Source organism: Pseudomonas sp. No.21 (genome assembly GCF_054558415.1).
In genome coordinates this window covers 1-41,779 of record NZ_BAAJNO010000026.1, presented here as the reverse complement: position 1 = coordinate 41,779, position 41,779 = coordinate 1, and the positions used below count along the sequence as shown (strand labels likewise).

At 66.7% G+C, this 41,779-nt stretch carries 43 protein-coding genes, 1 tRNA gene and 1 pseudogene; 29 read left to right on the top strand and 16 right to left on the bottom strand.

Annotation, left to right across the window (positions count from 1 at the left end; genetic code table 11):
• Positions 1-69: 69 nt before the first annotated feature.
• The 3 genes from efp to ACYJSS_RS30100 all read right to left on the bottom strand — a co-directional run bounded on the left by efp (position 70) and on the right by ACYJSS_RS30100 (position 2,187).
• Complete coding sequence (gene efp / locus ACYJSS_RS30110) at positions 70-636, bottom strand: elongation factor P (RefSeq protein ID WP_111264149.1); 567 nt, start codon at positions 634-636, stop codon at positions 70-72.
• A gap of 43 nt (positions 637-679) precedes the next feature.
• Entirely contained in the window at positions 680-1,807 is a 1,128-nt protein-coding gene (gene earP, locus ACYJSS_RS30105) for an elongation factor P maturation arginine rhamnosyltransferase EarP (protein WP_236206567.1), read from the bottom strand.
• A gap of 161 nt (positions 1,808-1,968) precedes the next feature.
• Positions 1,969-2,187: a hypothetical protein gene (locus ACYJSS_RS30100; RefSeq protein WP_111264147.1), complete on the bottom strand. Its 219-nt coding sequence runs from the start codon at positions 2,185-2,187 to the stop codon at positions 1,969-1,971.
• A 181-nt stretch (positions 2,188-2,368) separates the two neighbouring features.
• Here ACYJSS_RS30100 and ACYJSS_RS30095 point away from each other — a divergent pair, with 181 nt between their 5' ends.
• Positions 2,369-2,590 carry a hypothetical protein gene (locus ACYJSS_RS30095; protein WP_111264146.1) on the top strand — a complete coding sequence of 74 codons (222 nt, stop codon included), beginning with the start codon at positions 2,369-2,371 and terminating at the stop codon, positions 2,588-2,590.
• A 69-nt stretch (positions 2,591-2,659) separates the two neighbouring features.
• Here the strand turns inward: ACYJSS_RS30095 and ACYJSS_RS30090 are convergent, their stop codons facing one another.
• Complete coding sequence (locus ACYJSS_RS30090) at positions 2,660-3,127, bottom strand: hypothetical protein (protein WP_236206566.1); 468 nt, start codon at positions 3,125-3,127, stop codon at positions 2,660-2,662.
• Positions 3,128-3,463: 336 nt separating this feature from the next.
• Between ACYJSS_RS30090 and ACYJSS_RS30085 the strand changes: the two genes are divergently transcribed.
• From ACYJSS_RS30085 to ACYJSS_RS30075, 3 genes are all read left to right on the top strand, one after another.
• Positions 3,464-3,781: a hypothetical protein gene (locus ACYJSS_RS30085; RefSeq protein ID WP_111264144.1), complete on the top strand. Its 318-nt coding sequence runs from the start codon at positions 3,464-3,466 to the stop codon at positions 3,779-3,781.
• Between the two features lie 193 nt (positions 3,782-3,974).
• Positions 3,975-4,973 carry a PA5033 family protein gene (locus tag ACYJSS_RS30080; RefSeq protein WP_236206565.1) on the top strand — a complete coding sequence of 333 codons (999 nt, stop codon included), beginning with the start codon at positions 3,975-3,977 and terminating at the stop codon, positions 4,971-4,973.
• A 177-nt stretch (positions 4,974-5,150) separates the two neighbouring features.
• A complete protein-coding gene (locus tag ACYJSS_RS30075) occupies positions 5,151-6,230 on the top strand; it encodes a hypothetical protein (protein WP_236206564.1) in 1,080 nt (359 codons plus the stop codon).
• Positions 6,231-6,305: 75 nt separating this feature from the next.
• Here the strand turns inward: ACYJSS_RS30075 and ACYJSS_RS30070 are convergent, their stop codons facing one another.
• Complete coding sequence (locus ACYJSS_RS30070) at positions 6,306-6,950, bottom strand: DUF4124 domain-containing protein (RefSeq protein ID WP_236206563.1); 645 nt, start codon at positions 6,948-6,950, stop codon at positions 6,306-6,308.
• A gap of 235 nt (positions 6,951-7,185) precedes the next feature.
• Here ACYJSS_RS30070 and ACYJSS_RS30065 point away from each other — a divergent pair, with 235 nt between their 5' ends.
• From ACYJSS_RS30065 to ACYJSS_RS30050, 4 genes are all read left to right on the top strand, one after another.
• On the top strand, positions 7,186-7,797 hold the full coding sequence (locus ACYJSS_RS30065; RefSeq protein WP_236206562.1) for a hypothetical protein: 612 nt from the start codon (positions 7,186-7,188) through the stop codon (positions 7,795-7,797).
• 29 nt (positions 7,798-7,826) lie between these two features.
• Complete coding sequence (locus ACYJSS_RS30060; protein ID WP_236206561.1) at positions 7,827-8,243, top strand: hypothetical protein; 417 nt, start codon at positions 7,827-7,829, stop codon at positions 8,241-8,243.
• Positions 8,244-8,534: 291 nt separating this feature from the next.
• The gene (locus tag ACYJSS_RS30055) at positions 8,535-8,882 is read left to right on the top strand and encodes a DUF3592 domain-containing protein (RefSeq protein ID WP_236206560.1); all 348 of its coding nucleotides are present in this window, start codon (positions 8,535-8,537) and stop codon (positions 8,880-8,882) included.
• Positions 8,879-9,223 carry a hypothetical protein gene (locus ACYJSS_RS30050; protein WP_236206559.1) on the top strand — a complete coding sequence of 115 codons (345 nt, stop codon included), beginning with the start codon at positions 8,879-8,881 and terminating at the stop codon, positions 9,221-9,223. Before ACYJSS_RS30055 ends, ACYJSS_RS30050 begins: the two co-directional genes overlap by 4 nt.
• 259 nt (positions 9,224-9,482) lie before the next feature.
• On the opposite strand, the gene ACYJSS_RS30045 is transcribed toward ACYJSS_RS30050, so the two are convergent.
• A tRNA-Ser gene (locus tag ACYJSS_RS30045) sits at positions 9,483-9,572 on the bottom strand.
• 93 nt (positions 9,573-9,665) lie between these two features.
• Positions 9,666-9,884 carry a hypothetical protein gene (locus ACYJSS_RS30040; RefSeq protein ID WP_236206558.1) on the bottom strand — a complete coding sequence of 73 codons (219 nt, stop codon included), beginning with the start codon at positions 9,882-9,884 and terminating at the stop codon, positions 9,666-9,668.
• A 200-nt stretch (positions 9,885-10,084) separates the two neighbouring features.
• Here ACYJSS_RS30040 and ACYJSS_RS30035 point away from each other — a divergent pair, with 200 nt between their 5' ends.
• The 5 genes and pseudogenes from ACYJSS_RS30035 (at position 10,085) to ACYJSS_RS30015 (ending at position 14,569) form a co-directional block, all read left to right on the top strand.
• The gene (locus ACYJSS_RS30035) at positions 10,085-10,774 is read left to right on the top strand and encodes a crotonase/enoyl-CoA hydratase family protein (RefSeq protein WP_111264139.1); all 690 of its coding nucleotides are present in this window, start codon (positions 10,085-10,087) and stop codon (positions 10,772-10,774) included.
• Positions 10,775-10,996: 222 nt separating this feature from the next.
• Positions 10,997-12,022 (top strand): annotated as a pseudogene (locus tag ACYJSS_RS30030) (HAMP domain-containing protein); the annotation flags it as partial.
• A 30-nt stretch (positions 12,023-12,052) separates the two neighbouring features.
• Positions 12,053-12,880, top strand: a complete 828-nt coding sequence (locus ACYJSS_RS30025) for a methyl-accepting chemotaxis protein (RefSeq protein ID WP_371921734.1) — start codon at positions 12,053-12,055, stop codon at positions 12,878-12,880.
• 48 nt (positions 12,881-12,928) lie between these two features.
• Complete coding sequence (locus tag ACYJSS_RS30020; RefSeq protein ID WP_111264137.1) at positions 12,929-13,780, top strand: substrate-binding periplasmic protein; 852 nt, start codon at positions 12,929-12,931, stop codon at positions 13,778-13,780.
• Between the two features lie 69 nt (positions 13,781-13,849).
• Positions 13,850-14,569 carry a lysophospholipid acyltransferase family protein gene (locus ACYJSS_RS30015; protein WP_111264136.1) on the top strand — a complete coding sequence of 240 codons (720 nt, stop codon included), beginning with the start codon at positions 13,850-13,852 and terminating at the stop codon, positions 14,567-14,569.
• A 70-nt stretch (positions 14,570-14,639) separates the two neighbouring features.
• On the opposite strand, the gene ACYJSS_RS30010 is transcribed toward ACYJSS_RS30015, so the two are convergent.
• A complete protein-coding gene (locus ACYJSS_RS30010; RefSeq protein WP_111264135.1) occupies positions 14,640-15,512 on the bottom strand; it encodes an alpha/beta fold hydrolase in 873 nt (290 codons plus the stop codon).
• Between the two features lie 189 nt (positions 15,513-15,701).
• Here ACYJSS_RS30010 and ACYJSS_RS30005 point away from each other — a divergent pair, with 189 nt between their 5' ends.
• Positions 15,702-16,673, top strand: coding sequence for a magnesium and cobalt transport protein CorA (locus ACYJSS_RS30005; RefSeq protein ID WP_111264134.1), 972 nt, complete (start codon positions 15,702-15,704; stop codon positions 16,671-16,673).
• 69 nt (positions 16,674-16,742) lie between these two features.
• Here ACYJSS_RS30005 and ACYJSS_RS30000 read toward each other — a convergent pair whose 3' ends face one another.
• Complete coding sequence (locus tag ACYJSS_RS30000) at positions 16,743-17,465, bottom strand: amidotransferase (protein ID WP_111264133.1); 723 nt, start codon at positions 17,463-17,465, stop codon at positions 16,743-16,745.
• 332 nt (positions 17,466-17,797) lie between these two features.
• On the opposite strand from ACYJSS_RS30000, the gene ACYJSS_RS29995 reads away from it, so the two are divergent.
• The 10 genes from ACYJSS_RS29995 to ACYJSS_RS29950 all read left to right on the top strand — a co-directional run bounded on the left by ACYJSS_RS29995 (position 17,798) and on the right by ACYJSS_RS29950 (position 26,034).
• Positions 17,798-18,022: a hypothetical protein gene (locus ACYJSS_RS29995; protein ID WP_111264132.1), complete on the top strand. Its 225-nt coding sequence runs from the start codon at positions 17,798-17,800 to the stop codon at positions 18,020-18,022.
• A gap of 15 nt (positions 18,023-18,037) precedes the next feature.
• Positions 18,038-18,298, top strand: coding sequence for a hypothetical protein (locus ACYJSS_RS29990; protein WP_111264131.1), 261 nt, complete (start codon positions 18,038-18,040; stop codon positions 18,296-18,298).
• Between the two features lie 67 nt (positions 18,299-18,365).
• Positions 18,366-18,737: a glutathione S-transferase N-terminal domain-containing protein gene (locus ACYJSS_RS29985; protein WP_236206557.1), complete on the top strand. Its 372-nt coding sequence runs from the start codon at positions 18,366-18,368 to the stop codon at positions 18,735-18,737.
• A gap of 64 nt (positions 18,738-18,801) precedes the next feature.
• Positions 18,802-19,200, top strand: a complete 399-nt coding sequence (locus ACYJSS_RS29980) for a hypothetical protein (RefSeq protein ID WP_146603104.1) — start codon at positions 18,802-18,804, stop codon at positions 19,198-19,200.
• A gap of 490 nt (positions 19,201-19,690) precedes the next feature.
• Positions 19,691-20,962, top strand: coding sequence for an amino acid deaminase (locus ACYJSS_RS29975; RefSeq protein ID WP_236206556.1), 1,272 nt, complete (start codon positions 19,691-19,693; stop codon positions 20,960-20,962).
• 81 nt (positions 20,963-21,043) lie between these two features.
• A complete protein-coding gene (locus tag ACYJSS_RS29970) occupies positions 21,044-22,396 on the top strand; it encodes a GntT/GntP/DsdX family permease (RefSeq protein ID WP_111264764.1) in 1,353 nt (450 codons plus the stop codon).
• Positions 22,396-23,253 (top strand): MurR/RpiR family transcriptional regulator, encoded by an 858-nt coding sequence (locus tag ACYJSS_RS29965; RefSeq protein ID WP_111264763.1) that lies wholly within the window; start codon positions 22,396-22,398, stop codon positions 23,251-23,253. Before ACYJSS_RS29970 ends, ACYJSS_RS29965 begins: the two co-directional genes overlap by 1 nt.
• Before the next feature lie 3 nt (positions 23,254-23,256).
• Positions 23,257-24,711, top strand: coding sequence for an N-acyl-D-amino-acid deacylase family protein (locus tag ACYJSS_RS29960; protein ID WP_111264762.1), 1,455 nt, complete (start codon positions 23,257-23,259; stop codon positions 24,709-24,711).
• An 11-nt stretch (positions 24,712-24,722) separates the two neighbouring features.
• On the top strand, positions 24,723-25,115 hold the full coding sequence (locus ACYJSS_RS29955; RefSeq protein WP_111264761.1) for a RidA family protein: 393 nt from the start codon (positions 24,723-24,725) through the stop codon (positions 25,113-25,115).
• A gap of 4 nt (positions 25,116-25,119) precedes the next feature.
• A complete protein-coding gene (locus ACYJSS_RS29950; RefSeq protein WP_236206555.1) occupies positions 25,120-26,034 on the top strand; it encodes a sugar kinase in 915 nt (304 codons plus the stop codon).
• Positions 26,035-26,091: 57 nt separating this feature from the next.
• On the opposite strand, the gene ACYJSS_RS29945 is transcribed toward ACYJSS_RS29950, so the two are convergent.
• From ACYJSS_RS29945 to ACYJSS_RS29935, 3 genes are all read right to left on the bottom strand, one after another.
• Positions 26,092-28,236 carry a 3-hydroxyacyl-CoA dehydrogenase NAD-binding domain-containing protein gene (locus ACYJSS_RS29945; RefSeq protein WP_111264275.1) on the bottom strand — a complete coding sequence of 715 codons (2,145 nt, stop codon included), beginning with the start codon at positions 28,234-28,236 and terminating at the stop codon, positions 26,092-26,094.
• 15 nt (positions 28,237-28,251) lie between these two features.
• Complete coding sequence (locus ACYJSS_RS29940; protein WP_111264276.1) at positions 28,252-29,457, bottom strand: acetyl-CoA C-acetyltransferase; 1,206 nt, start codon at positions 29,455-29,457, stop codon at positions 28,252-28,254.
• Between the two features lie 547 nt (positions 29,458-30,004).
• Positions 30,005-30,892, bottom strand: a complete 888-nt coding sequence (locus ACYJSS_RS29935) for an AEC family transporter (RefSeq protein ID WP_111264277.1) — start codon at positions 30,890-30,892, stop codon at positions 30,005-30,007.
• A gap of 120 nt (positions 30,893-31,012) precedes the next feature.
• Here ACYJSS_RS29935 and ACYJSS_RS29930 point away from each other — a divergent pair, with 120 nt between their 5' ends.
• The 4 genes from ACYJSS_RS29930 to ACYJSS_RS29915 all read left to right on the top strand — a co-directional run bounded on the left by ACYJSS_RS29930 (position 31,013) and on the right by ACYJSS_RS29915 (position 35,541).
• The gene (locus ACYJSS_RS29930) at positions 31,013-31,369 is read left to right on the top strand and encodes a rhodanese-like domain-containing protein (RefSeq protein WP_111264278.1); all 357 of its coding nucleotides are present in this window, start codon (positions 31,013-31,015) and stop codon (positions 31,367-31,369) included.
• Complete coding sequence (locus ACYJSS_RS29925) at positions 31,369-32,163, top strand: cytochrome c (protein WP_111264279.1); 795 nt, start codon at positions 31,369-31,371, stop codon at positions 32,161-32,163. The genes ACYJSS_RS29930 and ACYJSS_RS29925 overlap by 1 nt, the downstream gene beginning before the upstream one ends.
• Positions 32,164-32,253: 90 nt before the next feature.
• Complete coding sequence (locus ACYJSS_RS29920) at positions 32,254-32,697, top strand: hypothetical protein (RefSeq protein WP_111264280.1); 444 nt, start codon at positions 32,254-32,256, stop codon at positions 32,695-32,697.
• Between the two features lie 24 nt (positions 32,698-32,721).
• Positions 32,722-35,541: a DUF4132 domain-containing protein gene (locus ACYJSS_RS29915; RefSeq protein WP_236206554.1), complete on the top strand. Its 2,820-nt coding sequence runs from the start codon at positions 32,722-32,724 to the stop codon at positions 35,539-35,541.
• 314 nt (positions 35,542-35,855) lie between these two features.
• Here ACYJSS_RS29915 and ACYJSS_RS29910 read toward each other — a convergent pair whose 3' ends face one another.
• From ACYJSS_RS29910 to ACYJSS_RS29895, 4 genes are all read right to left on the bottom strand, one after another.
• Positions 35,856-36,587 carry a proteasome-type protease gene (locus ACYJSS_RS29910; protein WP_111264281.1) on the bottom strand — a complete coding sequence of 244 codons (732 nt, stop codon included), beginning with the start codon at positions 36,585-36,587 and terminating at the stop codon, positions 35,856-35,858.
• A gap of 133 nt (positions 36,588-36,720) precedes the next feature.
• Complete coding sequence (locus ACYJSS_RS29905; RefSeq protein ID WP_236206553.1) at positions 36,721-37,524, bottom strand: transglutaminase family protein; 804 nt, start codon at positions 37,522-37,524, stop codon at positions 36,721-36,723.
• Complete coding sequence (locus ACYJSS_RS29900) at positions 37,521-38,471, bottom strand: alpha-E domain-containing protein (RefSeq protein ID WP_021222640.1); 951 nt, start codon at positions 38,469-38,471, stop codon at positions 37,521-37,523. The genes ACYJSS_RS29905 and ACYJSS_RS29900 overlap by 4 nt, the downstream gene beginning before the upstream one ends.
• A 2-nt stretch (positions 38,472-38,473) precedes the next feature.
• The gene (locus ACYJSS_RS29895) at positions 38,474-39,883 is read right to left on the bottom strand and encodes a circularly permuted type 2 ATP-grasp protein (protein ID WP_111264283.1); all 1,410 of its coding nucleotides are present in this window, start codon (positions 39,881-39,883) and stop codon (positions 38,474-38,476) included.
• A 393-nt stretch (positions 39,884-40,276) separates the two neighbouring features.
• Between ACYJSS_RS29895 and ydcS the strand changes: the two genes are divergently transcribed.
• Positions 40,277-41,434, top strand: a complete 1,158-nt coding sequence (ydcS, locus tag ACYJSS_RS29890) for a putative ABC transporter substrate-binding protein YdcS (protein ID WP_111264284.1) — start codon at positions 40,277-40,279, stop codon at positions 41,432-41,434.
• Positions 41,435-41,779 lie beyond the last annotated feature (345 nt).

Genomic DNA, 41,779 nt, shown 5'->3' with positions numbered 1-41,779 from the left:
CCGCGACGGTTGAATCGCAGGCAACAAAAAGCCCGGCCTAGGCCGGGCTTTTCACATCTCGCGAAAGGCTTAGGCCTTGACGCGGGATTTGTACTCGCCGGTGCGGGTATCGATCTCGATGGAGTCGCCGATTTCGCAGAATGCGGAAACCTGCAGCTCGGCACCGTTGTTCAGGCGAGCGGTCTTCATCACTTTGCCGGAGGTGTCGCCACGCACGGACGGCTCGGTGTAGGCGATCTGGCGGACGATGGTGGTCGGCAGTTCGACGGAAATGACTTTCTCGTTGAAGAACACGGCTTCACAGATGTCGGTCATGCCGTCTTCGATGAAGGTCAGTACGGCTTCCAGATCTTCTTTCTCGATCTCGTACTGGTTGAATTCGTTGTCCATGAACACATACAGCGGATCAGCGAAGTAGGAGTAGGTAACTTCCTTGCGATCCAGGATTACCGGTTCCAGCTTGTCGTCGGCCTTGAACACGGTCTCGGTGGCGGAACCGTTGAGCAGGTTCTTCAGCTTCATCTTGACGACTGCGCTGTTGCGGCCGGACTTGTTGAACTCGGCTTTCAGGATGACCCAGGGGGAGCCATTGATGTTGGCAACCTGGCCAGCGCGGAACTCTTGAGCGGTTTTCATACGAATATCCGATTTGGATGAGTGACAAAAAACAGGCCGCGTATCATATCCAATTTGTATAAAAATGCACCAGCCCTGCCGCCAGATCCTGGCGACCCGCCTGCAAGCCGCACCATTTCGCGGCATGGGCCTGCAATCGGGCCTCGAACGGCTGCATCGCCAACCAGGCGGCGCCCATGTCGCCACCCTGGTTCCAGGCCCGCCAGGCCGTGAGCAATGCCCGCGCCGGCGCCTCGTCCAGGTCGGCGACATAACGCGCGAGAAAGGCGTCGAGCTTCTCCAGGTGAACATCGTCCTCCTGCCGGTAGATGTGCCAGAGCATCGGCTGGCCGGCCCATTGCGCACGCACGAAGGAATCCTCCCCGCGCACCGCGTTGAAGTCGCAGCACCAGAGCAGGCGGTCGTAATCGTCCTGGGACAGGAAGGGCAGCACCTGCAGCACCAGGTTGCCGCGCGGGTGCCTGTCGCCCACGGCCAGGCCACCGGTACCGAGCCAGTTCGCCACATCGCCCAGCACGCGACCCTCGGGCACCAGTACCTGGGTGGCGCGCGGGTCCGCCGCCAAGGCATCGAGCCAGCCGGGCAGCGCCGCATTCTCGTAGGCGAACAGGGAGATCAGCCGCTCACCCGGCTGGTGCTGCACACCGAGCGTGCGGAGGAAATCGGCCCGGGCCCCGGGCTCCCCGCGCAGGGCATCGCGCCGGTCGAGCAAACCGCGCTCGCGCAGCAGGCCGCCGGTGCGCTCGGTGAAACCCGGGAAGAAGAAGAACTTCTGCAGCCCATCGGCCTGCAGGGACGGCAGGCCGTGGAAGCCTTCCACCCAGTCCTCGGCGCTGAGGTACTCCAGGTTCAACCAGAGCGGCGAGCGGGCCCGCGCAGCCATGGCCTCCCTGTAGGCAGCGGGCAGTTGGCAGGCGAAGGCCTCGATCACCACGTCCGCAGGTTCCGTCGGCTGCCACTCGGCCGCCCAGTGGAGTACCTCCACGCCCTGGTGCACCTGGCGATCGGCCCCGGCATCGGCGCCGGGGCACAGCCGCGCGAAGGCGGCCGGCTCGTCCACCCAGAGACGCACCCGCAGGCCGTGCTCGGCCACCAGCTGGCGCGCCAGGCGCCAGGTGACGCCGATATCGCCGTAGTTGTCCACGACGCTACAGAAAATGTCCCAGTTCACGAGGGGCTTCCGCGATAAAAGCCGGCAGTTTACCCGCACCCGGCCCAGGCGGAAAAAACAAGGCCCGCCAGGTGGCGGGCCAAAGGGGGTGCGGGATGGGCACCAGGAATAAACGGGCAGCCCCACGCTGCCAAAATGCGCCGGAGCAGGCGCTGGAAAACTCAGGCGGCCATGGCCAGGAAACCCTTGTGACGCTTGGCCATCTTGGCCATTTCCAACTCCCAGATCGCCTTGCTTGCGCAGGCCATGTCCAGGGTGGTGTAGGGACCGGATTTGCACTGGCCGTCGATCATCACGAACCAGCAGGCCAGATGCCCTTGCGCTCGCAGCGCCTCGGGAACTGCACTTCCAACGACGGACATGATGTCGATATGCGGCATGGCTGCCTCCTTCAATCTGTTGGAGCCAACTCTATGTGCGCGCCGCACCGCTTTGAAATCAGTCGTCTCGATAGTGCTTATGGACGTTCACGATCACGGCCGTGGACCGCCCGGGAAAATCGGCAAAACCAATTCCCGCCCTGCCCGTCTATTGGCAATGACACCCGGCAAGGAGGAAGACATGAAGGGCCACAACCGCTACGAGATCATCTACAAGGAAAACGGCACCCCGCGAGCCTTCATGGTCGAGGTGGATTACCAGCCGTCCAGCTCCGACATCTATGGCCTGCTGATGGAGAAACACGGCATCCCCTTAACCGGGGAGCCCAGGGACAACAGCGACTACCTGCGCATGACCGCCGAGAAGGGCATCACCGATGTCGCGGTGCGGCGCAAGTACTGAAAGCAGGAAGCCCCGGACGCATGCCGGGGCTCCTCTGGGTCGCGGGGTGCGCGACGGCGGACGTGAAGGTCAGCTCAGGGTGCCGAGGTTGAACCCGGTCACCGAGGCGAGCGTGCCGCGCCACAGGGTCAGGCCGGTGCAGGTCAGGCCGCCGGCGGCATGGACGTTGACGTTCTTCAGGTGGATGTATTGCGGCGGCAGCAGTTTCGGGTCGTCGCCGGTGGTCTTGGTCATCACGCCCAGGTTGGCGAAGGTGGAGCGGATGTCCTCGCGACCCTCCGGCGGCCAGGAGTTGGCGTACTCGTCGGCGAACTGGGCGAAATAGCTCTCGACGGAGATGAGCGTGCCACTGATCATCCCCGCCCCGATGGTCAGGGTGATGCCCACCTCCACCCCGAGGTCGTTGGCCTGGCGCACCAGCATCTGCAGGAACCAGTCCATGCTGCGGCCCGTCCACTCGAAGTCCTTGGCCTTGTTCAGGTCGTATTCGGCGAGGCCCGCAGGCTCCTGCTTGGCGAGGTTGTCGTTGTCGCTCATTGTCCATCTCCAGTGGCTTCAAACCCTAGGTTTATAGCACGTGCCCCCGTTGGACCGGCGGCGCGACGCAAGAGTTGCGGTCCGGCCAAGGGGGCGTAGGGTGCTCTAGGGGCAACCCCTAGATCGTGTAAGAGATTGCCGACAAATGGCTAGGAGATGAGCTAGCTATCACCTGGCCATCACCTTACAATTGGCGCCAAGTTCACGGCGAACCTGCTGGCGTAGCGCCCCCTGCAACGCAGCGTTCAATCAATCCAGGGAAAGCAATCCAAGCTGATTCGTAGTGACTCGACCAGGAAGGCCGATCACCGTCGGCTTCACCGTCGAGCAGTCGGAATGAGTACGGCCTTCAAGCGCTCCATCTTCGCAGCGTTACTGATCACCAGTGCTTTCTTCTCCACCACCAGCAATGCCGGCCAAGCCACGGGCAACCTGGGCGTCAGCTTGACGATCTCCAGCGCCTGCGCAATCGACAGCGGCTATGACGCCCGCTCGCGCTCCTACAGCGTGACCCGTCAATCCTGCTCGCAGGGCGGTGAATACCAGGTGCGCACCGAACACGCCAACGGCCACAGCGAGATCCTCGCCGACAAGCCCGTGACCCAGGTGAACGGCGACGCCCAGGGCGACACCCGCGTGACCCTGTACTGGTAAGAATCCTGCTTCCCATCGCCAGCGCACCCGCCTGGCGATGCCCCCGCGCCAATCTGCCGCAACCGCTCCAGCACGCGCCCGCCTAGGGGGAACCCCTAGCGCCTCATTGCCATCATTTCCAGCCTTCCCGCCCTGTGCTCTGCTGGGCACCGGTCGGACTCCTGACCGGTTCATCAAGGAAAAGGACTGAGAGATGAAAAAGCTAGCGAAGCTGATAGTGGCCGGCGCCGGATTGCTCGGCGCCCAGGGATTCACCCTCAATGCCCTCGCCGCCGAACTGCTCGGCAAATGGGACCTCAACGGCGACGGCACGCTGGAAAGCGTCTATCGCGGCACCGGCGTGCTGGAGGTGCGCAACGCCGCCGGCGCCCTGGAGCGCAGCTACAACTTCGGCAACGTCACCTGGACCCTCGCCACCGCGGCCAACACCGACAACCAACCCGGTGCCGAGCTGGTGGTGAAGGCCGGCACCGACGTGGCCATCGTCAACCACGCGCTCAACGACGTGCGCAAATACACCATCGGCAACACCCTCTTCGACGTGGTCGGCACCGCCCAGCTGGACGGCGGCCAGGGCGACGAGGTGATCGTCCGCACCGGCAACGCCCTGGTGCTGATCTCCAACCTCAACCGCACCCGGCGCAACGTCACCGACGGCATCACCGGCACCTGGCAGTACCAGGGCGCCTACAACCTCGGCACACTGCCCTACGCCACCCTCGCCTATACCGCCGGCACCAGCCTGCGCCTGTACGACTACAGCCTGCAGGCCGGCCGCGAATTCCCCACCGACGGCGTCACCAGCGTCATCACCGCCGCCGACCTCGACGGCGCGCCGGGCAACGAACTGGTGGCTCGCTCCAGCAGCAGCCTGCTGGTGATCACCGGCGGCGTGCAGACGGCCGTACTCAGCAGCTACCCCGGCGGCACCGGCGCCAACTGGAACGTCCACGGCACCCTCGCCGACACCGATGGCCAGCCGGGACAGGAAGTCATCCTGGCGCTGCCGGGCAAGGTCCGCGTGGTGCACCAGCGCACCGGCCAGGCCAAGGACTACACCGTCTCCGGCACCTACGCCATCTATGCCGTCGCCGACCGCGATGGCGTGGCCGGCGCCGAGATCACCGTAGTCGATAGCGCCAACCGCTCCTTCGTCATCAATGACCGGCTCGGCACCATCAAGCCGTTGTAAGCCTCGCGCTCCCGGCTTCGGCCGGGAGCCATCCCTAGTACGGATGTACTAGTCGGCCACCAAGCGTGAGCCGGTTGGCGTAACGTGGCTGGCACCGCCGTTATGCTTGGCTGCCTCGAACCCTCCCCGCGCCTCGCAGGACGGGGACTCCAGGCCCGCATCCAGAAGGAACGCCTCATGAAGAACGGACTCCCCTGCCTCAGCCTGCTCGGCCTGGCACTGCTCGGCGGCTGCGTCCCACAGCCCTCGCTGATCGACCAGCAGCGCCAGTATGAACAGGACGTCGAAGCCCAGGCACGCCAGCTGCACGCCGCCACCGACGACCTGTTCGAGGCGGCGATGGCCAGTGGCATGGCGATAGTCGTCACCACCACCGTCAACCTCGACAGCCAGAAGTACAACTTCGAGAACAACGACGATTCGGTGCGTTTCGAGAAGCTGCGCACCGGCACCGCGGTCTGGCGAAACAGCGCCAACCCCCAGCGCATCCTCTATGTGGGCAACAACATGAAGGCCGAGAAGATCGGCGTCCACGGCTCCCACTACCAGACGGTGTTCGGCCGCACGCTTTACCAGATCTACATCGTCGAGCCCGGCCATTACGACCTGGTCGGCAGCCTCTACAACTCGCCGCGCACCACCACGCCCAACCCCCAGGCCAACCGCGACATCGCGCCCTCGCCCCTGGGCAAGGTCACCCTGGTGGAGAAGGAGTTCAGCGAATTCGACCGGGGCCAGCGCTGGCAGGACCCGCAATACCAGACCGATACGGTGAACCAGAACTACTGCGCCGCCGTGCGTGTCGTCAGCGGCGAATGCGTGAGCTGGGGAACCAGCTCCTACGACGTCACGCGCCAGACCTCGGCGGGTGGCTGGGTCGCCGACATCAACGAGCGCAAGGTGGCCAGCGTCGAGGCTCACAGCGAACTGAAGAAGGCCTTCGCCTCCTTCGACGTCGCTCCCGGCGAAGCCATCGTGGTCGACGGCTTCTACCCCGAGGCCCCCAACGTCGGCTTCGAGGAAAAAGACTGCCGGCGCGTGGCCAACGACAAGCTCGATTGCGAACTCTCCGCCCTCTATATGGTGCGCATCCCCACCGGCCTGCAGGAATTCCGCGGCGCCAGCGACCCGTCCAAGTACGGCTACATGAAGATGAGCAAGGCCCTGGCCAACCTGCAGTACCGCCCGGTCAAGCTCAACGCCAAGCCGATCAAGGATGAAAGCATCTGGGGTGAGACCTACGTGCTCAAGCGTTGAGCCAACGGCCGGCCCTGAAACGCAAAAGCCCCCTGGAGTCCTCGACTCCAGGGGGCTTTTTCATACACGCGAAGATCAGCGCTTGATGAAGGTGTACGGCGGCCGCTTGAACAGCGACTGGTCCGGCAGCAGCTTCAGGCTGCCCGCCTCTACACCGAGCAGGGTGTATTCGGAACGCTCGGTAGCCTCACGCTCCCCACCGCCCGAGAAGCCGTCCTTGAAGGTGTTGCGGGTCACCACCCGTAACGTGTCGCCCTTCAGCTCCCAGGTCCCGGCCGAGCGCCCGGTTCCCATGCTGTCAACCAGGGTGCCGGCGAAGCTGCCATCGGCCTTGAAGGTCCAGTCCAGCGTTTCTTCATCGTTCTTCATGTACCAGCGCCCGACGATATCGGCGCTCTTGAAGGCCGAAGGCTCTGCAGGCACGGCATCGGTGGTCGGCTTCGCAGCCGCCTCAGGTGTCTTCTCGGCCGGGGATGCAGCCGCCCCCTTGATCTGCTCCGCCCCGCTCGGCGGCGGCACGTTGCCGAACTGCACCTTGCCGTCGGCATCCACCCATTTGTAGATCTGCGCACCCGCACCCGACGACAGGCCAGACAGCACCATCACGGCGGCGAGCGCCGCCAGCCATTTCCCTGAAACCAAGATGCAGCTCCCGATGTACCCATGAGTGAAGCGCCGACCGGCGCCCATGACTGAAACCGAACATGCCCAAGCAGGCATGGCAGTTTCCGGGTTGCGTCACCAACCGGCAACCCATGCAACAGTGACCCCACGCGAAAAAACCGGCACTGCGCCACAGGCAGGTTGCGACAGGGCGCACAACCTGCCTGACAGCACCGCGCCACTAGCTCATGCGCCCTATTCAAGTCGCCACGAGCGCTCGCTAACGTCCGCGCTTTGCCGTGCAAGGGGCTGGGCTCTCCAGTTGCCAAGCGGCCCTCCATGGAAGACACGCATGAACATCAAGAACAAAGTCGTACTGGGCGCATCGCTGGCACTGCTGCTGATCCAGGTCCAGCAATCGGCGATGGCCGCCGACTGGTGGGTGATCTTCGGCACCGGCGACCAGCCCAACCGTGACCTCTTCTACGCCGACGGCGCCTCCGTCGCCGAACTCAAGATGGAATCCGGCCAGGCAGAACCCGCCCGCTCCGTCACCGTGGTGCAGATATTCGAAACCGCCGACGCCCCCGACTTCGTCGCCTACGACCTGCAGTTCCAGTGCAACAAGCGCCTGCTGAAGGTCAACACCGTCACCGCCTACAACCGCTCCGCCACCGCCTCCATCCTACCGGCGCCCAAGGGCTGGAACCCGGTCCCGCAAAGCTGGATCGACCGCTCCTACGACTTCGCCTGCAAACCCGACGGGCGTGAAGCCAACGCGATGATGCGCCTTGGCAACACCACTGCCGACGTCCTTGCCACTGTCACCCGCACCCAGATGTGGGGCATCACCCGCCCAAGCGCCTATGAAGAGAACCACGGCCCCAACGCCGTGAAGAACAGCAGCCAGGGCGTCCTGCGCGACCTCGACCTCCTCCTGGGCAACAAGCCCGCCAACCCGTGACAGGCAGCCAGGCCCCAGGAGACAGACAAATGAAAGTGCTACGGATACTCGCCCTGGCCTGCCTGCCGCTGGCACTCGGTGGCTGCATCCAGATGGACACGCTCCCCGAGCTCTACGCCGCCAGCCAATGGAAGGGCCGCTCCGCCGAGGAGGCCATCAACTTCTTCGGCAAACCGGACCAGATGAACCCTACCGGCAGCGGTGAAGTCGTGCTCAGTTGGTACAGCGACACGTCCTACTACCGGAACGAAGTGGTGGGCACCTCGTCGGAGCAGCAAGGCAATGTCATCGTCACCACCAACTACTGGGACAACGTCCACCACCCCAACCGCTGCATCATCACCATCACGGTCGACAAGTCGAAGACCATCACCGCCTTCGAGGCCGACGACGGGCAGATGCTGCTGTCCCACGGCTGTGCGCAGATCGAGTTCGGGCCGCCTTGAGTGGCCGAACACACAGGCTTCCCTCCGGAATCGGCACCAGGTTATCTCGGACGCGGCAAGGCGAAACCATTGGCATTGCACAGCTCACGAGCAACCTGACGTGCCAGTCGGATGCAGGGTGCCCCGCCAATGCGGGGCTTTTTCATTCTGAGCCCTAAGAATCCAGCGCCTTTGCCAACCTCATCATCAGCCGGTTTCCGGACATTTGCCGACACGCCGCACTGCCAGTAGAGTTGCGCGACATCAGCCAAGGCCCGGGCAGCTGAAGACGTCGATTCAAGGAAGAACACAATGAAGCTGGGAACAATCCTCAAGGCCGCGGCCTTCGCCGCATTCGCCTACTTTTGCGTCAAGCAGATACTCATCCACCAGAGCTGGCCCGAAACCACCGGAACAATCACGACGATAACGCACAAGCCCCAGAACGGCGGCTCCTCTTACGTCGTGAAGATCAACCTCTCCTATAGCGTAGATGGCCACACGTACTCGGACGTCGGAATCAGAGAAGTCAAAAGACGGACCCTCGACGGACCCCTTAGCCAGAACAAGCCGGGCACTTCCGTGAAGGTGAAGTACGATCCCCAGTTCCCTCAGGACGCAATGATCACAACCCCGGGATGGGATGGATTGAAGCTATGAAGGTGAACACAAGGCGCCTTGCTCTTGTTTGGCCCGCACTGATGGCAACTCTCCTCCCCGGATGCGCTACCGAGCCGGAGCAGTGCCGTATCACCCCATCCCTGATTTCCGAGCTCAAGCTCGGCCAGACCTCCTTTCACCGCCTGGACCACCTCGGCGAAATGGATGGGGGCGTAGTGATGGGGAACGCATGGTTCCTGTCTGGTGGCTGGGTCTGTGCGGATGGCACCTACCTCAACATCACCGTTGAAGACAGGGACATCATCGGGGAGTACAGCTACGGGTTTCCAGGGCAGGACCCCATCACCTGTGACCAGCTGCCAAAACCGGGATGCCAGTGATACGGAGCGCCCGCTCGCAACCATAAAGAGCGGCACACTCCAGGCGCAGAGGCCCGACGGCCAGCCGCTCGCTTTAGCAACTCCCAATCCCAATCAGGAGCCTGGCGGCAGCAACTTTCGAGATGACAGGTTTCGGGCGGCGTCCTGAGCAGGACTGGAATACGGTGTTCTGGTCCTAGAATGGTCCTGAACGAAACCGCTAGAAAGCAAAAACCCCCGACTTCACTAGGAATATCAGGGGTCTTCTTGAATCGGAAAGTGGCGGTGAGGGTGGGATTCGAACCCACGATACGGTTTCCCGTATACACACTTTCCAGGCGTGCTCCTTCAACCGCTCGGACACCTCACCGGGACCTCTACGAGGCGTCAGCCCCGTCGAGGTGCGCTAATTTAGTGGAGTGTTTTCCGGAATGCAAATATTTTTTTGAGAATTTTCATGCGCTTATGAAGAGCGGGTCGAGTCGCTGTCCTGGCCCTGGCGGTAGTCGTCGAATTTGAGGCTGCCGAAGAAGATGAAGCCGAAGGAAACGAACACCCCGGCGATGAACAGCAGCAGCACGCCGGCGGGGTTCTGCAGGGCCGCGCTGTTGGCCAGGAACAACGAGCCGAGCAGCAGGACGACGGCGAGGATGATGCTGGCGATATGGGCGGGTCGGTCCATGGGGAGCTCCTTCAGGCGATGGCGGCGAGGTTATCGGTTGGCGTGCGCAGCGCCCAATTGGCAGTGCGCATCGTCGCCATAGAGCGCGCCTTATAAGGAGCAAGGGCCCGGCGCGCCTGACTTGTCAGTCAGCCAAAGCGCTTTACCTGCCCCGTGCGCGTGAGTAACGTCTGCCCCATTCCACAACAAGGACCCCTGCCATGAGTGAGCTGATCTCCTACCAATTCGAAGACGGCGTCGCCACCCTCACCCTTGCCAACGGCAAGGTGAACGCGATTTCCCCGGACGTGATCGCCGCCTTCAACGCAGCGCTCGACCGCGCCGAGCAGGACCGCGCCATCGTCATCCTCACCGGCCAGCCGGGCATCCTCTCCGGTGGCTACGACCTCAAGGTGATGACCTCCGGCCCGCAGAACGCCGTCAATCTGGTCGCCGCCGGTTCCACCCTGGCGCGCCGCATGCTCGCCCACCCCTTCCCGATCATCGTCGCCTGCTCCGGCCATGCCGTGGCCAAGGGTGCATTCCTGCTGCTGTCGGCGGACTACCGCATCGGCGTCGACGGCCCGTTCAGCATCGGCCTGAACGAAGTGCTGATCGGCATGACCATGCACCACGTCGGCATCGAGCTGGCCCGTGACCGCCTGACCAAGGCGGCCTTCCACCGCTCGGTGATCAATGGCGAGATGTTCGACCCCAAAGGCGCACTGGAAGCCGGCTTCCTCGACAAGGTCGTGCCTGCCGAAGAACTGCTGGCCACTGCCCAGGCCGTTGCCCAGCAGATGAAGAAGATCAACTCCACCGCCCACAAGAACACCAAGCTCAAGGTACGCAAGGCGTTGCTCGAGACCCTGGATGCCGCCATCGAGCAGGACAAGCAGCACCCGCTCTGATCGCATCGTCGCAGTCGAAAGCCCGGCCCCATGCCGGGCTTTTTCATTTCCGCCTCCCGCGTCGCTGCAGCCACCTAGACTCCCTTCCCAGACGAGCTGCATGAATTTCCGACAGGTGATGGCACTTTGCTTCGGACAAGCTCGAAAAGCTGTATTACTTTTAAGCCATGACGCCAGGCACGGACGGAAGGCATCAGGCATTTCACCCGCCAGGAGCTCCGTATGAAGATTGCCCACAAGGTCAGCCTTGCCGCCGCCGCCGTACTCTTCCTTACCACCGCGCTCCTGTCCCTGGCCCAGGTCAGCCAGGTTCGCAGCACCCTTCGCGCCCAGGCCGAATCGAGCATCTCCGAATCCAGCAACGCCCTCGCCCGCCAGATCGAGAACTGGCTCAACGCCAAGCTGCGCCTGATGGACCTGATGGCCCAGACCATCGACAGCAAGTACAGCCCCGAGGAAACCCAGCGGGTGGTCGACTCGTCGATGCTGAAGAATGAATTCATCCTCGTCTTCGGCGCCCTCGAAGCCGATGGCAAGCCGATCAAGAACGACCCCTCCTGGCAGCCCAAGCCCGACTGGGACGGCCGCCAGCGCCCCTGGTACGCCACCGGCAAGGCCGGCAGCCAGGCCGTGCTCACCGAGCCCTACGTCGACTCCACCACTGGCGAAATCCTCATCTCCGCCGTCGCCCGCATCACCGACGCCGGCAAGTTCCTCGGGGTGATGGGCGGCGACATCCGCCTGAAAACGGTGGCCGACGCGGTCAACACCCTGGATTTCAACGGCGCCGGCTACGCCTTCCTGCTCAGCCGCAACGGCAACATCATTTCCCACCCCGACACCAAACTGAACGGCAAGCCCTACAGCGAGCTGTTCGGCGGCAAGAGCCCGGCCCTGAACAAGGAACTGCAGGAGGTCGATACCGGCGACCGGCAATTGCTGGTGTCCTTCACCCCGCTGCCCAACCTCAAGGGCATGGACTGGTACATCGGCGTCGTGCTCGACCAGGGCAAGGTCATGGCCGAGGCCAACGCACTCAGCTGGCGTGCCGTGATCGGCACCGTGCTGGGCGTGGTCATCAGCCTGGTGCTGCTCGGCGTATTGATGAAGAGCCTGCTGCGCCCGCTGGACGCACTGGGCGATTCGCTGCACGAGATCAACAGCGGCCAGGGCGACCTGACCAAGCGCCTGCCCGCCGCCGGCAACGACGAAATCTCCCTGGTGGCGCGCGAGTTCAACAGCTTCCTGCAGAACCTGCAGACCCTGATCGGCGACGTGATGGGCAGCTCCAGGCAGGTGCGCGGCAGCACCGACCTCACCTCCAACGAAGCCGGCCAGGCCGCCAACCGCCTGCAGGTGCAGCTGATGGAGCTGGACCAGCTGGCCACGGCCATGCAGGAGATGGCCTCCACCGCCGAGGAGGTGGCACGCAATGCCCAGGCCGCCGCCCAGGCCGCACTGGCCGCCAACGAGGAGACCGAGAACGGCGTCACCGTGGTCTCCCGCTCCACCGAGGCGATCAAGCAGCTCGCCAACGAGATGGACGACACCGGCCAGGCCATCAACGAGTTGGCCAAGCTCAGCCAGAGCATCGAATCCATCCTCTCGGTGATCACCAGCATCGCCGACCAGACCAACCTGCTCGCCCTCAACGCCGCCATCGAGGCCGCGCGGGCCGGCGAGTCCGGCCGTGGCTTCGCGGTGGTGGCCGACGAAGTACGCTCCCTCGCCTCGCGCACCCAGCAGTCGACCCAGGAAATCCGCCAGATGATCGACCAGCTGCAGACCGGCGTGCGCCAGGCCGAGCAGCGCATGCAGCAAAGCCGCGACACCGCCAGCAAGACCGCCGACGATGCCGGCGCCGCCAACGAAATGCTCGGGCGCATCCGCGATGCCATCAACCGCATCAACGACATGAACCTGCAGATCGCCACCGCCGCCGAGCAACAGAGCGCCACCACCGAAGAGATCAACCGCAACACCACCAACATCCGCGACATCAGCCACGAGGTTGCCGGTGGCGCCGAGCAGCAGGTGCGCCAGTGCGCGGTGATGGTGGAACAGGTCGGCCAGCAGGACAGGTTGCTCAGCCGCTTCAAGATCTGACCCGGGCAGGCCGCGCATGACGCGCGGCCGCTTCACGGGAGGCATGCCATGCGCGCATTTCTGCTGCTGGCGCTGCTCTGCGCCACGGCCCTGTGCCGTGCCCAGGCGCAAACGCCCATCGAGGTCACCATCCTCTGCGACTCGGGCTACCCGCCCTACAGCTACGAGGAAAAAGGCGAGGCCAAGGGGCTCTACACCGACATCCTGCGCAGCGTCTTCGCCCTGATGCCCGGCTACAAGGTGACCATCCGCCCGGTGCCCTGGCCGCGCGGGCTGGCGGAAGTGGCCAAGGGCAACGCCTTCGCCCTCTACCCGCCCTACTACCGCCCCGACGAGCGCCCCTGGATGGAATACTCGCGGCCGATCATGGAAGAGAACCTGGCGGTGTTCATCCGCCCCGGCCTTGCCGGCACCCGGCATTTCGACGACTTCCCCAATGCCTACGCCGGGCTGCGCGTGGGACTCAACAGCGGCTTCGTCACGGTCAATTCCCCGCGCTACCGCGAGATGGTGGAGGCCGGCGAGATCGACCAGTCCTACGCCCGCGACAACCGCACCAACCTGCTCAAGCTGCTGCACCAGCGCATCGACGTCTATATCAACGATCGCCTGTCGATCCTCTGGGAACTGCAGCAGATGCGCGAGGACGGCAGCATCAGCCCCGAGGAGGCCGAAAGCCTGGTGGAAGGCCCGGTCCTGGCCACCGAGCGCGGCCACCTGGGCTTTTCCCGCCTCAATGCGGCGGCCTACCCCTACCGTGCCGACTTCATGCAGCGCTTCGATACGGCACTGGCCAAGGTGCAGGCCAACGGCACGCTCGATCGCCTTGCCGAGCGGTATGCCTCGCCCGAATTCCTGCCGGCCACCGCCAGCGGCACAGAAAAGGTTACAACCCCCTGACCGGCAGCAATTGCCCAATAAAGTGCACACCCGTACACTGCGCGCCTTTTGTCTGACTGGGCGACCCCGATGCTTTTCCTCCCGCGCATGGTTCTCATGGGCCTGCACTTCATCGTCGCCGGCATCGCCGGTTTGCTGCTCGGCATCTGCCGCCCGTTCAACCCGGACAACAGCCGCCTCTGCGCCCGCCTCTACTCCCTGCCGGCGCTGCGCATCCTGCGCCTGAAGGTGAAGACCGACGTGGCACTGCTCGAGCACGACAAGGCCTGCGTCATCATTGCCAACCACCAGTCCAACTACGACCTCTACGTGCTCGGCCGCGTGGTGCCGCCGCGCACCGTCAGCATCGGCAAGAAGAGCCTCAAGTGGGTGCCCTTCTTCGGCCAGCTCTACTGGCTCGCCGGCAACGTGCTGATCGACCGTGGCAATGCGCGCAAGGCCCGCGACGCGATGCTCACCACCACCGAAACGCTGCGCAACAAGGACACCTCCATCTGGGTCTTCCCCGAAGGCACCCGCAACCTCGGCGAAGAGCTGCTGCAGTTCAAGCGCGGCGCCTTCCAGATGGCCATCGCCGCCGGCGTGCCGATCATCCCGGTGTGCGTCAGCAACTACGTCAAGCAGATGCGCCTGAACAGCTGGAACAGCGGCAAGGTCATCATCCGCGCCCTGCCCGCCATCCCCACCGTCGGCCTGAGCCTGGACGACCTGCCCATGCTGATTGAGGAATGCCGGCAGAAGATGCTCGACTGCATCAACGCCATGGACCGTGAACTGGCCCAGGCCTGATCGCCCGCACATGGAAAAAGCCCGGCTCGATGCCGGGCTTTTTCGTTTGGACGAGCGTGTAGGGTGGGCTTCAGCCCACGCGGGTCGACGATGAAGCCTGCCCGGAAACCAAGATGCCCCGCTCCACCAGCCACCCCAGCACGAACTCCGCCACCGAGCCCGGCGCGCGCAACCAGGCGCTGTGGGGGTTCTCGTGGGGCGGGCGCGGCGATGGCAGGCGCTGCACGCGGGGCGGCGCCTGGATCAGCGCGGCGAGACCGAGGGTCGACGCCTCCGGCGAGAAGTTGTCGCCCTCGATGGTGACGAAGAGCGAGGTCACGCCAACCCGCGCCGGCTCCGCGAGCGGCAACCCGACGTGGCGGAAATCGCCGGTGAAGGCCACCCGCCCCCACTCTCTTATCAGGCTGCGAGCCTCATGGCCGCCGAAGCCGATGCGCGGCCCCGGCAGGTAGCCGAGCACCGCCGTCATCAGGTTGAAGACCAGCGCCACCATCGGCGTCATCAGGCGCTTGCGACCGCGCCAGTGGCGGTAATGGATGTTGCCGCAGGCGACGCCGACCACCGTCACCTCGGCATCCGGGTTGGCGGCGGCATAGAGCGCGGCGACATGCCCGCCCAGGCTATGCCCCAGCAGCACCTGGCGGCTCCCGGGGAAATGCCGCCCGGCCAGGGCCAGCAGCCTGGGCACGAAGTCCTCCACCAGTTCGCGGTAGCCATAGTCACGGCGACGGTCCGGGCGCGGCAGGCTGGTGGCCTGCCCGGGCCAGTCGGCCACCAGCACATTGCAGCCGGCAGCCACCAGCAACTGGGCCAGGGCCTCGTACTTGCGCGCCGCCACGCCCATGGCGGGCAACAGCACCAGCGCAGGTGCGCCCGGCTGCCCCGGATGGACGGTCACCGGGCAGTCGAAGGTGCCAGCGGCGAATGGGAAGGCCTCGTTCACGCCTGTTTTCCTTGTTCTGAGCGGGAGTCGCCGAATCTAGAGCAAGCGCACCGTCCGCACCATTACCCACCGGGTAATTCGGCCGAAGTGCCCGCCGTTGTGGAAGAACTCCCCGCATCCACCAACACTCTGAAGCAGAGGCGGGTTAAGCTCGCCGCCGCTCACCATTGGAACAAGGAAAACCAGCGCATGGGTCATGTGGTTGCCGCCGCCGTCTACGCCAAGGGCAAGAAGATCACCGACATCAGCCTCGACCAGGGCAAGGAGTGGTCGAAGAAGCCGGGCCACTTCGTCTGGATCGGCCTGCATGATCCCGGCGCCGAAGAGCTGACCAACCTGCAGCGCCAGTTCGACCTGCACGAACTGGCGCTCGAAGACGCCCTGGTGCGCCACACCCGGCCGAAGCTGGAGACCTTCGGCGATGCGCTGTTCCTGGTGCTCTACTCCCCGGTGCGCACCGACGCCGGCCTGACCTTCGTCGAAACCCAGCTGTTCGCCGGCAGCGGCTACGTGATCAGCGCCCGCTACGGCGACTCCGCGCCCTACTCCCAGGTCCGCCAGCGCTGTGAAGCGCGCCCGCTGCTGCTGGAGCACGGCGAGGACTTCGTGCTCTATGCGCTGCTGGCCTTCGTCATCGAGAACTACCGCCCGCTGATGGACAGCTACCACGGCGAGCTGGAGGCCCTGGAGCAACTGGTGCTCGACCGACCGCTGAGCCAGGCCGACGTCGAACACATCCAGGGCGTGCGCCGCGACCTGCTGCGCCTGCGCCGATACATCGGCCCGCTGGCGGAGATCTGCCAGGAACTGCAACGCCTGGACTTCCCCTTCATCGACAAGAACATGCGGCCCTACTTCCGCGACATCGCCATCCACGTCAACCGCCTGCTGGAAGACCTCACCGCGCTGCGCGAGATGGCCGACCACGCCATCGAGATCGGCCTGCTGCTGGAGTCCTCGCGCCAGAGCGTGGTGCAGCGCAAGTTCGCCGCCTGGGCGGCCATCCTCGCCTTCCCCACCGCCGTGGCCGGCATCTACGGGATGAACTTCCAGAACATGCCGGAGCTGACCTGGCACTACGGCTACTTCGGCGTACTGGGCTTCATCGCCGTCGGCTGCACCGGGCTGTTCGCCAGCTTCAAGCGCTCGGGCTGGCTCTAGCCACCCCGGGTTGCCGCGCCCCAACGAAAAAGCCCGCCATCAGGCGGGCTTTTTCATGTCGCGAAACGATCAGGCCGCGTCACGCCCCTGGGCGACGAAGCGCATCATCCACTCCGCCACCGTGGCGCCCTGGTGCTGCTTGTCCAGGCTGGCGACGCCCTTGCCGTAGATCTCCTCGCCGAGGAACTGCTGGCGGATGTCCAGCAGCGCGCGCGAGTAATCGTGGATGAATTCCGGGTGCCCCTGGAAGCACAGCACCTGGTCGCCGATGGCGTAGGCGGCGTTCGGGCAGAAGTCGCTGGAGGCGATCAGGGTCGCGTTCTCCGGCAACTGCGTGACCTGGTCCTGGTGGCTGATCAGCAGGGTCAACTGGTCCAGCGCCGGGCTCATCCAGGCCGGCTGTTCGGCGATGCGGTAGGCGTGGGTGCCGACCCCCCAGCCCTGGGTCGCACGCTCGGTGCGGCCGCCCAGCAGCAGCGCCAGGAGCTGGTGGCCGAAGCACACGCCCAAGAGCTTGTCGCCGTTCTCGTAGCGCTCCAGCAGGTAGGTGCGCAGGGTCTGGATCCAGGGATCGTCGCCGAAGGAGTCGGCCTTGCTGCCGGTGACCAGGTAGGCGTCGAAGCGCTCCCCGGCCGGCGGGTAGTTGCCCTCCACCACGTTGTAGACGCTGAACTGGGCCTCGATCGGCTGCTTGGCGAACAGCTGCTCGAACATCTTCCCGTAGCCCTGGTACTGGTCGATCAGTTCGGGACGGAGGATGTCGGTTTCCAGGATGCAGATACGTAACGGCATGAAGGACTTCCTGAAGCGATGAGAGGGAGACGCGCAAAGTGTGCGATTTATTTAACACAGGCGCCCCCATAAGGAAATAGCGCCTACAGCGACGCACCCTGGCGGCCGACCGACAGCGGGATAGAAAGCACCTGCGCAGCCCTTTGATCCAGCGGCCCTGCCGCCTAACTCCTTGCCCATCAGGCACTTGCGGGGCACGTCAATAAAATTTTACGTACGAGCCGAAACCCATTGGTTTCATCGATAGTTGAAATGCCTGATATCCGTTTTTCTATCGAATCCTTTTTCGCGAAGCTGGGCCCACTCCACGGAACAGCCAAGCGGAAACCACCATGAGCAACCTCACCCTCAAATACGCACGCAACGGCGCCCTGGCTTCGCTCGGGCTCTACACCATCGCCATCTCCCTGCTGCTGGTAGTGAGTTTCAGCTACGAGAAGGCCCGCGTCGGCGTCAGCTCGGTGGACGGCTCCATGGGCTTCTACCAGCAGCTCAGCCAGAGCGTGCCGGCGATGCTGATGAGCCAGAAGGCCGTCAGTGGACGGCAGAGCGGCTGAAGGAGCGACAGCGCCATGAAGGCACAACGCAAACGATTGCTCCTGCTCGCCGGCCTGGCGCTGATGACCAATGGTTTTTCACTGATGGGCTACGGGCATGGCTCGGTGGGCGGCGTGGCCAAGAACATCGAGGCCCGCCACGAGCTCGACCGCCAACTGGCCAATGAAGTGGCCCTGAAGGGCGAACTCGGCAGCCCGCCGATCCGCCGGCAGTTCCAGCTGCCCACCGCCTTCGTCATGGAGTCGCTCACCTGCTGCCGCGACCGGTTGGCGTGAAAGCCGGCCGCCGCGCCGCGCATGGGGTAGACTGCCGGCCCGTTTTCCGCAGCAAGGGTTCCCAACCGTGTTCATCAAGGCACTCCGCATCGGCCTGGGTCAGTTGATCCTCTTCATCGACCTCATCACCCGCCCGCGCAAACTGCGCCGCAGCGCCGAGGCGCAGGCCCGGGTCGAGGACGAAACCGCAGGCCTCGCGCTCTATCAGTTCCACGCCTGCCCCTTCTGCGTGAAGACCCGCCGCACCCTGCACCGCCTAGACCTGCCCATCCAGTTGCGCGACGCCAAGAACGACGAAGGCCATCGCGCGGCCCTGCTGGCCGGCGGCGGCAAGATCAAGGTGCCCTGCCTGCGCATCGACGAAAACGGTGAAAGCCGCTGGATGTACGAGTCCAGCGACATCATCCGCTACCTCGAAAGCCGCTTCGCCCAGGCCTGACCCTCAGTTACCGCCACCCGCGCCCCCGGCGCCACCCGCCGCCCCACCCGCTGAACCCGACCCCGTGGTCGAACGACCCTGGCCGGTGGTCGGCGCGCCGGGCGCGGCGGTGGATGAGCCCTGCCCGGACGTCGAGGCGCCCGGCCGCGCCGTGGAACTGCCCGGCACGGCGGTGGAGGTACCCGGCAATGCCGTCGAACTGCCTTGCCCCGTCGTGGGGTTGCCGGGGGCGTTGGTCGGCACGCCCTGCCCGGTAGTGGGCGTCCCGGGGGCCGTGGTCGGCGTACCCGGCCCGGTGGCCGGCGCACCGGGCGCAGAGGTGGGATTGCCCGTGGTGGTGGTCGGCGACCCCACCGAGCTTCCGGAACCGGCCCCTGGCGTAGCCGCCGAAGACGGCACGCCGGAATTGTTCAGCGCCGGTTGCTCGCCCTTGCGCTCGGCCTCCATGTTGGCGCCGATCTGATCGCGCTCCTGCTCCATGGTCAGGTCTTCGTCATCGGCCAGCACCGCCGTGGAAACGGCCCCGACCAACAGCAGCAACGGAAGATTCAGCCGTCTCATCGCAACCTCCAGGTTCATTCGGCATGACCCAGGGTTGACCTCGCCCGGTGCCCGCCTGTTCAGCCGAAATATCCCGGGCACGTCGTCGACGCCCCCTGCACGCCGGCCATCGCCATGGCGCCAGGCGACTCGTGAGTCGGCAACGGTCCTCGGGCCAGGGGCCGTTTTCCCGTGGAGGTGCCGTACCCGGCTGCCCTCCCCCCACGAAAGCCGACAACACCGGGTCGGAAAGACCGAAACCCCTGCGAGGAATCATGGCGAGGCCAGCCATGCCGCCGGCTGGCCGGCGTTCACGGGCCTATGGAGGCACAGTGCACGCACGCTCTCGGCCCCATGGCCAATACCGCGAAGGGGGTGATACTTGTTTTCAACGGACCAGGGAGGAACACCTGATGGCTGAAAACAAATTTCAACGACGACTGCTCGACCCCAACGGCAAGGGCCTCGGCCACGCCCCGCACGGAGCCCTGGTGGAGCACGTGGAGGCATACGGCTGGGACATCCTCGCCGACGACGTCAGCCTGCCGGTCGCCGTGCTGCGCCAGAGCCGCATCGAACACAACCTGGCCTGGATGAGCCGGTTCATCCAGGCCTATGGCGTGCAACTGGCGCCCCATGGCAAGACCACCATGAGCCCGGCGCTGTTCCACCGGCAGCTGGAACACGGCGCCTGGGGCATCACCCTGGCCACCGCGCCCCAGGTCCAGGCCGCACGCAACCACGGCGTGAGCCGCGTGCTGATGGCCAACCAGCTGGTGGGCAAGGCCAACATGGCGATCATCTCGCGCCTGCTTCGCGACCCGGGCTTCAGCTTCTATTGCCTGGTGGAGTCCGCGGCCAACGTCGAGGCACTGGGGCGCTATTTCAGCGACGCCGGCCAGCGCCTGCGGGTGCTGCTGGAGTTCGGGGTGCAAGGCGGCCGCACCGGTGTCCGCAACCAGGCCCAGGAAGCCGAGGTGCTGGCCGCCATCGCGCGCTGGCCCCAGACGATCAGCCTGGTGGGCTGCGAGGTCTACGAAGGCGTGCTGCAGGAGGAGCATCAGGTCCGCCAGCTGCTCGGCCATGTGCTGGAGCGCACGCGCCGACTGGCCAGCGAGGGCCGCTTCGGCGAACCCGAGGTGATTCTCTCCGGTGCCGGTTCCGCCTGGTTCGACGTGGTAGCGGAGACCTTCGGCGGCCAGGACATCGGCAGGCCGCTGCAGGTGGTGCTGCGCCCGGGCTGCTACCTGACCCACGACGCCGGCATCTACCGCGAGGCGGCCCGGCGCATCCACGCCAGCAATGCCGTGGCCCGGGAGATGGGCAGCAGCCTGCTCCCGGCATTGCAGCTCTGGGCCCATGTGCAGGCCCTGCCCGAACCGGGCCTGGCGATCGTGGGCCTGGGCAAGCGCGACGCCGCGTTCGATGCCGGCATGCCCCTGCCGGCGCTGCACCACCGCCCCGGCGAAGGAGCCCGGCCAACGGTCGCGCCCAGCGCCTGGAGGCTCACGCGGATGATGGACCAGCACGCCTTCATGGAAACGCCTCCCGACGCCGACCTGCAGGTGGGCGACCTCTTGGCCTTCGATATCTCCCACCCCTGCCTGACCTTCGACAAATGGCGCCAGTTGCTGCTGGTGGATGACGACTACCGCGTCCGGGGCGCCGTGGAAACCTTCTTCTAGTCCAGCCCCCATTTCCAAGACGAGCCGACCCCGCCCCTGCGCGCGGGACGGTCGGCCTTTGCCTCGACCAAGGAGGACACGATGCCCGCCACTGCCGACAGTCACCTGCTGATCCATGCCCTGATCGCCATCATCGCCCTGGTGCTGCTGATCGCGCGTTACCGCCTCAACCCCTTCATCGTCATCACCCTGGTCTCCATGGGGCTCGCCCTCTCCGCCGGGATGCCGCCCCAGGAGATCATGACCGCCTACGAGGCCGGGGTAGGCCGCACGCTCGGCCACATCGCGCTGGTGGTCGCCCTGGGCACCATGCTCGGCAAGATGATGGCCGAGTCCGGGGGTGCGGAGCGCATCGCACAGACCCTGATCGCCCGTTTCGGCGAACGCAATGCGCATTGGGCCATGGCCGCCATCGCCTTCCTGTGCGGCCTGCCGCTGTTCTTCGAGGTGGGCTTCGTGCTGCTGGTGCCCATCGCCTTCACGGTGGCCCGCCAGGTCGGCGTGTCGATCCTGATGACCGGCCTGCCCATGGTGGCCGGGCTGTCGGTGGTCCACGGGCTGGTTCCACCCCACCCCGCCGCCATGCTGGCGGTGGGCGAATACTCCGCGCAGGTGGGCAGGACCGTGCTCTACGCCATCCTGGTGGGCGTGCCCACCGCCGCGATCGCCGGCCCGCTCTTCACCCGGCTGGTGGCACCGCGTATCCACCTGCCCGCCCACAACCCCATCGGCGAACAACTGCTCCGCGCCGAGGGCTCATCCGCTTCGCTGCCGGGCTTCAGCATCACCCTCGGCACCATCCTGCTGCCGGTGGCGCTGATGCTGCTCGGAGGCTGGGCCGATGCGCTGAGCACCCGGGGCAGCGGGCTCAACCAACTGCTTTCGTTCATCGGCAACTCGGTGGTCGCCCTGCTGATCGCCACCCTGTTCAGCTTCTGGAGCCTGGGGCTGGCGCGAGGCTTCAACCGTGACGCGATCCTGAAATTCAGCACCGAATGCCTGGCACCCACCGCCGCCATCACCCTGCTGGTGGGGGCCGGTGGTGGCCTCAATCGCATCCTCATGGAGACCGGCATCACCACCGAGATCGTCGCCCTGTCGTCGCGCTTCGAATTGTCACCCCTGCTGCTGGGGTGGCTGGTCGCCGCGCTGATGCGCATCGCCACCGGCTCGGCCACCGTGGCCATGACCACCGCCGCCGGCATCGTCGCCCCCATCGCCCTGGCCAGCGGCTACCCCCATCCGGAGCTGCTGGTACTGAGCACGGGTGCGGGTTCGCTGATCCTCTCCCACGTCAACGATGGCGGCTTCTGGCTGATCAAGGAGTACTTCAACCTGTCCGTGCTCCAGACCCTGCAGACCTGGACGGTGCTGGAAACGCTGATTTCCCTGGTTGCCCTGGCGCTCACCGGCGGCCTGGCGCTGGTGCTCTGATGGACATCCTGTACCTCATCCGCAGCCGCCGGGAAACGCTGGGCGGCAACGCCGCACGCATCGCCGAAGCGGTGCTGGACGACGTCGCCTTCGCCGCAGCGGCCAGCATCGACCAGTTGGCCAGCAAGGCCGGCGTGAGCAAGGCCGCCATGTCGCGCTTCGCGAGGCTGATGGATTGCGACGACCTGCGCGACCTGCGCCTGAAACTGGCCCGCGCATCACGGGTCGGGAATCGTTTCCTGGGGGGAGCACCAACGCCGGTCTCGCCCTTTCACGGCCAGATACTGGCGGACATCGAAACCAGCCTGCGGCGCCACCTCGACGGGCTCGACGGGGCTCGCCTGGAGGCCGCCGTCGACCTGCTGGCCGGCGCGCGGCGCCTCCATGCCTTCGGCATGGGCGGCTGCTCCACGCTGTTCTCCATGGAGGTGCAATACCGCCTGGTACGGCTGGGCTATCCGGTCTCCAGCTACCACGACCCGGTGCTGATGCGCATGGTCGCCTCGACCTGCACGAAGGGCGACGTGCTCATCGTCCTCTCCCTCACCGGCGCACTCCCGGGCATGCCGGACATCCTGCGCGTGGCGCGAGCCTATGGCGCCCGGATTCTCGCCATCACCCGCGAAGACGGGCCGCTGGCCCCGCTGGCGGACGTGGTGCTGGGGCTGCACCTCGATGAAACCGACTTCATCCACAAACCGACGGCTGCCCGCTACGGGATGCTGCTGGTCATCGACCTGCTCGCCACGGAACTCGCCTTGCGCAACGTCGATGCCAGCCAGGAACTCCTGCGCCGGGTGAAGCTGGCGCTGGACGAATACCGCCAGGACGGCGACCGACTACCACTGGGGGACTGAAGCATGACGCACTACGACACGCTGATACGCCGCGCGCGGATCATGGATGGCAGCGGGACGGAGGAATTCGTCGCCGATGTCGGGCTCGACCAGGGGCGCATCGTCCACATCGGCGAGGCCGCCGGCGACGGCACGGCCAACCGGGTGTTCGACGCCGAGGGCCTGGTCCTGGCCCCGGGCTTCATCGACGCGCACACCCACGACGACATGGCGGTGATCCGCCACCCGGCCATGCTGCCCAAATTGAGCCAGGGCGTAACCACGGTGATCGTCGGCAACTGTGGTATCAGCGCCGCACCCGTCAGGCTGGCCGGCCCCCTGCCGGACCCGATGAACCTGCTGGGGCCGGCCGAGGCGTTCCGTTATCCGCGCTTCGCCGACTATCGCCAGGCGGTCGAGCAGGCCTGCCCGGCCGTCAACGTCGCCGCCCTCGTGGGGCACACCGCCCTGCGCAACAACCACTTGGACCGCCTCGACCGCAGCGCCAGCCAGTCCGAGATCCGTGCCATGCGCATCGAGCTGGCAGCCAGCCTGGCCGAAGGCGCCATCGGCCTGAGCAGCGGGCTGGCCTACGCGTCGGCCCATGCCGCGGGCATCGATGAGGTGCGCCAACTGGCCGAAGAACTGGCCCAACACGGCGGCCTGTACGCCACGCACCTGCGCGATGAGTTCGACGGCATTCTCGACGCGCTCGACGAGGCCTTCGCCATCGGCCGCCACGCCGACAGCCCGGTGGTGGTGTCCCACCTCAAGTGCGCGGGCGCCGGCAACTGGGGGCGCAGCACCGAGGTGCTCGCCCACCTGGACGCCGCCAGCGCCAGGCAGCCACTGGGCTGGGACTGCTACCCCTATGCGGCCAGCGCCTCGACCCTCGACCTCGGCCAGGTCACCGACGCCTACGAGATCCTGATCACCTGGTCGGAGTCCCATCCCCACATGGCGCGCCGCACCCTCGCCGATATCGCCGCCACCTGGGACCTGCCCCTGCTGGAGACGGCGCGACGCCTGCAGCCCGCCGGCGCGGTGTACCACTGCATGAGCGAGGCGGACGTGCAGCGCATCCTCGCGCACCCGCTGACCATGATCGGCTCGGACGGCCTGCCGGAAGACCCACACCCGCACCCACGGCTCTGGGGGACGTTCCCCCGGGTGCTCGGCCACTACGCCCAGGACATCGGCCTGTTCAGCCTCGAAGAAGCCGTGCGCAAGATGACCTCGCTCCCTGCCGGGCGCTTCGGGCTGGACCGGCGCGGGCTGATCCGCACCGGCCACTGGGCCGACCTGGTGCTCTTCGACCCGCTGAGCCTTTCGGACGTCGCCAGCTTCGAGGACCCGCAATGCCCCGCGACCGGCATTCACGCCGTGTGGGTCAACGGCACCCTGGCCCATTGCCCCGGCGAAGCCTGCACGGAAAGGGCCGGTCGCTTCCTCACCCGCAACCCACTCGAACGGACCTGAAGGAGTTCCCCATGACCGAGTTGAAACGCTACGCCCGGGCCACCGGCAGCGCCGCCCAGCCCATGCCATTCGCCCGTGCCGTACAGGCCGACGGCTGGCTCCATGTATCGGGCCAGACGCCGCTTCTGGACGGTGTGCTGGTGGACGGCGGCATCGTCCCCCAGGCGCGCCAGTGCCTGCGCAACCTGGTGGCGATACTCGAGGAGGCAGGCTACGGGCCCGAGCACATGGTGCGCTGCGGTGTCTGGCTGGACGACCCTCGGGACTTCACCGCCTTCAACGCCGTGTTCCTGGAGTTCTTCGGCGAACACCCGCCAGCACGGGCCTGCGTGGTTTCCAGCATGGTGATCGACTGCCGCGTCGAGGTGGACTGCATCGCCTATCGCGCACCCGAGCGGGACTGACCGCATGCGCATCGCCTGCCTCGGGGAGTGCATGGTGGAGCTCGCCGGAACCCCGCTCAGGCGCGGTTTCGGCGGCGATACCCTGAATACCGCCCTCTACCTCGCCCGCCTGCTGGCCGGGACGACACACCGGGTCGAATACCTCAGCGCCCTCGGTGACGACCCCCTCAGCGAGCAGATGCTCCACGCCTGGAAAGACGAAGGCATCGACACCCACCGGGTGGCACGGCTCCCGGGCCAACGCCCGGGGCTGTACCTGGTGGAGGTCGATGCGCTGGGCGAGCGCCGCTTCCATTACTGGCGCGGGGAAAGCGCCGCGCGCCGCTGGTTTTCCGGCGAGATCGCTCTAGCGGACTGGCTCGCCCGGCCGCGCCCCGACCTGCTCTACCTGTCCGGCATCAGCCTCGCGCTGTTTTCGCCGCCACGGCGCGAGGCGCTGCTGGCTGCACTGGCCGACTTCAGGGCCGAGGGCGGCCGGATCGGCTTCGACAGCAACTACCGGGCGGAACTCTGGAGCGTCGAAGAAGCACGGCCCATTCACCAGCGGATGCTGTCCCTGACGGACATCGCCCTGCTGACGCTGGATGACGAATGCCGACTGCATGGCCCCCATGAGGCACGGGCCGCGGCGGATCGGGCACTCCAGCTGGGGTGTGTGGAAGTGGTGATCAAGCGCGGCGCCGCGGACTGCCTGGTCGCGACCGCCGATCAACGCATCGAGGTGCCCGCCCTCCCCGTCCCGCGCGTGGTGGACAGTTGCGCGGCGGGCGATGCCTTTGCGGCGGGCTACCTGGCCGGGCGCACCCTGCGGCGACCGCCCGCCGTATCCGCCGAAGACGGGCACCGCCTTGCCGCTGCCGTGATCGGGCATCCCGGCGCGATCATCCCCCGCAGCGCCATGCCGACAGCTTTCGCCTGAGCCCCAGGAACGACAAAGCCGGCGCGAGGCCGGCTTTGTCGTGGCGCCATCAGAGGATCAGAACCCCTCACCCTTGGCCGCCTTCTCCAGCAGCAGCGCCGGCGGCTCGAAGCGTTCGCCGTACTGCTCGGCCAGGTAGCGGGCACGGGCGACGAAATCCTGCACGCCGTATTGGTTGATGAACTGCAGGGCACCACCGCTCCAGGCGGCGAAGCCGATGCCGAAGATCGAACCGATGTTGGCGTCGGCAGTGGACAGCAGCACGCCCTCCTCCACGCAGCGCACGGTCTCGATGGCCTGGATGAACAGGATGCGGTCACGCACGTCTTGCGCCGGGATCTGCCGGTCGGCCTTCTCGAAGCGCGCCTTCAGCTCCGGCCACAGGTGTTTCTTGCCGCCTGCCGGGTACTCGTAGAAGCCGCCACCGGCCGCCTTGCCGGGGCGCTTGTACTCGTTGACCATCAGGTCGATCACGGCGAAGGCCGGGTGCTGCGGCATCGCCTTGCTTTCGGCCTTGAGGTCGGCGGCGGTCTGGTTGCGGATGTGGGTCATCAGGCTCATGGAGACCTCGTCGGAGATCGCCAGCGGGCCCACCGGCATGCCGGCCTGGCGCGTCTCGTTCTCGATCATCGCCGCCGACACGCCCTCGCCGAGCATGGCGATGCCCTCGTTGGTGAAGGTGCCGAACACCCGCGAGGTGAAGAAGCCGCGGCTGTCGTTGACCACGATGGGGGTCTTCTTGATCTGCAGCACGTAGTCGAAGCCACGGGCCAGGGTCTCGTCCGAGGTCTTCTCGCCCCGGATGATCTCCACCAGCGGCATCTTGTCGACCGGGCTGAAGAAGTGCAGGCCGATGAACTTCTCCGGTTTGGCCACGGCGGTGGCCAGCCCGGTGATGGGCAGCGTGGAGGTGTTGGAGGCGATCACCGCATCGGCCAGGGCGCTGGCCTCGGCGGCGGCGGTGACCTTGGCCTTCAGCTCGCGGTTCTCGAACACGGCCTCGATGATCAGGTCGCAGCCTTCGAAGTCGGCGTCATCCACGGTCGGCTTGATGCGGGCGAGGAAGGCGTCGCGCTTCTCCGCGCTCATGTGGCCACGGGCGACCTTCTTGTCCAGCAGGCCGGCGGAGTACGCCTTGCCCTTCTCGGCGGCTTCGATGGAGACGTCCTTGAGCACCACCTCGATGCCGGCGGCGGCGGAGACGTAGGCGATGCCCGCGCCCATCATGCCGGCGCCGAGCACGCCGACCTTCTTCGTTTCATAGCGGGCCGGGCCCTTGGGCCGGGAACTGCCGGCGTTGATCTCGTTCAGCTGGAACCAGAAGGTGCCGATCATGTTCTTCGCCACCTGCCCGGTGGTCAGCTCGGTGAAGTAGCGCGCCTCGATCAGCTGGGCGGTGTCGAAGTCCACCTGGGCGCCTTCGACGGCGGCGCACATGATCTTCTCCGGCGCCGGGAAGCAGCCCTTGGTCTTGTCGCGCAGCACGCTCGGGGCGATGGCCAGCATCTGCGCCACGGCCGGGGTCGACGGGGTGCCGCCGGGGATCTTGTAGCCCTTCACGTCCCAGGGCTGCACGGCCGTGGGGTTGGCGGCGATGAAGGCGCGGGCCTTGGCCAGCAGTTCGTCGCGGTCCTTGGCGATGTCGTGGATCAGGCCGGCCTTGAGGGCCTGGTCCGGGCGCACCTTCTTGCCTTCGGCGAGGTACGGCAGCGCCTTCTCGATGCCCAGCAGGCGCACCATGCGCACCACGCCGCCGCCACCGGGGAGCAGGCCCAGGGTGACTTCCGGCAGGCCGAGCTGGACGTGGCCCTCGTCAATGGCGATGCGGTGGTGGCAGGCCAGGCAGATTTCCCAGCCGCCGCCCAGGGCCGCACCGTTGATGGCGGCGACCACGGGCTTGCCGAGGCTTTCCAGGCGGCGCAGCTGGCCCTTGATCTTGAGGATCATCTGGTAGAAGCCGTTGGCGTCGGCCTGGGTGACCTTGATCAGCTCATTGAGGTCGCCGCCGGCGAAGAAGGTCTTCTTGGCGGAGGTGACGATGACCCCGGCGATGGAATCCTTCTCGGCTTCCAGGCGGTCCACGGTGGCGCCCATGGCCTCGCGGTACACCGCGTTCATGGTGTTGGCGCTCTGGCCGGGCATGTCGATGGTCAGGACGACGATGTTGTCCGGGCCTTTTTCGTAACGGATGGCGTCAGTCATTTTTGTTCTCCGGCCTCAAACTCGCTCGATGATCGTGGCAATACCCATACCGCCGCCCACGCAGAGGGTGGCGAGGCCGTAGCGCAGCTGACGCTTCTCCAGCTCGTCGAGCAGGGTGCCGAGGATGGCGCAACCGGTGGCGCCCAGGGGGTGGCCCATGGCGATGGAACCGCCGTTGACGTTGACCTTCTCCTCCGGCACGCCCATGTCCTTCATGAACTTCATCACCACCGAGGCGAAGGCTTCGTTGACCTCGAACAGGTCGATGTCCGCCACCGACAGCCCGGCCTTGGCCAGGGCCTTGCGGGTGGCCGGCGCCGGGCCGGTGAGCATGATGGTCGGGTCGGTGCTGGTCACCGCGGTGGCGACGATGCGTGCGCGGGGCTTGAGGCCCAGCTCCTTGCCCTTGGCGGCGGAGCCGATGAGCATGGCGGCGGCGCCGTCGACGATGCCGGAGCTGTTGCCCGGGGTGTGCACGTGGTGGATGCGCTCGACGTGGCTGTACTTGCGCAGCGCGGTGGCGTCGAAGCCCATCTGGCCCATCATCTCGAAGCTCGGCTTGAGCGCGCCGAGGCCTTCGAGGGTGGATTCGCCCCGGATGAACTCGTCGTGGTCCAGCAGCACGATGCCGTTCTGGTCGGTGACCGGCACCAGGGATTTGTTGAACGAGCCGTCGGCGCTGGCGCGGGCGGCCTTCTGCTGGGAGCGCAGGGCGAAGGCGTCCACGTCCTGGCGGCTGAAGCCCTCCAGGGTGGCGATCAGGTCGGCACCGATGCCCTGGGGCACGAAGCTGGTGTGCAGGTTGGTTTCCGGGTCCATCGCCCAGGCGCCACCGTCGGAGCCCATGGGGATGCGTGACATGGATTCCACGCCGCCGGCCACCACCAGGTCCTCGAAGCCGGAGCGCACCTTCATCGCGGCGAGGTTCACGGCCTCCAGGCCCGACGCGCAGAAGCGGTTGATCTGCTGACCCGAGACGGTCTCGTCCCAGTCGGCCACCAGCGCGGCGGTCTTGGCGATGTCGGCGCCCTGGTCGCCCACCGGGGTCACGCAACCGAGCACGATATCGTCGACCTGGCTGGTATCCAGCGTGTTGCGCGCCTGAAGGGCCCTGAGCAGCCCGGCGATCAGGTTGACCGGCTTGACGCTGTGCAGCGCCCCGTCCTTCTTGCCCTTGCCGCGGGGCGTGCGCACCGCGTCGTAGATATATGCTTCGGTCATGGCGTTCTCTCTTGTCGTTAGGCAGACGGGCCGGCCAGGGGCCAACCGCTGTGGGGCTTACCTTAGCGGCACGCGGGCCGCACTCAATGACCGAACTGCTCAGCGCCATTGACTTCTGCGCTCAGACGAACGGTCACCTGACTCCCAGGTCAACGCGATGCGTCTGGCGCAGGGGTTGCCACGCGGGGTTCCGGCGCCACCCGGCGATGGGGTTCTAAGCATTCACCTATTGATCCCAAGCGTTCTAAAGGGATCGGGGGCCGGCCCCTAGAGTTCAGGTTGTCAGAGGTCGTTGCCGGGTTTTGCCGGAGCGGCTCTATCCACCCACCGCCAAGGAGGCGGCCAGGCCGACAGGCAGGCCGTTGACGCCCGACGCACGGCGCCTCCAACAAAAACAAAGGCAGCAGGCCATGTTCAAACAGCCGAAAATGCGGCAAGCGAGCCTCATCGTCTTCGCCACCACCGTCATCCTCATCCTCCCCAACCTGACCCGGCTGGTCAGCTGACAACGCGGGCATCGTCCTGTGCTGCGCACCGCCGCGAGCGGTCAACGCAGCGCAGGTAGCCACCAGGCCAGCAGCAGCGGAATGGTCACGAACGACAGCAGCGTCGAACACATCACCAGGCTCGCCACCTGCTCCGGCGAACGCCCGGCGCGCACCGCCAGCAGGTAGTTGAATACCGCCACCGGCATCGCCGACTGCATCACCAGCACGCCCAGGGTCAGTGGCTCCAGTTGCAGCGCCAGGCCCACTCCCCAGCCCACGCCCGCACCGAAGAGGATGCGCAGTGCCCCCTGCAGCAGGCCGCTGCCCAGGTGGCCGACGCGGATGCTGGCCAGGGATACGCCGAGGGTCAGGAGCATCAGCGGGATGGTCATGCCGCCCAGCAGCTCGATGGTGTTGGCCAGCCAGCGCGGCAGGGACAGGTCGAAGACGATCAGCGGGATGGCCAGGGCCAGGCTGATGACGATAGGGTTGATGAACAGCTTCTTCACCGAACGCTCGCTGCCCGAGAGCAGCAGCCCCAGGCTGAACTGCACCACCGCCAGGGCCAGGAAGAAGCCCACCGCCAGGGCCAGGCCCGGCTCGCCGAACGCGTAGAGCGCCACCGGCAGGCCCATGTTCCCGGAATTGGGGAACAGGAAGGCCGGCACCAGCACGCGCCAGTCCTGTTTCATGGCCCGGCCGAGGCCCAGGCCGATCACGCCCATCACCAGGGTGGTGAGCAGGCAGGCGAGCGCGATCTGGCCGAAGGCGTGCTTGTCGATTTCCGCCTGGCTGAGGGTGGAAAGCACCAGGCTCGGCGTGCCGACGTTAAGAACCAGACGAGCGATAAAGTCTGTTGGGTAATTCTGCCCGGAGCGTGCCCAGGCATAGCCGATGCCAGCAGTGATGAGGATCGGCGCCATGACGGCGAACAGCGCGGCCAGCATGGCCCGCTCCTTAGCCCGGAGGGGCGTGGAATGGCTGGAAGGCCCGATCCTAACGGCTGGCGATGACCTCCGGCAATTGTGCTAGGGTCCAAGGGTTCTTGTTTTTCAGGGAGTTACACCATGCGCAAGATGCTCGCCACACTAGCCCTTTCCTTCAGCCTTCCCGCACTCGCCGCCGATGTCGACCAGGCAGCGGCGCTGGAAGCCCTCAAGCAACCGGGCGCCGTGCTGATCGACGTGCGTACACCGGAAGAAATCGAGGCAGGAGCCTTGCCCGGTGCCCGTTACATCGGCTTCGAAGACATCGGTACGAAAATCGCGGAACTGGCACCGGACAAGCACACCCCCATCGTCCTCTACTGCCGCAGTGGCCGCCGCTCCGGCATCGCCCAGGACGATCTGCGTGCCAGGGGCTACACCAATGTGCAGAATGCCGGCGGTTACTCCACCCTCAAACCGATTCTGGACACGCCCTGATGCGCCACCTGCTGCTCTGCCTGCTGTTGCTGACCCCCACCCTGCACGCCGCCGAGCTGCTGCTCGAATTGCCCGGCGGCACGCAACGCTGGGACAGCGCCAGGCTGCTGGCCCACCCCCAGGCGCGGGATATCGAGGTACCCGCGGATGTCGCCTACAAGCGCGCCATGCATTACCGCGCCCTGCCCCTGGCGGCGCTGCTGGACGGGGTCGAGCCCGGCCAGCACCTGCAGGCCGTGGCGGCGGATGGTTTCGCCGCCGAACTGCCCGCCGCGCCCCTGCTCGCCAAGGACGGCGCCCGGGCCTGGCTGGCCGTGGAAGACCCGGGCAAACCCTGGCCGCCCCTGGCCAAGGACAAGCCCAGCGCCGGGCCCTTCTACCTGGTGTGGACCGACCCGCAGGCCGGCGGCATAGGCCCGGAGCAATGGCCCTTCCAGGTGGTCAGGATCCGCTACCTGGCAGCGGTCGCCGAGCGCTTCCCCGCGCTGCTGCCGGCAGCCGATGCGGGCGCCGACGTCCAGGCCGGCTTCGCCCAGTTCCAGAAGAACTGCCTGGCCTGCCACCGCCTCAACGGCGCCGGCGATGCCCAGTTCGGCCCCGACCTCAACCTGCCCTACAACCCCACCGAATACTTCGCCGAAGGCTTCCTCCAGCGCTACATCCGCGACCCGCAGGCCATGCGCCGCTGGCCCCAGGGCCGGATGCCCGCCTTCCCGGCGGCGGTGATCGACGATGCGCAACTGCAGCAACTGGTCGCCTACCTGCGCCACATGAGCGGTCGCAAAACGCCGTGACGCCCCTCACGGACGCGCGCGGATGGACTGTTCCGGCGCCCGCCCCGGCGCTACGCTCACCCACCTGAACCGCCGGCCGGGAGAGCCAGCATGAGCACCGAGCTGCACGTCGAAAGCCTGGTCCTTCGCGGGGCCCGCAACGAAGCCCTCACCCCCGACCTCAACCTGCACCTGGACGACTCCCGGCTCAGCCTGGGCGAGCTGATCCGCCGGGTGGTGCTGCACCAGGTGGCCGAACGGACGGTCGCCGGCTGGCTGGACCGCCTCCAGGCCAGCGTCCCTGCCGACTACCTCAGCGACGACGACATCCGCCGCCAGGCCGCCCGAGGCGCCATCAAGCCGCACGCCGAGCGCCCCGATGCCCCCCGGATCGACGCCGAAGCGGAAGTGCGGCGCGCCCTGGAGGGCTTCCGCCAGCGCCGCTACCGCATCCTTCTCGACGGCCAGATGCTCAACGACCTCGACCATTCCCTCGACCTGCCCGCCCAGGCCCGGCTCACCTTCCTGCGCCTGGTGCCCCTGGTCGGCGGCTGATCCCCAACACGAACGGACTCCCCCATGCAGCATTACCAAGCCGCCCCCCATCAGCAGGCCCGCATCGCCCTGCTCGACGCCTTCCTCGACCGCACCCTGGATGCCCTGCCCGAACGCGACGCGCTGCTGGCCGAAGACGGCTACCAGCATCCGTTCTGGGACGAGGTCGACGGCCTCGCCCTGGCCGACGCCTTCCTCGCCGAAGCCGGCCCCGACGGCCAGCCCGCCCTGGTGGACGCCCTGGTCTTCCCGCGCAGCCTGGGCCACGACGAAACCGAACACCGCTACACCCGCCAACGCCTGGCCCAGATCGTCAGCCGTGCCGGCGTTGCGGCCTACCCCGACGCCTATGGCTTCCAGGCCCTGGAACGGCGTGTGCGGCACATGCTGACCCATGGTTATGAGGACAGCGACCACGGCCTGCTCTTCGGCTACAGCACCGACGCCTACTGGCACCAGCCCGCCAGTGCCTGGGCCACGCCTGACCTCGAGGACTGCCTGGAGCTGCTCGCAGGATTCGCCGTCGACGACGCCTGGCTGGACCTGGCCCACTGGCTGCTAGGGGGCGAGTGGGACCACCCTTGCCCCAGTGAAAACGTGTTTCACAAGCACCTCGCCGAGGCCTACCAGGGCAAGGCAGCGGAGGCCCTGCGGCACTTCGCCGTGGCCCTGGCCGAAACCGACCGCCTGGATGGGGCCCTGCACGAGCGAGCAGTGCGCACCTGGGCCGACAGCCTGTGCACGCTGCCGCCGCTGAATGAAGGGCACAGCCCGGCCGAGCAACGTCTGGACGCACTCAACGCGGAGCTCATCGAGCGCAACCTTGCCCAGTTGCCTGACACCAGCGGACTGTTCCGCCTGATCGGCAAACGCGGCACCTCCTCCCCGCACTGGTTGCTGGCCGGCGTACGCGAAGTGGCACGCCTCGGCCTGGAACCGGGCACCCTCAGGGTTCACTACGAAGACATCTGCGGCCGAGTGCTGATCGCCCTGCTCGACGTCGGCCAACTGGAAAAGGACGACGAGGCCGAACTGGCCAAGCAGCTCGCCGACTTCCCCCGCACCAGCCTGCTCACCGCCCTGCCGTTCAGCGGCGCCGCCAGCGAAGCCGTGCTGGACGCCCTCGGCTGGAGCGACCTGAAGCCGCTGCAGCGCCTCTACCTCGACCTGGCGCTGGCCGTCGACCACAGCGGGCGCCTGGTGGAAGACCTGCAGAGCAGCGACGACCCGGAGCTGGGCGTGGTGGACCGCGACGCCCTGCAAGCCGCCCTGGACCAGGCCGACGCCGGGCACCTGGCCGACTACCTCGCCGCCCTGGAAGGCACCCCCTGGGCCTTCCCCAACACCCGCCTGCTGCTGGATGCCTTCCGTGGCCTGGAGCGCAAGGCCCTGGAGAAGAAGCTGCAGCGCCACGCCCAGGCCGCCTTGCGCGCCTACGGCCTGTTGCCCATCAGCGGCGCGGACGAAACCCGCGAGCGCTACCTGGCCCTCAAGCGCTACCACCGCGAAGTCGAGCGCTACGGCGCCGAGCGCCAGGCCAACTCCCAGGCCGCCATCCAGGCCGGGCTGGAGAACCTCGCCCGCACCGCCGGCCACGGCGACGCCACGCGGCTGGAATGGGCGATGGAAGCGGAGATCGCCGAGCAGACGCCGGACCGCCTGCATCTGGACGGCTACGACCTGTGGCTGGAGTTGCAGGGGCTCAACCCGGTCATCGTCGCCGGCAAGGGCGGCAAGCGCCTGAAGTCCGTACCCGCCGCCCTGCGCAAGCACGAAGGCCTGGCCGAGCTGAAGACCCTGCAGGCCCGCATGAAGGACCAGATCCGCCGCTTCCGCCTGACCCTGGAAGCCATGATGGCGCGTGGCGAGGCCCTGGAGCTGACGCAGCTGCGCCAGCTGCTGCGCATGCCGGCGGCGCGCCTGCTGCTGGACCACCTGGTACTGCGCGACGGTGACGGCCAACTGGGCTGGCTGGACGGCGACGCCTTCACCCTCTGCTCCCTGGCGGGACCGGCGCGCCCCATCGAAGGCCCGCTGCTGATCGCCCACCCCCTGCACCTGTTCGAAGCCGGCGCGCTCTCCGCCTGGCAGCAGGCCCTGGTGGCCCAGCGCCGGGTGCAGCCGTTCAAGCAGGTGTTCCGCGAGCTGTACCTGTTGACCCCGGCCGAACGGGAGAACGGCCTGAAGTCCCTGCGCTTCGCCGGCCACGTGCTGCGCAGCGCCGTGGCCGCGCGCCTGCTGCGGGCCCGGGGCTGGACCACCCACGACGGCGAAGAGGTATTCCGCAACTGGGGCCAGGGCCTGTATGCCTTCGTCGACTTCCCCGATGCGCAGCGCTACCTGCCGCTGACCGAGAGCATCACCCTGCAGGCCATCGAATTCGTCCGCGACCGCGCGCCCCTGCCCCTGGAAGAGGTTCCGCCGCTGGTGTTCTCCGAGACCCTGCGCGACGCCGACCTGATCGTCTCCGTGGCCTTCACCGGCGAGACCGGCACCCACGCCGGCAGCGCCGAGGTCATCCAGCGCCGCGCCGAACTGGTGCAGGCGCTGGTGGGCAACCTGGGGCTGGCCAACGTGCGCTGCGAGGGCCACCACGCCCACATCACCGGCAGCCGCGCGCGCTACCGGCTGCACCTGGGCAGCGGCGTCATCCATATCGAGCCGGGCAACTACCTGTGCATCGTCCCGGCCGGCAAGCCGGCGGATGACCTCTACCTGCCCTTCGCCGACAGCGACGCGCGCACCAGCGAGATCATCAGCAAGCTGTTCCTGCTGCTGGATGACGGGGCGATCGACGACCCGAGCATCCTCGAACAGATCCGCCGCAGCGAGGTGCCGGCGTGAGGGATAGGCCCAACCCGTGGGAGCGAATTCATTCGCGATGAAGCCGGCACCCTGCCCGCCCCTTTCGCGGCTGAAGCCGCTCCCACAACCGGTGCCGTAGGTTGGCGCCGAGCGCAGCGAGGCCCAACGCAATCATGTTCGGCCTGGCGACGTTGGGCTTCGTACCTCAGCCCAACCTACGGTCCGTAAGGCGGGTGAAACCCGCGTGGTTTCGTGCATGGTCCTCGTCGGGTTGCACCCGACCTACAGGCGTCCAGAACTCCGTAGGGGCGAATTCATTCGCCCGCTCTTTCGCGCCGCCCGTGACCTCGACGTCAGACGTTGTATTCCGCCGGTGGCGCCGGCAGCTTCTCCAGCACCTCGTGCAGGCCGGCGGCCCATTGGCGGCGCACGCCTTCGTAGTATTCGTCGTCCTCGGTGACGCGGTAGCCGGCGGGAAGGATCAGGCTGTCGGTGTGGTAGACCAGCAGGTCCAGCGGCATGCCGACCGAGAGGTTACTGCGGATGGTGGAATCGAAGGAGACCAGCGCGCAACGCAGCGCCTCCTCCAGGCTGGTGTCATGCTTGAGGTTGCGATCGAGGATCGGCTTGCCGTACTTGCTCTCCCCCAGTTGCAGGAAGGGCGTGTCCTCGGTGGCCTGGATGAAGTTGCCCTGCGGGTAGATGCTGTAGAGCGCGGGCGGCTGGCCGGCGATCTGCCCGCCGACGAGGAAGGAGCAGGTCAGGTCGGTGTTGCCCGCCAGCGGCGCGCCGTCGCGGGCCACCACCTCGCGGATGGTTTCGGCCACCAGGGCGGTGGCGTCGTAGAGCGTGGGCACGCTGTCGAGGTTCACCAGGGTACTGCCCAGGCGCTGCTTGAGCAGGTTGACCACCGACTGCGAGGTGGCCAGGTTGCCCGCCGTCTGCAGCACGATCAGGCGTTCACCGGGCGTACCGAAGGTGAAGAGCTTGCGGAAGGTGGCGATGTGGTCGATGCCCGCGTTGGTGCGCGAATCGGAAACGAACACCAGGCCATCGGCAAGGTGCATGGCGACGCAGTAGGTCATGGTTCTCTCCCGTTTTTATGTGCCCCCCGCCTCCCCCGCGCCTTGCGCTTCGGCATCACCGGCCCGTGCCTGCCGGGATGGCAGGCGGGCAGTCGAATGACCGGTGATGCAGCGAGAAGTCCTGTGACGCGTGTTACTGCTGCTCCTGGACCATCAGCAGGGGCGGCACGTCGATGTCGACGCGCGCGTGCATCTGCTCGCCGCCGCCACGGCGCATGCCGCGCACCGGGCAGGCATCCAGGTAGTCCAGGCCGACGGCGAGCTTGAGGTGGCGCTCCGGCCGGGACAGGCGGTTGGTGACGTCGAAGCTGTACCAGGCATCGCCCAGCCAGGCTTCCGCCCAGGCGTGGCTGACCAGGTGGGCGTTGTTCTCCTTGTACAGGTAGCCGGAGACGAAGCGCGCCGGCACGCCGAGGGTGCGGGCGCAGGCGAGGAAGGCGTGGGTATGGTCCTGGCAGACCCCCGCGCGGCCGGCGAAGGCCTCGGCGGCGGTGCTGTCCACGGCGGTGACGCCGGTCCGGTAGTCGATGTGCTCGTGCAGCGCGTCCATCAGGGTGATCAGGCCGCTGCGCTCGGGCCGGGGCTTGCAGTGGGTGTGGGCGAAGGCACGCAACGCCTCGTCCGCCGTGGTCAGGCGGGTGGAGCGCAGGAACGGCAGCGCCGAAAGCTTGTCGTGCTCGGCCTCGCTGTGCTCGTCGATCTCCACCTGGCCACGGGCACCGATGACGATGGCCTCGTGGGGTTCATCCAGGGTCAAGACGTGGAGGATGTTGCCGTAGGGATCGATCTGCGCGCGTACCGGGCGCGGCAGGTCGAGCTGCCAGCTGAGGATGTGCTGGCGCTCGCTGTCGTGGGGCGTCAGGCGCAGGTACTGGATGCTCGCGCGAACCTGGTCGTCGTAGCGATAGGTGGTTTCGTGGCGGATGGACAGTTTCATACGGCCTCCAGATATGAGCTGTGGATCGCTCTGGCCAGTTGGCGAACCAGCAGGATGAAGTCGGTGAGCCAGCCGTGCAGGCCCTCACCGAGGATCTCGTCGATGCTCGTGTAGCGCAGGCGTGCGTCCAGCTCGGCGGCCAGGCGCTGGGCCGGCCGGCCGTTCTCGCCGGGCAGGCTGGAAAGGATCAGGTTGAGCTCCTCCATGCAGGCACGCAGGGAGCGCGGCACGTCGGGGCGCAGCAGCAAAAGTTCGGACACCTGGCGTGCGCCGGGCGAACCCCGGAACACCTCGGTGTAGGCCTCGAAGGACGACAGCGCGCGGAGCAAGGCGCTCCACTGGTAGTAGCCACGTGCGGACGTATCGCTGACCTCCTCCGCCTCCTCGCCGAGCATCTCGTAGCGTGCATCGAGCAGGCGCAGCGTATTGTCCGCCCGTTCTATGAAGGTTCCGAGACGGATGAAGCGGTAGGGGTCGTGACGCATGATGGTGCCGAAGGTGGCACCACGGAACAGGTGCGAGCGTTCCTTGACCCACTCGCAGAAGCGCTTGATCCCGTAGCGCCCCAGGCCCTCGCCGGCGATGCCGCGCATCTCCAGCCAGGTGGCGTTGATGTTCTCCCACATGTCGGCGGTGATGCGCCCGCGCACGGCGTGGGCGTTGGTGCGGGCGGCGCCCAGGCAGCTGTAGATGCTCGCCGGGTTCTCCGCGTCGAGGGCGAAGAAGTGCAGCATGCGCTCGGCGTGAAGCTGGCCGTGGCGGGTCAGGTAGGCGTCCAGGGTGCCGGTGATCAGCAGCGGCATGGCGAGTTCTTCCAGGCCATCGCCACGGCCGTCCTGGGGCATCAGCGACAGCGAGTAGCTCACATCGAGCATGCGCGCGAGGTTCTCGGCGCGCTCCAGGTAGCGCGACATCCAGTAGAGATCGGAGGCAGTACGGCTCAGCACGATCAGTCCTCCACGATCCAGGTGTCTTTGGTACCGCCGCCCTGCGACGAGTTCACCACCAGCGAGCCCTCGCGCAGCGCGACGCGCGTCAGGCCGCCCGGCACCAGGCGCGTTTCGCGGCCGGAGAGGACGAACGGGCGCAGGTCGATGTGGCGCGGGGCGATGCCCTTCTCGACGAAGGTCGGGCAGGTGGACAGGCTCAGCGTGGGCTGGGCGATGTAGGCCTCCGGGCGCGCCTTGAGGCGTTCGCGGAAGGCTTCGATCTCCGCCTTGGTGGCGGCCGGGCCGACCAGCATGCCGTAGCCGCCGGAGCCCTGGGTTTCCTTCACCACCAGCTCCGGCAGGTTGGCCAGTACATGGGACAGCTCCTCGGGCTTGCGGCACTGCCAGGTGGGCACGTTGGCGAGGATGGGTTCCTCGTCGAGGTAGAAGCGGATCATGTCGCCGACGTAGGGGTAGATCGACTTGTCGTCCGCCACCCCGGTGCCGATGGCGTTGGCCAGCACCACGTTGCCGGAACGGTACGCCGCCAGCAGGCCGGGCACGCCGAGCATGGAGTCCGGGTTGAAGGCCAGCGGGTCGAGGAAGGCGTCGTCGAGGCGACGGTAGATCACGTCCACCGGCTGCGGGCCGGAGGTGGTGCGCATGTAGACACGGTCGTCGCGGACGAACAGGTCGGCGCCTTCCACCAGCTCGACGCCCATCTCGCGGGCGAGGAAGGCGTGCTCGAAGTAGGCACTGTTGAAGCGCCCCGGGGTCAGCACCACGACGCTGGGGTTGTCCAGCGGGCTGGAGCTCTTGAGGGTCTCCAGCAACAGGTTCGGGTAGTGGTCGATGGGCGCCACGCGCTGCGCCGCGAACAGCTCGGGGAACAGGCGCATCATCATCTTGCGGTCTTCGAGCATGTAGCTGACGCCGCTGGGGGTGCGCAGGTTGTCCTCGAGCACGTAGTAGGTGCCGTCGCCGTCGCGCACCAGGTCCACGCCGGCGATGTGGGCATAGATGTCGCGATGCAGGTCCAGGCCCTGCATGGCGATCTGGTAGCCCTCGTTGGCCAGCACCTGCTCGGCCGGGATGATCCCCGCCTTGATGATGCGCTGGCCGTGGTAGAGGTCGGCGAGGAACATGTTCAGCGCCTTGACGCGCTGGATGCAGCCGCGTTCGACGACACGCCACTCGCTCATGGGGATGGATCGGGGAATGGTGTCGAAGGGGATCAGGCGCTCGGTGCCCTGTTCGTCCCCGTAGAGGGTGAAGGTGATGCCCGCCCGGTGGAACAGCAGGTCGGCTTCGCGCCGCCTCTGGGCAAGCAGCTCTTCGGGGGTATCGGCCAACCAGCGGGCGAATTCCCGGTAGTGCGGGCGGCATTCGCCACTCGCGTCGTACATCTCGTCAAAAAAGGTGCGGGCCATGCCGGACTCCTTGTCACCACCGACCATCTTGCAGTCGCAAGCCTCGTGCCAGCGACTCAACCCTTTACGTATCAATGAGTTGCACACGGACTCCAGCTCCGACGCACTGCGATGGTGCAGCTTCGGGAGCGGAACGGGTGCCACCGCCCCGTTTGGCGGCGATACGGATTAGGACGGGGAGCTGCGCGTACTTGTTCCCTAATTCTTCGCTCATCGCGAATGCGCCCACGCAAGCAGTCTAGGACAAGGCCGGCAGCCTGCCCGCGCCGTCGGTAACCTTGCTTGTCAGGCCACAGGCCGCGAACTACGCTGGCTTGAGCACCTCCCGCCTCACGGCCCGCTGCTCTGGCGGTCGCCGCCCAGGCTCCGCCGCATCCGCATCAGGAGTCGACCATGTCCTCGATCAGAAGCACCCTTTCGGCGTTCGCCTGCGCCAGCGCCCTGCTCAGCGGCGCGCTGCAGGCAGCAGAACCGCTCAGGCAGATCGGCGCGGGCGAAGGCGCGCTCGACATCGTCGCCTGGCCCGGCTACATCGAGCGCGGCGAGACCGACAAGGCCTACGACTGGGTCACCGCCTTCGAAAAGGACAGCGGCTGCAAGGTCAACGTGAAGACCGCCGCCACCTCCGACGAGATGGTCAGCCTGATGGCCAAGGGCGGCTACGACCTGGTCACAGCCTCGGGCGATGCCTCCCTGCGCCTGGTGGCGGGCAAGCGCGTGCAGCCGATCAACACCGCGCTGATCCCCAATTGGAAGAACGTCGACGAGCGGCTCAGGGACGCCCCCTGGCACACCGTGGCCGGGCAGCACTTCGGCACGCCCTACCAGTGGGGGCCGAACGTGCTGATGTACAACACCCAGGTCTTCCCCAAGCCGCCGACGAGCTGGAACGTGGTGTTCGAGGAGACCACCCTGCCCGACGGCAAGAGCAACAAGGGCCGGGTACAGGCCTACGACGGCCCCATCTACATTGCCGACGCCGCCCTCTACCTGCGCCGCACCCGGCCCGAGCTGGGCATCCGCGATCCCTATGAATTGAGCGAGGCGCAGTACGCCGCCGTCATCGCCCTGTTGCGCGGCCAGCAACCGCTGATCCACCGCTACTGGCACGACGCGACCGTGCAGATGAGCGACTTCAAGAACGAAGGCGTGGCCGCCTCGGGCTCCTGGCCCTACCAGGTCAACGCCCTGCGCGGCGAAAAGCAGCCCGTCGCCTCCACCATCCCCACGGAGGGCTCCACCGGCTGGGCCGACACCACCATGCTGCACGCCGAGGCCAAGCACCCCAACTGCGCCTACAAATGGATGAACTGGTCCCTGGAGCCCAAGGTGCAGGGCGACGTGGCGGCCTGGTTCGGCTCGGTGCCGGCAGTGCCCAAGGGCTGCACCGACAGCGAACTGCTCGGCGCCGGCGGCTGCGCCACCAACGGCTACGACCAGTTCGACAAGATCGCCTTCTGGAAGACACCCCAGGCCAAGTGCGGTGACGGCCAATGCGTGCCCTACAGCCGCTGGACCCAGGACTACATCGCGATCATGGGTGGGCGTTAGCGGGCCTGCCCGAGGCGCCGTGCGGCCCTCTTCGCGAATGAATTCGCTCCCACCCCGGGCCTGACCGCTGCGTAGGGTGGAGGTCGCTTTCTACCTCCACCAGGCGCTGTCGATCACGGCACGGCGTCGGGCCTTGGGGTTTACCGCGGCAGGAGAGCGGCGGCGCTGCGCGTCGCTTGGCGAATGAATTGGCTCTGTCGGCGTTAGCTGTTGTGGTTTTAATGCAGGCGCTCAAGCACGGTACTTTCCGGGCGCTTGAGGGTTTGTGCCACCTTCACCGCATGGGTTTCGCTTCGCTCGCGGAACGCCGCCCGACCCATCCTACGAAAGCCCGTGCGCACCACA

Bases quoted from the DNA above. Each gene is read 5' to 3' on its own strand.
- efp (WP_111264149.1), bottom strand. From the start codon at position 636: ATGAAAACCGCTCAAGAGTTCCGCGCTGGCCAGGTTGCCAACATCAAT.
- ACYJSS_RS30100 (WP_111264147.1), bottom strand. From the start codon at position 2,187: ATGCCGCATATCGACATCATGTCCGTCGTTGGAAGTGCAGTTCCCGAG.
- ACYJSS_RS30095 (WP_111264146.1), top strand. From the start codon at position 2,369: ATGAAGGGCCACAACCGCTACGAGATCATCTACAAGGAAAACGGCACC.
- ACYJSS_RS30090 (WP_236206566.1), bottom strand. From the start codon at position 3,127: ATGAGCGACAACGACAACCTCGCCAAGCAGGAGCCTGCGGGCCTCGCC.
- ACYJSS_RS30085 (WP_111264144.1), top strand. From the start codon at position 3,464: ATGAGTACGGCCTTCAAGCGCTCCATCTTCGCAGCGTTACTGATCACC.
- ACYJSS_RS30080 (WP_236206565.1), top strand. From the start codon at position 3,975: ATGAAAAAGCTAGCGAAGCTGATAGTGGCCGGCGCCGGATTGCTCGGC.
- ACYJSS_RS30075 (WP_236206564.1), top strand. From the start codon at position 5,151: ATGAAGAACGGACTCCCCTGCCTCAGCCTGCTCGGCCTGGCACTGCTC.
- ACYJSS_RS30070 (WP_236206563.1), bottom strand. From the start codon at position 6,950: ATGCCTGCTTGGGCATGTTCGGTTTCAGTCATGGGCGCCGGTCGGCGC.
- ACYJSS_RS30065 (WP_236206562.1), top strand. From the start codon at position 7,186: ATGAACATCAAGAACAAAGTCGTACTGGGCGCATCGCTGGCACTGCTG.
- ACYJSS_RS30060 (WP_236206561.1), top strand. From the start codon at position 7,827: ATGAAAGTGCTACGGATACTCGCCCTGGCCTGCCTGCCGCTGGCACTC.
- ACYJSS_RS30055 (WP_236206560.1), top strand. From the start codon at position 8,535: ATGAAGCTGGGAACAATCCTCAAGGCCGCGGCCTTCGCCGCATTCGCC.
- ACYJSS_RS30050 (WP_236206559.1), top strand. From the start codon at position 8,879: ATGAAGGTGAACACAAGGCGCCTTGCTCTTGTTTGGCCCGCACTGATG.
- ACYJSS_RS30040 (WP_236206558.1), bottom strand. From the start codon at position 9,884: ATGGACCGACCCGCCCATATCGCCAGCATCATCCTCGCCGTCGTCCTG.
- ACYJSS_RS30035 (WP_111264139.1), top strand. From the start codon at position 10,085: ATGAGTGAGCTGATCTCCTACCAATTCGAAGACGGCGTCGCCACCCTC.
- ACYJSS_RS30025 (WP_371921734.1), top strand. From the start codon at position 12,053: ATGGGCAGCTCCAGGCAGGTGCGCGGCAGCACCGACCTCACCTCCAAC.
- ACYJSS_RS30020 (WP_111264137.1), top strand. From the start codon at position 12,929: ATGCGCGCATTTCTGCTGCTGGCGCTGCTCTGCGCCACGGCCCTGTGC.
- ACYJSS_RS30015 (WP_111264136.1), top strand. From the start codon at position 13,850: ATGCTTTTCCTCCCGCGCATGGTTCTCATGGGCCTGCACTTCATCGTC.
- ACYJSS_RS30005 (WP_111264134.1), top strand. From the start codon at position 15,702: ATGGGTCATGTGGTTGCCGCCGCCGTCTACGCCAAGGGCAAGAAGATC.
- ACYJSS_RS30000 (WP_111264133.1), bottom strand. From the start codon at position 17,465: ATGCCGTTACGTATCTGCATCCTGGAAACCGACATCCTCCGTCCCGAA.
- ACYJSS_RS29995 (WP_111264132.1), top strand. From the start codon at position 17,798: ATGAGCAACCTCACCCTCAAATACGCACGCAACGGCGCCCTGGCTTCG.
- ACYJSS_RS29990 (WP_111264131.1), top strand. From the start codon at position 18,038: ATGAAGGCACAACGCAAACGATTGCTCCTGCTCGCCGGCCTGGCGCTG.
- ACYJSS_RS29975 (WP_236206556.1), top strand. From the start codon at position 19,691: ATGGCTGAAAACAAATTTCAACGACGACTGCTCGACCCCAACGGCAAG.
- ACYJSS_RS29970 (WP_111264764.1), top strand. From the start codon at position 21,044: ATGCCCGCCACTGCCGACAGTCACCTGCTGATCCATGCCCTGATCGCC.
- ACYJSS_RS29965 (WP_111264763.1), top strand. From the start codon at position 22,396: ATGGACATCCTGTACCTCATCCGCAGCCGCCGGGAAACGCTGGGCGGC.
- ACYJSS_RS29960 (WP_111264762.1), top strand. From the start codon at position 23,257: ATGACGCACTACGACACGCTGATACGCCGCGCGCGGATCATGGATGGC.
- ACYJSS_RS29955 (WP_111264761.1), top strand. From the start codon at position 24,723: ATGACCGAGTTGAAACGCTACGCCCGGGCCACCGGCAGCGCCGCCCAG.
- ACYJSS_RS29950 (WP_236206555.1), top strand. From the start codon at position 25,120: ATGCGCATCGCCTGCCTCGGGGAGTGCATGGTGGAGCTCGCCGGAACC.
- ACYJSS_RS29945 (WP_111264275.1), bottom strand. From the start codon at position 28,236: ATGACTGACGCCATCCGTTACGAAAAAGGCCCGGACAACATCGTCGTC.
- ACYJSS_RS29940 (WP_111264276.1), bottom strand. From the start codon at position 29,457: ATGACCGAAGCATATATCTACGACGCGGTGCGCACGCCCCGCGGCAAG.
- ACYJSS_RS29935 (WP_111264277.1), bottom strand. From the start codon at position 30,892: ATGCTGGCCGCGCTGTTCGCCGTCATGGCGCCGATCCTCATCACTGCT.
- ACYJSS_RS29930 (WP_111264278.1), top strand. From the start codon at position 31,013: ATGCGCAAGATGCTCGCCACACTAGCCCTTTCCTTCAGCCTTCCCGCA.
- ACYJSS_RS29925 (WP_111264279.1), top strand. From the start codon at position 31,369: ATGCGCCACCTGCTGCTCTGCCTGCTGTTGCTGACCCCCACCCTGCAC.
- ACYJSS_RS29920 (WP_111264280.1), top strand. From the start codon at position 32,254: ATGAGCACCGAGCTGCACGTCGAAAGCCTGGTCCTTCGCGGGGCCCGC.
- ACYJSS_RS29915 (WP_236206554.1), top strand. From the start codon at position 32,722: ATGCAGCATTACCAAGCCGCCCCCCATCAGCAGGCCCGCATCGCCCTG.
- ACYJSS_RS29910 (WP_111264281.1), bottom strand. From the start codon at position 36,587: ATGACCTACTGCGTCGCCATGCACCTTGCCGATGGCCTGGTGTTCGTT.
- ACYJSS_RS29905 (WP_236206553.1), bottom strand. From the start codon at position 37,524: ATGAAACTGTCCATCCGCCACGAAACCACCTATCGCTACGACGACCAG.
- ACYJSS_RS29895 (WP_111264283.1), bottom strand. From the start codon at position 39,883: ATGGCCCGCACCTTTTTTGACGAGATGTACGACGCGAGTGGCGAATGC.
- ydcS (WP_111264284.1), top strand. From the start codon at position 40,277: ATGTCCTCGATCAGAAGCACCCTTTCGGCGTTCGCCTGCGCCAGCGCC.